This window comes from Collinsella sp. CLA-JM-H32 (genome assembly GCF_040098165.1).
Lineage (GTDB): Bacteria > Actinomycetota > Coriobacteriia > Coriobacteriales > Coriobacteriaceae > Collinsella.
In genome coordinates this window covers 1-57,671 of record NZ_JBBNMZ010000003.1, presented here as the reverse complement: position 1 = coordinate 57,671, position 57,671 = coordinate 1, and the positions used below count along the sequence as shown (strand labels likewise).

The following is a 57,671-nucleotide window of genomic DNA, read 5'->3' as shown; positions in this document are numbered from 1 at the left end:
GCGGATCATGCGCACCATCTCGCGCACCGTCAGCGCAACGTCCACGTCGGGCGCGCCGCCCTCGCCCATCATGCTCGGCAGCGCACACTCGGCCTTCTTGGCCGTGCATGGCATAACGGACACCACGAACAGACGCTCGGGCTCCACGCCCAGCACCTTGGCGTAGTAGGTCTTGGCGATAGCGCCGAACATCTGCTGCGGCGACTTTGACGTGGACAGGCTGTCGACAAACTCGGGGTAACGTGCCTTCACAAAGCGCACCCAGCCCGGGCAGCAGCTCGTAAACATGGGCCAGCCGCGGCTGTCGCCCTCACCCTTAGCGGCGGCGCCCAGGCGCTCGAGCAGCTCGGAGCCCTCCTCCATAATGGTGAGGTCGGCCGAGAAATCGGTATCGAACACATACTCAAAGCCTACGCGGCGCAGCGCGCAAGCCAGACGCTCGACGGTTGCCTCCTCGCGCGGAATGCCGAGCTCCTCGCCCCAAGCACTACGCACGGCCGGCGCGATCTGCACCAGCACGATCTTGTCGGGATTAGCGAGCGCGTCAAACACGGTCTCGGTGTCGTCGCGCTCGCGCAGCGCGCCCGTCGGGCAATGCGTGATGCACTGGCCGCACGCGACGCAATCGGTCTTGCCGATCGGCACGCGCCCGCGGGTGCCCACGGCGGTATGCGTGGCGCGGTTGGTCAGGTCCCAAATCCCTAGGCCCTGTACGCTCTCGCACACCTTGATGCAGCGCATGCATTTAATGCACTTGTCGTTTTCGCGGATGATGGGGAAATCGAAATCCCAGCCCTCGCCCGCCAAATGCCTTTGATACGGCAGATAGAAAATGCCCAGGTCGTTGGCAATGGTCTGCAGGTTGCAGTTACCGCTGCGCACACAGCTCGTGCAGCGTGAATCGTGCTGCGAAAGCAGCAGCTGCACGTTGGTGCGGCGCGCCTCGCGGGCCTTGGGGCTGTTGGTGTGGACCACCATGCCATCGAGCACGTAGTTGTTGCAGGCGGCAACCAGCTGGTCGCAGCCCTCAACCTCGACCACGCACACGCGGCAGCCGCCGATCTCGTTCAGATCGCGCAGGTAGCACAGGGTGGGAATCTGGATGCCGACGGACTTGGCCGCGTCCAGGATCGTGGTGTGCTCGGGCACCACGACCTCGCAATTATCGATAGTGAGCTTGACCATATTGAGTGCTCCGCTTTCGGTGTTATCGCTGACAGTGGGGTTGTTGAGCTCTACCATTCCAGGTTCCTCCCTCCGCGGAACGCGCCAAAACCAAAGTGGTCGCAACGCAGGCAGCGGCTTGCCTCCTGGCGCGCCTCCTCCTCGGTAAGGCCCTGCTCGACCAGATTCCAATCGTGAATACGCTCGCCGGCCTCGCGCTCACCCAGCTCGCAGCGGCCGCACTCGTGCTTGCCCTTAAACTGAACGGTCGGCAGCTCCACGTCGAGCTTGATCTTGTGGTCGAAGCCCAGATAGCGGTCGATGTTTGCCGAAGCCACGCGGCCGGCGTTGATGGCACGGATGACGGTGGCGGGGCCGGTCTGGCAGTCGCCGCCGCTAAAGAGGCCATCGAAGTTGGGCACGGCACCGTCCGAGTCGGTGACCACGCAACCCCACTTGCAGGCGATGCCCATGTCCTCAAACGGCTTGGAATCGATGTCCTGGCCAATGGCGACAAACACGCGCTCGCAGGGGATGACGCGCTCGGGCGTAGCGGCGGCACGCGGAGCCGGACGACCGCGGCGGGGCTCGCCGATAATCTGCGGTTGCACGCGCAGGCCGCTCACGCGACCATCTTCGCCCGTCTCGATAGCGAGCGGGGCCGTAAGCTCCAGAACCTCGCAACCCTCGGCCTGGGCGCCGGCGATTTCGGCGTCCTGAGCCGTCATATCGCAGATGCGACGGCGGTAGACGATGCTTACCTTTTCGGCGCCGCAGCGCACGGCAGAGCGCGCCACGTCCATGGCCACGTTGCCGCCGCCGATGACGCACACGCGCTGGCCGCTCAGGTCGGGCAGTTCGTCGTCTCCAATGGCACGCAGCATCTTGACGGCCGACTCCACGCCGGGCGCCTCTTCGCCCGGAAGGCCGAGCTTCTTGTCGCTATGGGCACCGATGGCCAGATAGACGGCATCGAACTCGTCGCGCAGGCGGACAAGCTCCTCGCCGTTGACGGAGTGATCGAGCTCAACATCGATGCCGGCGCTCAAGATCCAATCGATCTCGGCCTGCAGGCGCTCGCGCGGCAGACGATAGCTGGGGATGCCGTAGCGCAGCATGCCGCCCAAGTGGTGGCGCTGCTCAAAAATGGTCACCTTGTGGCCCATCACGGCCAGGTAGTAGGCACAGGAAAGGCCGGCCGGGCCGCCGCCGATCACGGCGATGCGCTTGCCGGTGTTGTCCACTACATGCGGCTTGTGGTCGTTGAGGTCACTGTGCTCAACGGCAAAACGCTTGAGGGCGAGAATGTTCATGGGATCATCGACCATGCCACGGCGGCAGTGCATCTCGCAGGGATGCTCGCACACCAAGCCGCAGACGAGCGGCAGTGGGTTGTTCTTGCGGATGACCTTGACGGCGTCGGCATAACGGCCTGCCTCGACCAGCGAAATGTAACCAGGAATGTCGACGTGCGCCGGGCAGCCCGAGACACACGGGACGCGAGCCTCGCGGTCAAAGCCGCAGGAGTGCTCGCGGATGTGGTGCTCAAAATCGTCGCGGAAGCCGCGAATGGCCGTGAGTGCCATGGCGCCAGCTTCGTAGCCGATGGCGCAGTCGCTCGAAAGGTAGATGGTGCGGGCCGTGCGCTCAATCAAGTTGAGCGTGGACTCGTCGGCGCGGCCCTCGAGCACATCGGCGAGCAGGTCGCTCAGCGCGCTCAGGCCCACGCGGCAGGGCGTGCACTTGCCGCAGCTCTGGGTGGAGCACAGGTTGACGAGCGCCGCCGTAAACTCGACGGGGCACGGGGCGAGTGAACTCACCGCCAGACGACGTCCGAGTGCATCGTGCAGGTCGTCCATGACGGCCTGAGCGTGGCTGCGTTCCATTACGTGCAGTCGAGCCATAAGATCCCCTCTCACATGGCAGCCCGGAGGCGAGGCCGGGCGAAATTGCTACACGCACAACACTGACCTAAAAAGTTGTTAGGTCTCCACGCAGTTCGGCAGGCGGTATGAAATGTCACCATCAGCGGTGAAAATGAACATTATCGCAGATAAATGCCATATTTGATAAAACGCGTTACCAAACGACAATGCCCCGCCCACGCAATCATGTGGACGGGGCATTGCTCTAGGTATGCGGCCAGCGACCCTGTTGCTTTTACTTAAGCTCGGGCCAGTAACCCTTGTTGGCCTCGATCATGTCGTCGAGAACCTCCTTGGCGACCTTCATCGAAGGCACGGTCTTGTTGAGCGTAAAGGCCTTGAGCGCCTTCTCGTACGAACCCTCAATCGTAGCCTCGACCACGAGCTTCTCAGAGTTCAGCTGCTGCATCATGAGACCCTGCTGGAACAGAGGAATGTTGTCACGGCTGATGACCTCGGGGCCGTTCTTGCCAATGTAGGCAGGCAGCTCGACCATAGCGTCGTAGGGCATGTTGGGGATGGCGCCCTTGTTCTCGCAAATGACCAGGAAGCGCTGCTTGGTGTCGTTCTTCAGAGCGATGGCCAGGTCGGCAATCCAGTCGCCGTGGCTGCCCGCATAGAACGTGCTCTCGTCGATCTCGCCGGTCTTCTCGTAGTGATCGATACCGTCGAAGAGGTTCTTCTCGCGCGTCTCCTCAACCTCGTTCGCACGGGTGCGCTCGGGGTTTGAGTGCTCGACGAATTCCTTCTGCTGCAGGTAGTAGTTCAGATACGTGTTGGGCAGGTACTCCGGGAAGCACTCCATGATCTCGTACTCGCCCTTCCAGACGTAGTACCAGCTGCCCTTGGTGTGACGGTTCTGCTCGGGATGCTCGTCGGTGGCCTCCTCGGGCTTCTTTGCCATGAGCGAGCCCATGCCCTTGAGGTAGGAGTCGGGCAGCAGGATCTGGTGCTCCTTGATGTACTCGCGCAGCTGCGGGAGCACCTCCTCGCCCTTGTGGCGGATCGAGGTGAACCAACCAAAGTGGTTGAGGCCAAAGTAATCGTACTCGACATCCTTCTTGTCGATATCGAGCGCGGCGCAAACCACGTCGATGATCGCGATCGGCATGTCGCAGATGTTGATGATGCGAGCGTTGGGACGCAGCACACGGCAGCCCTCGGAGACGATGGCAGCAGGGTTGGAGTAGTTGAGAATCCAGTAATCCTTCTTGGCGTACTTCTCAACGTCATCGATCAGCTCGACCATGGGGAAGATGGTGCGCATGCCGTAGGCAAGGCCGCCGCAACCGCAAGTCTCCTGGCCCACGCAGCCGTGACGCAGCGGAATCTTCTCGTCCTGCTCGCGCATGGCGTAGCCGCCCACGCGCATCTGGGCAAACACGAAGCTCGCGTCGGTAAAAGCCGTCTTTTTGTCGGTGGTCACCGTGAGCTTGATGTCCAGGCCGAGGTCCTCGTGCAAAATCCAGTCCACGAGCACGCCGACCTTGCGCTGGCGCTCCTCGTTGATGTCGTACAGACGAATCTCGTCAACGTCGAGCTCGTCCTTGCGCAGGGCGATGGACTTGACGATGCCGGGGGTAAAGGTGGATCCGCCACCACACAGAGTAATGATCATTGTTTACTGCTCCTTCTCAATTGCGTTTTCGACCTTGTCGCGCATCTCGGCGACCTTCATGCCAAAGATGATCTGGATATTATTGCCGTTGCGGTTGATGCCGCTGTTGGGCACGTGGTTGATGAGGTCCTCATTGATGAGGTCCGGGTTCTTAACGTTCACGCGGAGACGCGTAAAGCAGTTCTCGAGCTCCTCGATGTTGTCCTTGCCGCCAAGACCTGCGACCAGGTCGGCAATACCTGCATCGACGCCCTCTGCGGGAGCCGCGGCAACGGCGCCCTGCTTCACTGCGACAGACGCGGCGGCCTCGCCCTCGGCAACGGACTCGGCGAGCTCGGACTCCTCCTCGCGGCCAGGCGTGTGGAGGTTGAGCTTCTTGATAAGGAAGGTGAAGAGGAAGAAGTACAGCGCGGCGTTGACGACTCCAAGCACCAGCATAACCGGCCAGTTGGTCTTATCGACGCCCAGGACCAGGTTGGAGACCACGATGTTGATGATGCCGCCTGCAGTCGAAGCGGGCACGGAGAGGACCTTGAGCAGGACCAGGAAGATGCCGGAAAGAACCGAGTGAACGACAAAGAGCACGGGAGCGGCAAAGACAAAGAGGAAGTCCATGGGCTCGGTCACGCAGGAGAGCACGGCGGTGATGATCAGCGGGATGATAACGGCCTTGGTCTTATCCTTGTTCCCCTTGTAGGCGGTGACGATAAAGGCGAGGCCGATGCCGATGTAGGGCCACAGATTGTTGAAGGTGTAGCTGTTGAAGTAGGTACTATCGGAGAAGGGCTGACCCGTCATTGCCATCTCGGCAACACGGATGGGATAGGCGCCGGCGATAACCTGACCACCCAGCGTAAGGGTGCCACCCACATCGGAGAACTGGAACGGGGTGTAGATGAGGTGGTGCAGACCGGTGGGAACGAGCAGCTTGTTGAGCATGCCGTAGATAAACAGACCGATGTTGCCCGACTCCTTAATGATGCCGGCAACGGAGGAGATGGCACCCTGAACCGGAGGCCAAACGATGCAGAAGCCAGCGCCCATGATCCAGGAGATGATGATCATGATCAGGAACGGAAAGCGAACGCCCGAGAACATCGAAAGGGCAATGGGGAACTGCTTGTTCGAGTACTTGTTGAACACGGCGCCGGTGATGCAACCGAGAATGATGCCGCCGAACACGCCGGTATCGAGCACCTGGATGCCCATAACGGTGGCCTGGCCGGTTCCGGTAAGGCCGAGCATGCCGCTCGCATCGGCAAGAGAGCCGGTGGCGTTGAGCACGATGTTGTTAGCCTGCAGGAACAGGAAGAACGACATCAGGGCGATCAGCGAAGCATGGCCCTTGTTCTTCTTTGCCATGGCGCCGGCGATGCCCACGCAGAACAGAATCGAGAGGTTGTTGATGATAAACATCAGCGACTGGTAGACAACGGCGCCCACAAGCTGGAACGGACCGGAGCCCAGTACGGGGACCAAAGCGCAAATGGTCTTGTTGGTCAGAATGATGCCCACAATGAGCAGGATGCCGGCAACCGAGAGATACATCATCGGCTGGACGATCGACTTCGCGAACACCTCCAACGGCGCTTTGAAATTGAACTTCTTTTTTGCGGTCATAGCGGTACTCCCCTTCCTTTTCCGCAAATTAAGACAGATGTGCCCTGGACAAGACCGTGAGCCTTGCCTTATATCAATCGATGTGTGGGCACGTTATGCCTAGAGACCAGGTTCTCCAAGCAGGTTAACAATGTGATATGCGAGATAGCTCTTCTCGGCATCGGTAACGACAACGTTATAGGTAGACGACAAGTGGGCGGCTATGGCGTCCGCGCACGAGAATGCGCACGGATACGCCGTTTCATCGATTCGGAACAGCGCGTCGCCATTGATTTGCCCGGCCGTGGGGTCAAGCGCCCGCTGTGCGAAAAACTGCAGGTGGCGGACGAAACGCTCATAGGGCAACGAGGTGTCATCGAGGGTCGTAGCATAGCGCTCGGAAACAATCGCGAGCACGTCGCGAACAAGCTGGACCGAAACAATCAAACGGTCGGAGCGTTGCGGCATGGTGGCGTTGACGATATGCAAGGTAATGAAACCCTGCTCTTCTTCGCTCATCTGGATGCCCATATACTCCTTGATAATCTGCAGCGCACGGCCCGCAAGTGCATACTCCTTGCGATAGAACTGCTGGATCTCGAGCAGCAACGGATTCTCACAGGAGACGCCCTTGCGCTCGCGCTCCAAAGCAAGGCTGATATGGTCTGCGAGAGCAATGAGAATCTTGTCGTTGATATCAACATTGAGCTCTCGACGGAGCATCTGAACAATGTCCTCGGCAATCACGAGGTTGACGGTGGGGATGGACTCCAAAAGATGTGCCAAGCGGTCAATCGTACGCGAGTCCTGAGAAGTTCCCTCCTGCAACGCGTAGGTCTTTTCGATCGACGCCTCGTCGATGGCATCGCCGGCATGACGGCCAAAGCAGAGGCCTCGACCGATGACGATGAGCTCGGAGCCATCGTCCGAAGTGACCGTTGCGACGTTGTTGTTAAAAACTCGCTTGATAACCACGGTACCCACCACAAAAATTTACTCGGAAAGCCAGATGACAGGCTCTTTAGCAGCAACAGGGCCGGAAGCATGCTCACGAAGAGTCGAGTTCTCCGAGCGCTCGCACACGATAACGAAGACCGTGGGATCGAAGCCGGCGGCGCGGACCGCGTCGAAATCGACCTCGACGAGGGGCTGGCCCGCGTCGACATGGTCACCCTGGGCAACAAGCGCGTGGAAGCCCTTGCCCTCAAGCTTAACAGTATCGATTCCGATATGCAGCATCACCTGAGCAGAGCTGTCGTCGGACATGATGCCCAGCGCGTGCTCAGTCGGAAACAGCGCCGCGACGGTGCCGGAAACAGGAGCGCACACCGTTCCCTCTTGGGGAACCACGGCAACGCCATCGCCCACGGCACGGCTGCTAAAAGCAGGGTCATTGGTATTTTCCAGATGAACAAGCTCGCCGGAAACGGGAGCGAGGATTTCGAACTCGGAAGCCGCAGTCGTCTGCTCATCCGAACCGCCCATCAGGCGAGAAAAGAAACCCATGGTGGCATGTCCCTTCATAAATATAGCCCAACCAAAATCAATCGAATGCGCCCCTTGAGACGCACGCGATCAAAGACTTTGGTTAGGCCCACGTCCAAGGGACTCGGTAACCTTCCGCATTTCTTTTCACTGAGGTTATTGTAGACAAGCCCAAAGCCGGAACAATCATTATGACCGGCGAACGGTATTTTTTCTCCGATAAACGGTATTTATGCGGCACTTAGGGGCACTCCATTTCTGCCGGCACCCAGGGACACTCCTTGCTCTGGTGCAATGGGGTCAGGTTTGTTTGCACCAACTTGGTGCAGATTAACCTGACCCCAATGCACCAATCTCGCTTGCGTTAGATGAAGATCTCACATTCCCTGCGCTCGACGCAAGCCTTGCTCAGCATCTGGGTAACGGCGGCAAGTTTGTTAGGGTCAAGTTTGCGAGCATTCTGCGAGCATACGGAGACGCAACGCATGCAGGAGATGCACGCCTCGCCATCCACCTGCCTTGGATCGTCCTTGTCGATAGCTCGGACAGGGCACAACGCAGCGCAAGCACCGCAGGAGACGCAATCCTCCGTTGCATGGGGCACCATACTGTGGCCTCCAGCTTGCTTATAAGGACGATTGCCGGGAATAGAGGGCTCGGACGCAGCCCCGTCCAGTAGCTTTTGCCGGATTCGCTGCGCAAACTCTGAAAGTTGCGCCACATCCTGCGCATCCGGTCGCCCAGCAGCAAACTGACGAGCAACGGAATGCTCGGCAATGGCAGAAACCGCTGCAACCACCCTAAATCCGGCACGCTTCGCAACGTCTTCCAGCTCAATAAGCGTATCCTCAAACGCGCGGCCCCCGTAAACACAAACCAAAACAGCCCGAGCTCCGTTGCCACGCACCATTCCCAGTCGCTCAACCGCCACAGCTGGAACCCTGCCAGCATATGATGGGACGGAGATAACCGCAACGTCGCCCTTCGCCATCGAGACCCCGTGGAAATCCAACCCACTATCGGTCAGATCGACGGTAACGATATTCCCATCCAGCGCCCCGGTCACAAGACCAGACACTTTCTCCGTTCCGCCCGTCGGACTAAACACAATTTCGAACATGCTCATCGAACATCCTCCCCTACGCTTGGTAACACACCAAGCCGCCCGCATGCTTAGACAGAGTATACGGCGCGCGGGGACACCCCGGTTTAGCGCAAAGGGGTCAGGTTTGTTTCCACCAACCTGGTGCAGATTAACCTGACCCCTTTGCACCAAACTATGCTGTCTGCCTCATCGATTTGCATAATTTCCGTTACAGATTGCATATATTTACGTGATACCGCTGTGTTCTCCTGAGGTACCCCATCCCGGACCGTGCAAAAAACGGAGTATTCTGCAACGCGCTCGTGCCAACACCGCCGCGAGCGGGCAAAACTGTAGGGCGCTGCATCATTTTGGGTTCCGCTATAACGAGAATGACACACCTTTGCACCGGAAAACGGAAAAGTCTGACTCAAAACACTCGCTAGGGATATCCGAAGGCCACCGCTGGCGACGTCGAATCGTATGCAGGCAACTCGATCTGCAGAATACTCCAAAAAATGCACGGCGCACCCCATGGGACCCATTGCCGCACGGCTGAAAACGGGCCTTCAGCATCCTCCAGGTGCATTCCTGAGCAAATCACACCGGACCAACGGTCGGATGCGGCAAACAAAAGGGCCCCGAGCGTAGTTGCTCGGGGCCCTTAGTTCGCCTCGCTCTAGCGTGCGACGCGTATGTTACTTGCGCTTGCCGCCGCCGTCACCGGGGCGACGGGAGCTGCCGCCGCGCTTGCCGCCACGATTGTTGCCATAGCTGCCACGGTTATCGCGACCGCCGGCACGACCGCCGCGGGAGCCGGCCTGGTTGCCGCCACGCCCGCCGCGATAGCCGCCACGACGCTCCTCGCGGGTATCGTCGTAGTTGCGCCAGTCATCGCGACGATCGCGGCTGGCACGCGGGTCACGACGATCGCGCGACTCGTTAGAACGACCAGCGCCGCCGCGGCCGCCATTGCTGCGAGCACCCTCGCGACGCTCGCCGCCGCGGCCACCGCGCTCACCGCGGCTCTCGCCGCCGCGACGCTCATCACGGCCACCGCGCTCGTCATCACGACCGGAACGACGGCGGTCGCCCGAACCGCGCTTGCCACCGCGCGAACCGCGGCCCTCGTCCTCGCGCTCAACACGGCGACGACCGCCGCGGTCCTCGTCCTCGCGGCGACGACGATGCGCCTCGCCCTGGAACTGCTTGGCGCGGCGCTCGGCACGGTTGCCACGCGGGGCCTGCTTGACGGCGTCAGCACCGCCGCGCTCCTCGGCAGCCACCTCGCGAGCCACGCTCTCCACGGCCTCGTCCACGCGAGCCTGAACGCCCTCGCGCACGCGGGTCTTACCGCCACGCTTGGGACGACTCGGACGCTCGCCGTCGCTGCGGCGCTCGTCGCGACCGCGGTTGGAACGACCGGCCACATCGCCGTAATCGTCGCCGTTGCGCTTGCCGTCGCGACGTGCCTGCTCAAGCTTCTTCTTGCTCTTGGACTTGCCGCGCTTGGTCTTCTTCTTCACCTTAAAGGCCGCAGGATCGCGCTCGGGATCGACGGCAGGCGGGTTGGGGCCCACATGCAGGTCGCCGGCCTCGTAGATGTCGGCCGTCTTGTCCATGAGCTTCTCGATCTCGTAGAACTCATCGACGTCCTGCTCGGTCACAAACGTAATGGCCCAGCCCAGCTCGCCGGCGCGGCCCGTGCGGCCGATGCGGTGGATGTAGTCGGTCGGCTCGGCCGGCACGTCAAAGTTCACGACGTAGCGCACATCGCTAATGTCGATGCCGCGGGCAAGCACGTCGGTTGCCACCAGCACGTCAACGGTGCCGTCGCGGAAGGCCGAAAGCGCGCGCTCGCGCTGGGCCTGGCTGCGGTTGCCGTGGATCGCGGCGGCCTTGATGCCCTTGCGCTCCAGACGACGGCAGCAGCTGTCGGCGCGGTGCTTGGTGCGCATGAAGACGATAGTGCGCTCCGGGCCCTCCTTTTTGAGGAACTCGGGCAGCAGGTTGTTCTTGGCCTCGATGGACACCGGGAACACAAACTGGTCGACGGTGTCGGCGGTCGACGTGGCAGGCGCGATCTCCACGCGGGCCGGGTCGCTCACCAGGTCGGTGATCTCGCCCACGGCCTCCTCGTCGAGCGTTGCCGAGAACAGCAGCGTCTGGCGCTCGGCAGGCGTCTCGCGCACAATACGGCGAACGGCGGGCAAAAAGCCCATGTCGAGCATACGGTCGGCCTCGTCGAGCACCAGCACCTTGACCTCGTCCAGGTGGCAGGCGCCCTGCTCGATCAGGTCGACCAGGCGGCCCGGCGTGGCGACCAGGATGTCGCAGCCGTACTTGAGCGCCGCGGTTTGCGGCTTGTAGCTCACGCCGCCCACGACGGTCACGGCGACATGGCCGGTGACGTCGGCAATCTTACCGGCGACCTCATCGATCTGCTGGGCAAGCTCGCGCGTGGGGGTGATAACGAGCATCGCGGGGCCGCGGCCGTTGCCCTCGGGCTTCTTGGCGCCGCGACGGCGGTTGCGGCCGCCACGCTCGTGCACGGGTTTGGGAGGAGCGATGTGCTCCAGATTGTTCATGGTCGGCAGCAAGAAGGCGGCCGTCTTGCCGGTGCCGGTCTGAGCGGCGGCAAGCAGGTCGCGGCCCTCGAGCACCACGGGGATCGAGCCAGCCTGGACGGGCGTGGGCGCCGTGTAGCCCAGGTTCTCGATGGCACGAAGCATCTCGTCCGAAAGTCCCAGCTCGTCAAAGGCGGGCAGGTTCTCGGTCGCGGACTCGACGGTCTCGGCGGCGCTGGCCTCGTCGGCAGCATCGAAGGCAGCCTGGGTCATGGCCTCGCGGGCCTCGTCCAGAATCTCGGCGTCCGTGACGTCGGATACAGAATTACGCATATGTTGTTGTTCCTTATCTGCACGCATTATGGGCACGGCATGCGGCCGCGCGAGCGTGCTTGGTAGTGCGCTAATACATACAAAAACAGGTGCGCACAGAGAGGACGTTGCTCAGCACGCTGGCGATCGCTTTGGCAGCCTTATCACGCGCCGTCCAGACGCAGCAGCTCTAAGCGATGGAGCAGATTCGCCGCCGGTTAGTATACCCGTACTCCGTATGCCCCCACGTAAACCACAGATGACGGGGCGGACGGGGCGGGCCTGGCCGATTGTCTCAATCTGTAACAGATGCAGGGCAAAACCGGGTCCAAATGTTACAGAACAAGACAGAGGGGGATTTCCGTCCAGTCCAAACCAAATCTCTCAGTCTTCCTGCAATTTCGAACATGTGGCCTATAATGTTGCTTTGGTTACGCTGTATATTGCGCAGCCATTTAATACGTCGCCCACCGGGAGCCATTAATTCCTATCGCCATATTGGCTAGGAAGCAATCAAAGGAGGTATCCGTGGCAGCAGAGACGCCTTGCTCGGTCCTCTATAACGATATTCGCTCGTTCGGCGGTCTTAAACATCTCGAGATCGCCCGAATGCTCATCAATGGAAACTCTTATCTCGGCAGTACCCTGCTCGAGAAATGCTCTTCCAACCGCTCGTATCTCACCCGTTACATCGTCCATCGCAAGCCTGACCAGTGCGCGCCCGCCATCTACAGCGACTTTACCGTCACCACGCTCAACCTTTCCGCGGCAATCTGCAGCAAGCTCGGCGGCAGCGAGTCCACCTATCGGGCAATCGCCGAGCACTATCGCGGTCCGGCCGCCAACGAAATGATGTCGGCTCTCGCCAGCTACAAGCTGGACAGCCGCCTATATGCAAATGCCCTCAATCGCATCGACAACTTTGACGGCAATGCCGTGCGTGAGAAAAGCACGCTTTACCTTATGCTCTTTGTGGCAACGGGGGCGCTCGCCGATCCCGTTCAGGGCGTGGCCACCGTCGAGCGCTTTTGCGACAGCAAGACGGGTGGGCACTTTGGCACCACCGAAACTACCGTCGGACGTGGCTTTATGGGCAGTCTGGATCAGCCGCACGCCGTCGCTCCCAACCTCGGTCTGCTCAGGACACATGCCGACAACTGCGTCGACATGCAAATCCATCCCCTCACACGCGATCCGCGTGGCACGGTAATTGGATCCTTGCCCAAAACCTCGCCCAGCATCACCGATGTGGGCGCCGACGCATCGCGCGAGCATCTTCGCATTTGGCTTGAGGGTGAGCACTGGTACGCCCAGGGCCTTGGATCGACCAACGGCACGGTACTCGAATCGGGTGCAGGCGACGGCGATATTGTGATTGAGCCGCCGCGCGACCAACGCGAGCCCGGCAAGATCTATCCCCCAGTGGAAATCGAAAACAGCGACAGGCTCCATCTGGGTCTCTACACGACATTCCTTGTCATTGTGGACTAGCGCGGACGGCGATCGGAAGACGGTCGCCGTCCGTCTTTCATCTTCTACCTTCTGCGTCGTAAACGACAATGCTCAGCGGTATACGTGGGCAGTGCGGCTATCATGGTACTTTACCGATATCCGCACTGCTCACGTATACGTGCGGCAACCCATGCCAGACAAAGGAACGCCATGGATACTACCGATAGCGCCTATGGCGACAAACTCATCCGTCTCGATACGTTCGATACCGCCGTGGCGGTCGACCCCAGCGCCGAGGACGACGCCAAACGTCGGTTTATGACGCTTATTCTCCAGACGGCCCACCGCAACAACGGCAACATCGAGCACGTGCTGCGCGCGACCAACACGAGCGGCGAGGTCTTTGCCGTCAAGCTACTCAAGGACAACGCTATCCTTTCCGGCCAAGCCCCCGACCGCTCCGCCGAGCAATCGGCCGCGCACCTGGCCAACACCGCTGCGCTGTTCGAGGAGTACCGTCATCTGTGTACCGTCTCGCACCTGCGCGGATTTTCGCGCGTCTATGGCTACGGCTCGTGTGAGGATGACCCGCTCATCCTCATGGAGTGGGTCGAGGGCATCTCGCTCAAGCAGGCGCTGCCCCTGCTTCCGCACGACGCCTCGGGCGGGCTGACCACCCAGATGGTCGCCGCCGTCGGAAATGCCGTGCTTCGTGCGCTCTTGATGACCCAAGGCCTCGTGAATCCGGTCATCCATCGCGACCTGTCGCCTGCCAATATCATGTTCCGCACCACCAGCCGAACGCTCGAGCAGCAGATTGCCGATTGCTCCTTTGACCCCTGCCTCATCGACATGGGCTCCGCGACCATGACTCTCGGCGACGACACGATCACCCGGCGCGCCGACATCTGGCGCTTTGCCACGCCCGCATACGCCGCGCCCGAGATGCTCACGCAGGATATCGAAGGCATCGCGGCCCTTCGCCGTTCGCCGGCAATCGATGTCTACGCGCTTTCGAGCATTCTGTACCAGCTCTACAGCGGTCGCAAACCGTTCGATGTCGAGTCGACGGGTGCCGCGGCAACCGGCTCGTTCTACCTCATAAAGACCAAGACCAAGCCGGCGCCGCTCGAGCCGCGCTGCAAGGACGATGAAGCGCTCGTCCAGATCATCATGAAAGGCATCTCAGTCGAGCAGTGCGATCGTCCCACCGAGCAGCAGATGCTCGAGGTGCTCTCGGCATACCTCACCGATGCCGAATCCGAGGGCCGCGAAGGCGCAGGAGACGAGGCCGCGATTGATATCGATTCTGGCACGCACCTTAAGGTCGACGTCGCCGGCGAGCGCGCGCGAGAGATCCTGGAGCAGGCCCGGCACGATGCCATGACCCGCCGCCGCTTTATTATCGGTGGCGTTGTCGCAGCCGTTGCGGGGCTTGGCGTTATCGGGGCGGCAACCCATGGCTTTGGCATCCCCGACTACCTGGACGGCATCCGCGGTTCACTTGACGACTACACCTGGGATCAGCTGCAGGAGGTTTCGCTCAAGATTAAGGCCGCCGAGACCCGTAGCGAGGCACGCGAGATTGCCAAGCGCTATCATCTGCTCGATGACAACGGGCATATCCCCTATCCATGCACTAAGCGCGTGAAGCTCACCAATGGGCTGCACGTCGGCGCGCAGCTCGTGGGCATCCGCCACGACGAGCTTCTAGACGGTACGGGCAAGGCCGGGCTGACGTTTATGTTCGACGCGGGTATTGCCGAGCGCAACGCTGCGGCTGAACCGCCGAGCGCCGGCTGGGCAGATTGCGAGCTGCGGGAATGGCTCGACGGCGACGGCCTTAAGCTGCTGCCCAACGAGTTGCGCGCACTCATCAAATCTGTCAAAAAGATCTCGAATAACGTTGGCGCCGCCAGGAGCGCATCGTGTCTGAGCGAGCTGCCCGCGACCCTTTGGCTGCCCGCCATGGTCGAGCTGTGCGGAGTGCAGCCGCCCGAGTCGTTTGCCGAGGGCTTTCAGTACCTGGCAGACATCTACAACGGCGAAGGCAAGGAGTACCAGCTGTTCCGCGAGCTCAAGGTGAGCCCGTATTCCACGAACGAGACGATGGTCCGCCAGTGGAAGGGCAAGGACACCTGCTGGTGGGAGCGCACGGTGAGCCCCGACTCATCGGAGACCGAAGGCACGCTCTATTTGAATCGCGTTGGACACGACGGCGACGTCTTTACGTACGCAACGCCTGCGGACAAGCCAAACAAACGAACCTGTGTGATCCCCGGATTCTGTATCTAGGGAGCGGGCATCTTGCCGTGACGGGACCCCTCCCCGGCAATTGTCTCAATCTGTAACGGTTAGAGGTCATATTTGCTGCCAGATGTTACAGAACGAGACATTAGCTTGCCGAGAACTTCGACTCATAAATGTGACTCAAGTGTGTCGATATTTTCTTGCCAATGTTGCGCAACAGAAACCCTTTCGGCGGTCGTAACGTACGAATTGTCATAGGTACCCCTTCAACGATTGGGAGAAGAAATGGCAAAGTACGCACCTAAACACTTGGAAGTCTCAGGCGGCGCCGAGCCCCATCGCGCATTCGCGGGTCACAAGACCGCGCGACTCGCCGTCACCGCAGCCACCACCATCGCAATGACCGGCTCGTCGTTGCTCGCCCCGTTCTCGGCATTTGCCAACGATCTGAGCGACACCACGGCACAGGACGCAATCATGTCCCCGCTCGCCGCCCACGCCGGCGAGGCGGCAGGCTCCGCAGTAAAGACGAACGCCCAGAAAATTGCCGACTTGCAGGCCGCAATCGACGCCGCAAAGGCTGCCGAGGCAGAAGCCAAGTCCGACTACGACACGGCGGTTGCCCCCTATACCGAAAAGCAGACGGTCCGCGACAACGCCCAGACTGCCTACGACGCTTCCGTCTCCAACAATTCGCAGGCAGAAGCCGCCGCGCGTGCCGAATACGCCCGTCAACTCGATGAAAGCGTCAAGGCGGCCAACAGCGCCAGCGCCACGTTAAAGGATGCCCAGAGCAAGCTCGACACGGCCAAGGCCGATGCCGAAAGCAAGACGAAGGCACTCGACTCCGCAAAGCAGGCGGCAGCCGACGCACGGGCCAAGCTTGAGGAAGCCCAGAAGGCAGCCGCCAACGCAACGCCGGAGGAAATCAAGGCCGCCGAGCAGTCTGCCGCAGATGCCCAGAAGGTTCTTGACCAGGCAAAGGCCGCAAAAACCGCTGCCGACTCCGCACTCGCCGATGCCCAGCAGGCTCGGAGCGCCGCGCAGAGCGCTTACAACGAGGCGTCAGGCACGCTGGCTTCCGCTCAACAGGCAAAGACCGCCGCGGATGGTAAGGTAGTCGCGGCACAGGCAGCGTATGACAGCGCGCAAGCCGATTTGGCAGCCGCAAAGGCAGGCGCCGAGGGCCCGGAGTATGACGCCGCTCAGGCAAAGGTCGATGCCGCCCAAAGCGCACTCGATCAGGCGAAGCAGCAGCAGGCGGCTGCCGAAGCAGGTCTTTCTCAGGCAAATAGTGACGTTGCATCCAAGCGGGACGCCCTCACCGGTGCCGAAAGCGAGCTCGAAGCCAAGAAGCAGACAGTCGCAGCAGCCGAAAATGATGTAACGGCAGCCCAGGCGAAAGCCGATGCGGCGCAATCGGAGTTGACCTCGGCAAAGCAGGTGCATGCTGCCGAGCTGGAGAAGGCAAAGGCCGCTCAGAAACAAGTCGACCAGGCAAAAGCCGAGAAGGAGCAAGCAGACAAGGCGCTCGAAACTGCCAAGACAAACCAGGCGGCCGCCGATCAAGCCGTTGTCGATGCACAGAAAGCATACGATACGTGCAAGGCGGCAGCCGATAAGGCTACGACGGCGGAGGCGCAGAGCGTCATCGGCTTTTACCAATTCATCGGTGCCAACGATGCTGCAGACATCATCTATAAGCAGAGCGACTTAAACCCAACGACCATCGGCGATAAAAAGGACGGCACGTCACTCGACAACGCCAAGCTTTCGTTTGGCAAGCTGCGCGAGATTAATGAATATCGCAAAAGCGTCGGCCTTAGCGAGCTTAAGGTGACGGCCGAGCAGATGGCAATTGCTCAGTCGAACTCCAATTACTCAGACGCCATGCTAGACCATTCAGACTATGCGCGATTCGAAAATGCCGCATGGAACTATGACTTGAAAAGAAATGTCGCACACCAGTGGGTTGATGAGGAAAAGAATATATTTGACCAGGCCGCAGCGAAAGCCGGCCTTGGCGAAATTGCCCCCAAAGATGCTTGGGATACTTTCTGGAGCCACGGCACCGAATTCGGAGAGCAAAAGGTAGGCTTTGGCACCGTCGGCCACTATTTGAATATCGTACAGCCTGACGCCAAAACCATGGGATACGGCATTAATTCTCGAGGAACTCATCTCTCATATACCTACATCTTGGAGGTTGACGACAACTACGGTTCGTACGAGAAAGAATATTCAATCGATGAACTCGAGAGTCTCTTTGATCAGTATCAGCTGAGTCTCTCCAAGGCCAGCGAAAACCTTGCCGCTGCAAAAGCGAACCTTGAGCAAAAGCGCAGCACAGCGGCATCGAAAGCCGATGCCGTAAAGGCAGCAGAGACCCTCGTCGCTCAAAAGCGAGAAGGCGTTGATACCGCGAACAGCAACCTTGCCACCGAAAATGGCAACGTGGCAGGTGCCGCTGCCGAGGTCGCTCAAGCAGAGCAGAATCTCGCCAAGGCAAACGGAAAAGTTGCCGAAGCCGAAGACCAGGTTAAAGCCGCCCAAAGCAACGTGGCGCCCGCAGAGCAGGTCGTCAACCAGAAGCGCGCCGAGCTTAAGGCATCGCAAGAGCAAGCCGCTCAGAGTCAGAAGAAGGTTGATGACGCCAAGGCAGAGGCTCTCTTAAAGCAGCAGGCTCTGCAAGATGCAAGGAAGGAACTTGCCAAGTATTCTGCCGATGTTGCTGCGGCCCAGGAGAAGGCTGACAAGGCCCATCAAACGCTCGATGAAGCCACGGCGGCTCAGACGTCTGCCCAGAGCGCTCTTGAAAAGGCGGAGCGCGACGCGGCTGCCAAGAAGCAGGCCCTCACTATCGCCAAGGACGGCGTCGAGGCCAAGGCGGCGACCGCGGAGCACGCCGCGAGCGATCTGACCACGGCGGAAAACGACTTTGCTTCAAAGCAGGCACATGCCGATGCGTTGAACAACGCGGCCGATAATCTCGCCACGGCCGAGGCAGCCAAGAAGGACGCCGACGCAGCAGTGACTGCGGCCGAAACTGCTCTTAGTGCGACGAATGATGCCGTAGCGAATGCCGAGCAGGCGGTCGAGAATTCTCAGGCCGCACCGGACGCCGCTGCCGCCGCTCTCGGAAAGCTCAAGTCCGTCAATGTCGAAAACGGCATCGCAACCGGCTCCGATGCAAACGCGAACGATACGCTCAATGCCCTCTTTGCCAAGTGCGTCGCCGCCAAGCAGGCAGAACATAACGCAAAGGCCGCACTTGATGCCGCTCAGGCAGACCTTGATGCTGCGACGCCCGCCTACACCGCGGCGCTCAATGCCTACAACGAGGCGAAGGCAAAACGCGTAGCCGCCGAGCAAGCCCTGAAGGACGAGATCGCCCGCCAGGAGCAAGAGGCAGCGAAGGCCGAGCAGGCCAAGATCACGCAGGCTGCCGCTAAGCCGGTTGCTGGAAAGCCGTCTGCTGGCAACGCCAAGACGGCCGCCAACTCGGCACTTCCCATCACAGGCGACAATGCTGCGCTCGCCGGTGAGACGTTTGTCATCGGAGGCGTCGTGCTTGTAGCCGCCGGCGTCTTCCTAACCGACAAGAAACGTCGTCAGGAGTAAGGATTTCGGGAGGACGGCTTCTCTTCCCTTCCACCGCTTCGCAAACCCTGCTCAGCATACGCCGGGGCACCCATCACGCGGGCGCCCCGGCGTTTTACATTGAACGGCCAGGGCATCTGCTCCGAGATTGTCTCGATCTGCAACATCTAGCAGGCAAAACAGTCCCCAGATGTTACAGATTGAGACGTTAAGTTGTGGCTCGATGTAATATCTAGATCTGTAACAGTTACTCGACAAAAACGGGTCTAGTTGTTACAGATTGAGACATTAGACCGGCTACGGTCCGCCGACCTGGCTATCACCTCGGCCAATAACAGAATGGCATACATTTCAATCTCCACTGTACACCCCCAGGGGGTATGGGTGTATAGTATCAGCAGGTTAACAATTCCAACACCGAACCACAGAAAGGAGAAGCCATGGCTCAAGATAAGTTCGACGTGGGCGGCATGACGTGCGCCGCCTGCCAGGCGCATGTGGACCGCGCCGTGAGCAAGCTCGACGGCGTCCAAAGCGTCGCGGTCAACCTGCTTGCCGGCTCCATGCTGGTCGACTACGACCCCGCGCAGGTCACCCCCGATGACATCTGCACCGCCGTCGATCGCGCGGGCTACTCGGCCTCACCCGTCGACGCGGGCACCGGTGCCGCCGGCTCAAACGGCAGTGCGCAAGCCAGGTCCGGCGCCGCCCATATGGAGTCGCCCACCAAAAAGCTGGAGGCCGCCGCCTCCGCCATGCGCACCCGCCTCATCATCTCGATCATCTTCCTCATCCCGCTGTTCTACATAGGCATGGGGCACATGCTCGGTTGGCCACTGCCCGGCGTCTTCACCGACCACACCCACAGCATGACGCTCGCGCTCACCGAGCTCGTCCTGCTCATCCCCATCGTCTACGTCAACGACGCGTACTTTATCAACGGGTTTAAATCACTCGCGCACGGCGCGCCCACCATGGACGCCCTCATCGCCGTCGGCGCCACCGCGTCCATCGCCTGGTCGCTCTACGCCATGTTTATCATGGCCGACCAGCTGGCCGCGGGCCAGGTCCACGAGGCCATGATGACGGGCATGGACAATCTGTATTTTGAGAGCGCCGGCACGATCCTGTCGCTGGTCACCGTGGGCAAATACCTCGAGACGCGCAGCAAGTCCAAGACCGGCGGCGCCATCGAGGCGCTCATCGACCTGGCGCCCAAGACCGCGACCATCGTGGCCGACGACGGCACCGAGACCGCTGTGGACGTCGACGCCATCCTTCCCGGCCAGGTGCTGCGTGTGCGCCCCGGCGAGTCCATCCCTGTCGACGGCGTCGTACTCGAGGGCGCTTCGGCCGTGGACGAAAGTGCGCTGACCGGCGAGTCTATCCCCGTGGAGAAGACCGCCGGCGACACCGTCAACGCCGCCACCGTCAACCGCACCGGATCGTTTACCTTCCGCGCTACGCGTGTGGGCGCCGACACGTCGCTCGCCAAGATTATCCAGCTCGTCGAGGACGCCAACGCCACCAAGGCGCCCATCGCCCGCATGGCCGACAAGGTCGCCGGCGTGTTCGTGCCCGTGGTGTTTGTAATCTCTGCCGTAACTTTTGTGGCGTGGATGGTGCTGACCGGAAGCATCAACGAAGCGCTCACCTCCGCCGTGGCCGTGCTGGTAATCAGCTGCCCGTGCGCGCTGGGCCTGGCCACGCCCGTCGCCATTATGGTCGGCACCGGCAAGGGCGCCGAGATGGGCATTCTGTTCAAGAGCGCCGAGGCGTTGGAGAACCTGCGCAGCGTGGGCACCGTGGTGCTCGATAAGACGGGCACAGTCACCCGCGGCAAGCCTGCCGTGACCGACATTGTGGTTGCCGCGCGCGCCGACGGCTCGCCCACTATGAGTGAAAAGGCGTTACTGAAACTCGCTGCCGCGTTGGAGCGCTCGAGCGAGCACCCGCTGGCCGAGGCGATTATGGCCGAGTGCGAGACGCGCGGAATTGTCGCGCGCACGGTCGAGGACTTTGCCGCCGTGCCTGGTCGTGGCGTTACGGCGCGCGAGGGGCAAAACGCCATTGCCGCCGGCAATATGCGCCTGATGAACGAGCTGGGCGTTACCGTGCCCGCGGGTCTTGCCGAACAGCTCGCCGCCGAGGGCAAGACACCGCTGTTCTTTGCCAAGAACAGCGAGCTTGTCGGTACCATCGCCGTGGCGGATGAGGTCAAAGAGACGAGCGCCGAGGCCATCGCCGCACTGCGCTCGCTTGGCGTCGACGTGCGCATGCTCACCGGCGACAACCGCGTGACGGCCGTGGCCATCGCCCGCCGCGTGGGGCTGAGCAGCGAACAGGTCATCGCCGACGTCCTCCCTGCCGACAAGGAGCGCCACGTCCGCGAGCTGCAGGATGTGGGCGGCAAGGTCGCCATGGTAGGCGACGGCATCAACGACTCCCCCGCCCTGGCGCGCGCCGACGTGGGCCTTGCTATCGGCACCGGCGCCGACATCGCCAAGGAGGGCGCCGACGTGGTACTCATGCGCAGCGACCTCATGGACGTCACCCGTGCCATCGAGCTGTCGCGCGCCACAATTCGCAACATCAAGCAGGACCTGTTCTGGGCGCTGTTCTACAACGGCATCGGCATTCCGCTGGCGGCGGGCGTGTTCTTCCCCCTCACCGGTTGGCAACTCTCGCCGATGTTTGGCGCCGCCGCCATGAGCCTGTCGAGCGTGTGTGTTGTTTCCAACGCTCTGCGCCTGCGAACCTTTAAGCCTAAAGTGGCAAAATAGGCTCACTATTACGTCCATTTAGAATGGGTTTTCCAGGTGCCGAGATTGACCTGAAAGAGGAGCGACGCGTACTTTGGTACGCGAGCGACGGCTTGAAGGTCAAGGTCGGGTGCCTGGGAAAGCCGACACAACAGAGAGGAATACCCATGCGTTACACAATCAAGACTTCCGGCCTTATGTGCGGCCATTGCGATGCCACCGTCGAGACCGCGCTGCTCAACGTGGTCGGCGTGACCGATGCCGACGCCGATCACGAGACCCAGACTGTCCAGGTGGAGTGCGCCGACACCGTGACCGCCGAGCAGCTCGCCGCCGCCGTCGAGGGCGCCGGCGAGAAGTTCCACGCCCTTTCGGTGACCGCCGCGTAGCAGACGCCGCCCACTCAATCCTCAGAAGTTGCGGTGAAATACGGACTGTTGTGCCGCCCTAGGCCTTTAAACGGTCCGTATTTCACCGCAACTGACGGGGACATCCGGAAGATCGACCAGAAACGAGGACCCGACATGATGGCAGACCATAAATCGGTGACCCGCATGCTCAAGACGGCACGCGGCCAGATCGACGGCATCTTGCGGATGGTCGAGGAGGACCGTTACTGCGTCGATATTTCCACGCAGCTCATGGCAACGCAGGCGCTCCTCGCGCGCATTAACGCCGACGTGCTCAAGGCGCATATCGAGGGCTGCGTGACTTCGGCAATCGAATCGGGCGACGAAGACCTCAAAGCCGCCAAGCTCGCCGAAATCGAACGCGTCGTCGACAAGCTCTCCAAGTAATAGGGGCATTGGGGACAGATTTCTTTGCACCGTCTTGGTATTCCGGGGACAGGTATGTTTGCACCACATTGGTGCAGATTAACCTGTCCCCCTTGCTCTAAATCGGGTATAAAGGCGTGCAGCATATCGAACGAAAGGCAATTTGCATGAATGACTTTATGAAGGGTCGCAATGGTGCCGATGAACTCACCATCGTGATGGGTTTTGCCGGCATCGTCATCGCGATGATCGGATCGATAGCCCGCATCCAGTGGCTCAGCTGGATTGCCATCGCCGTAATCGTGATTGGCGTGCTGCGCGGCCTGTCCAAAAATATCGACGCACGTCACAAGGAGAACGAGGCCTTTGTCGCCGCGACTGCAAACGTACCCGGCTTGGGCAAGTTTGTAGCTAGCTTGGGCGGCGGAGCTGCAGCGGCCAACGCCTCGCGCGCAGCCGGTACTAGCAAGGAAGACTTTGAACGTGCCAAGCGCACAGCCAAGAAGATGTGGAAGGGCCGCAAGACCACGGCCTATCTTAAGTGCCCCAACTGCGGCCAGATGCTCTCCGTTCCCAAGGGCAAAGGCAAGATCCGCGTCACCTGCCCCAAGTGCCATGCCAAGATGGAGACGCGCTCATAGCTGCCATACTATGGGACAAATAAAAGCCGAGGCCTCGCACTGGGACCTCGGCTTTTTCTGATTATGACAAAAGGATTGTCCCTTTGTCGCATCGCCATATCGCGCGCTTACGCCACGCCATCGCGGGCAAGCTCCTCGGCCAACGCCTCGGCAGGCATGGCCATAATCGCGTCGAGCTCGGCGTCCACCTCGGGAATACGCTTCACCTTGAGCTTGCGCACCAGATCACCGCGACACATCACGTGCGTCGGATCACGCAGTGCGCACAGGTCATCGAGCGGGTTCTCGCGCGTCACCAGAATATCGGCGGCCTTGCCGCACTCGATTGTGCCGGTCTCGCCGCCCAGCCCCAGCAGCTCGGCATTGACCTGCGTGGCCGTATGCAGCGCGAAAGCGTTGCCCACGCCGACATACTTGGCAAAATAGGCCACCTCACGCCACATGTCGTACTGCGTCACGAACGGGCAGCTCGAGTCCGTGCCAAGGCCCACCTTAACGCCAGCTTCCAGTGCGGCACGGGCGCTCTCGATGATGCCCAAGCACACGATGTCACCGTTCTTCTTTTGTGTATCGGTCGAATGGGTCTTTTCCGGGTCGAGCAATACAAACGGCAGCGCCGGGCTGATAGTGCAGGTAACGCTGGGCGCACGCCCCTCGAGCTGCGTGCCCGCGGCGCCGCGGTACAGTTCCAAGATCTCGGGAGTCATCGGGGCACCGTGCTCGATCGTATCGACGCCGGCCTCAAGCGCGGCCTTCACGCCTTCGGTGCTCTCGACATGAGCCATAACCGGCAGGCCCACCTCGTGCGCCGCCTTGCACGCCGCCGCGGCAACCTCGACCGGCATACGCAGCACACCCGGCTCGCCCACCTCGGTAGCGTCGAACACGCCGCCCGTCACGAACAGCTTGATGACGTCGGCACCGCGCGCATACAGGTCGCGCACCTGTTCGGCTGCCTCGGCGGGACTGTTGGCCACCTGGGCGAACAAACCCGCACCATGGCCGCCCGGCACCGTGACACCCGTTCCCGGCGCCACCAGGCGAGGACCTTGATACTTGCCGGCATCGATAGCATCGCGCACGGCAAGATCGGCAAACAGCGGGTCGCCCGCGCCGCGCACCGTGGTCACGCCACTTGCCAGTTGTTGTTGGGCGCTGCCCTTAAGAATATGGCGCACGATGGCGCGCCCCACGGGATTATCGAGCTTCTTCATCAGCGCGCCCGCATCGCCCGCCGAAACCGGCTTGCCCGAACCGCACAGATGCACATGCATATTGATGAGGCCTGGCATGAGATACGCACCTGCCAGGTCGATAACCTCGGCACCCGCAGGCGCCTGCGCCACAGCACTCGGCCCCATCCACGTGATGACACCGCGCTCAACAGTCACGGCCATATCGGGTTGCGGCTCCATATCCTCCGAACCATCCAGGACGGTCGCATTGATAAACAACGTGGAACGATCGGCAGACGCCATATCGAGCTCCTCCCTCACGATTAACTTGAACATTTGTCCATTATCACCTAATGCAGCGACCTAAAGTCGAGCATATCGGTTAACGGAGGGAAGAGGGGATGTGGGGGACGGAATACGTTGCAGTCCCACCCCAGCGACACCAGTCACATCCCCTACTCCCATTCTTGTTCGTAGATGTTGAGGGACTTTACGTAGCGCCCCTGGGCGCCCATGATGTCGCGGACCAGGCGCAAAAAGAAGCTGATGCACGAGGTGTCAAAGCCATCCTGCAGGTCCTCCGGATGCACCGCACCCGGCCCATCGACTGCCGTGTCACTCAGGCGCGCGATGTCGTACAGATAGAGCTGTCCCGCCGTCAGCCAGACATCGTCGACGCAAGCGAGGCGCACCGCAATCGCGCCGTCGCTCCAATGCTCCTTTTGCACGATATGCGGGTCGCAGACATCAAAGCGACGGTCGGTGCGCGTATCCTTCAGCGCAACTATGCCGTTCGCAGGATCCTTGTCCAAAATGCCAAAGCGCGAGAAATACTGCGTGTCGCGTACCTGCTCGAGCCGCTTGAGCGAGGCAGGCGAAAGCGATGCCGGCGGCTCGTCAACATACAGCTCGAGCAGCGTCTTGCCATGGCGATAGGAGCGCTCGAAGAGCAGCCAATCGGTAAACGCCATGTTGTAGGCCATGATTTCGTTTTGCGAAGGCTCGGTGCAATAGCTGAGCCACGGGTCGACAATGATCTCGAACTGTTCGCGCGCCGGCTCCAAAAACTGGAACTTCCGCAGCATCCAAAAATGGGCTATGTCGGCAATATCGTTGCCGACGGCTTCGGCTAGCTGCGCTCGGTCTAAAGCGTGGTCAGTCATTGCATCCTCCTCAAACTGATAGACCTCAATTTGAGCTTACGAGGAGGGTGGTCGGCCACGACCAGCGCGGGCAAAATAGGCCTCCGGCTGCAAACCAGATGCTGACCAAACACTTGACGAAAAGCTTGACCGAAAATGCGCACCGCAACAAAACCGCAGGTAAACATAGACGGCCAACCCGCCCTTTTGAGCCAGATACCCACAGCCACCACAGAAACAACAGGTGACCACAGCCCAAGAAGTCGACAAATAAACACCCGTACGTCGACAAACGAGCAAATCGCTCGCAAAGAGTGTCCCCAACGACTAGACAAAAAATGACTAGTCATTGGGGACACTCTTAAATGACTACTTTACAGCTCCAGCGCCTCGGCGACTTCGGCAGCGCAGGCCAGGGCGTCGGCCATGGCGCTTACCACGAGCGAACTGCCATTGCGAGCATCGCCGGCCACGTATACCGGTGTGGCGCCCGCGGCGACGCCGTCGACACGGGCCGCAAGGTGCGAGCCCTCGGCAGCCATCACCGGCAGCGGACGACCAGCGGTGGCAACAGGCACGCCAACGGCGTCGAACACGCCATGCTCGGGACCCGTAAAGCCGCAGGCGATGAGCACCAGCTGGGCCGGCACCTCGTGCTCGGAGCCCGCGATGCGCTCGGGCTTGCCAGCCGACCAATCCAGATCGACCACGCGCAGGCCCGCGGCCGCGCCCTTCTTGTCCAACAGTACCTCGAGCGTATCCACACCCCAAGCGCGCATCTCGCCGCCCATGGCAGCGATGGCCTCCTGCTGGCCATAATCGGTCTTCTTCACGTTGGGCCACTGCGGCCAGGGGTTGCTCGCCGCGCGCGCATCAGGCGCCGCCGGCAAGAACTCAAACTGGCGCACGCTGCGCGCACCCTGACGTACCGCGGTGCCCACGCAGTCGTTACCGGTATCGCCGCCGCCAATGACCACAACGTCCAGGCCGCGCGCGTTCACCGCGGGCTCGCCGCCATCGAGCACCGAGACGATCGAAGCCGCCAGGTAGTCCACGGCATACACCACGCCCGGGGCATCAATGTTCGCAGCCGAAAGCCCACGCGGAGCACGGGCGCCGGCAGCCACCACGACGGCGTCAAAGTCGTCGAGCTTGGCGGTAACCTTGGAATCGCTCACGTCGGCACTCAGCTCGAACACAATGCCCAGCTCGCGCATGAGCGCCACGCGACGCTCGACCACGGACTTCTCGAGCTTCATGTTGGGAATGCCGTACATGAGCAGACCGCCCGGGCGGTCGTCGCGCTCAAACACCGTCACGCGGGCGCCACGACGCGCAAGCTCCCATGCTGCCACCAGACCAGCGGGACCGGAACCCACCACGGCAACCGTGGGTGCACCCTCCCCTGCCGGCTCAAAGCGGTGCGGACCGCCGTTGGCCCACTCATGGTCGCTGATCGCGCGCTCGTTGTCATGAATCGTCGTGGGCTGGCCATCGACCGAGCCCAGGTTGCATGCGGCCTCGCACAGCGCCGGGCACACGCGGCTCGTGAACTCGGGCATGGGCGAGGTGAGTGACAGGCGCTCGGCAGCCTCGTCCCAACGGCCGCGGTACACTAGCTCGTTCCACTCGGGAATCAGGTTGTGCAGCGGACAGCCGCTCGGACGTGCCTTGCCAAAGCTCGCGCCCATCTGACAAAACGCCACACCGCACATCATGCAGCGGCTCGCCTGGGCACGGCGCGCATCGTCGTCGAGCTCCACGTACAGCGGATCGAAATCGCGGCTGCGCTCCTCCACGGGGCGCAGCTCGTGGGTCACGCGATCGATATCAAGAAAAGCACCGGGCTTACCCATGGCACTTACGCCTCCTTCTTGGTCGAAGCAACAGAGCTGGCGGCGGCGGGCACAGCGCCAGCGACACCACCCGCCACATCAAAGCGAGCGACATCGGCGGCGTCGGCGCGACCGGTCACAATGTCAAACGCCAGCTCCTCGGCCTGCTCATGCGTCTTGCCGACGGCCTCGGCGGCGGCGACAATCGCCAGCACGCGCTCGTACTCGGTCGGAATGACCTTCACAAAGTGCTTGCTCATCGTCTCAAAGCTGTAGAGCAACTTAATGCCGCGCGGGCTCTGCGTCGCGTCCACGTGCTCCTGGACGAGCGCACGAATCTGCGCCAGCTCACCGGCCGTCGGGGCTTTAAGCTCAACGCTCTCGTGGTTCACACGGGCATCGAGCGTGCCGTACTGGTCAAAGACGTAAGCCACGCCGCCCGTCATGCCGGCGGCGAAGTTCTGCCCGACCTCGCCCAGGATGAGCGCCAGACCTCCCGTCATGTACTCGCAGCCATGGTTGCCGCAGCCCTCGACCACCACCGTGGCACCGGAGTTGCGTACGCCAAAGCGCTGGCCGGCCAGGCCGTTAATGAAGCCGCGGCCACTCGTAGCGCCAAAGAACGCAACGTTGCCCACGATGATGTTCTCGTCGAACTTGTAGGTCGCATGCGGGTTGGGGCGCACCGACACCTCGCCGCCCGAAAGGCCCTTGCCAAAGTAGTCGTTGGCGTCGCCGCACACGTTGAGCGTAATGCCGCGCGGCAGGAAGGCGCCAAAGCTCTGACCGGCCGAACCATCGCAATCGATGGTGATGGAGCCGGCGGGCAGGCCCTCGGGATGCGCCTTGGTCACCGCGTTGCCCAAGATGGTGCCCACGCAACGGTTGACGTTGGCGATATCGGCGCGGAAGCGAATCGGACGCAGGTGCGCACGGGCATCGGCCGTATAGGGCACAAACAACGTGGAGTCGAGCGTCTTTTCGAGCTCGCTGTCCGCAGCCATCTGCGGCAGGAAGTGACGACCGTCGGCACCCGGGATGTGGGCACCGAACTCGCAGGTCGCGCTCGCCAGCACGGGCGACAGATCGAGCAGGTTGGCCTTGCGGTTGCCCGGGACCTCAATCTGGCGCAAGCACTCGGGATGGCCGACCATCTCGTCGACGGTGCGGAAGCCCAGGCTCGCCATGACCTCGCGCAGCTGCTCGGCAACAAAGAGCATAAAGTGCTCGACGTGCTCGGGCTTGCCGCGGAAGCCGCGACGCAGGCGACAGTTTTGCGTGGCGATGCCGGCCGGGCAGGTATCCTGCTGGCAGTCGCGCTGCATAAGGCAGCCCATGGAGATGAGCGGCATGGTCGCAAAGCCAAACTCCTCGGCACCCAGCAGGCAGGCGACGGCGACATCGGTGCCGTCCATGAGCTTGCCGTCGGCTTCGAGCACCACGCGTGAGCGCAGGCCGTTTTGCAGCAGCGTCTGCTGGGCCTCGGCAAGGCCAAGCTCCAGCGGCAGACCGGCGTGCCAGATCGAATCGCGCGCAGCGGCACCCGAGCCGCCGTTGTGGCCGCTGATCAAGATCTTGTCGGCGGCACCCTTGGCCACACCGGTGGCGACGGTGCCGACGCCGGCCTCGCTGACCAGCTTGACCGACACGCGTGCGCCGGGGTTGGCGTTCTTAAGATCGAAGATAAGCTCCGCCAGGTCCTCGATGGAGTAGATGTCGTGGTGCGGCGGAGGCGAGATCAGGCCGATGCCGGGCGTGGACTGACGGACCTCGGCGATCCAGGGGTAGACCTTCTTGCCGGGCAGGTGGCCGCCCTCGCCGGGCTTGGCGCCCTGGGCCATCTTGATCTGAATCTCAAAGGCGCTGCACAGGTAGCGGCTCGTCACGCCAAAGCGCGCGCTTGCCACCTGCTTGATGGCGGAATTCTTGGAGTCACCGTTAGCCAGCGGGGTCTCACGGCGCGGATCCTCGCCGCCCTCGCCCGAGTTGGAACGGCCGTGCAGGCGGTTCATGGCGATGGCCATGCACTCGTGTGCTTCCTTGCTGATGGAACCGTACGACATGGCGCCGGTGTTAAAGCGGCGAACGATGTTGAGCGCGGGCTCGACCTCGTCGAGTGCCACCGGGGTGCGGCCGCCGGCATCAAAGTCCAGCAGGTCGCGCAGGCGCACGGCACGGCCGGTGCGGTGCAGGCGGGCGCTGTACTCCTTAAAGGTGTCGTAGCTGTCCTCACGGCAGGCGGTCCGCAGCAAGTAGACAGTCTGCGGATCGATGAGGTGATCCTCGCCGCCGAGCGGGCGCCACTTGGTCAGACCCAACGTGGGCAGCTGATCGGGAGCCGGGCTCTTAAGGATAGCGAGCGCGGCGTCGTAGCGCTCATTCTGCTCGCGCTCGACGTCCTCGACACCCATACCGCCCACACGGCTCACCGTGCCGGCGAAGTACGCGTTGACAAACTCCGGCGTAAAGCCCACGGCCTCGAAGATCTGCGCGGAGTGGTAGCTCTGCACCGTGGAGATGCCCATCTTGGACATGATGGAGACGATGCCGGCGGTCGCAGCCTTGTTGTAGTTGGCGATGCCCTGCTCGGCTGTCACGTCCAGATCGCCGTGCGCCGCCAAGTCGCGAATGCACGCATGCGCGTTGTACGGATAGATGCCGCTCGCGGAGTAGCCCACCAGCGCCGCAAAGTCGTGCGGGGACACGGCGTCGCCACACTCCACCACGATGTCGGCAAAGGTACGCACGCCGGCACGGATCAGGTGGTTGTGCACGCAGCCCACGGCGAGCAGCGACGGCACGGGCACCTCGCCCGCAGCGGCACGGTCGCTCAGCACCACGATGTTCACGCCATCGCGAACCGCAGCCTCGACGTCTTCGGCAAGCTGCTTGAGCGCAGCCTGCAGCGCGCCCTCGCCGGCATCGCGGCGGTAGACGGCACGGAAACGGCGGGTCTTAAAGCCCACGCGGTCGATGGCGCAAATGCGGTCGAACTCCTCCTCGCTCAGCAGTGGGCGCTCCAGGCGAACCAGCTGGCAGGCCGTACGAGAGTCCTCGAGCAGGTTGCCGTGGTTGCCCAGGTAGAGCGTGGTCGAGGTGACCATATGCTCGCGAAGGGCGTCGATGGGCGGGTTCGTGACCTGGGCGAACAGCTGATAGAAGTAGTCAAAGAACGAGCGCGTCTTCTTGGACAGGCAGGCCAGCGGCGCATCGATACCCATCGAGGCGAGCGGCGCCTTGCCCTGCTGGGCCATGGGACGCACGACTTCGTCAACATCATCCCAGTGATACCCGAGCTTGGCCATGCGCACGGCGGCGGGCACCTCGGTATCCTCGGCGGGCGTGGGCGCGACGGGCTTGTCGAGCGCGTCGACGGTCAGCGTCTCCTCGGCGATCCAGTCGCGATAGGGCTTTTCCTTGGCGTAACGAGCGCGCAGCTCGTCGTTGTAGATCACGCGGCCGCGGGCAAAGTCGACCTCGAGCATCTGGCCCGGCCCCAGACAGCCGCTCGTCAGGATGTTCTCGGGGCTCACCTCGATGGTGCCCACCTCACTCGCCAACATAAAGCGGCCGTCGCGCGTCACGTAGTAGCGAGCCGGGCGCAGGCCGTTACGGTCGAGGGCGGCACCCAGGGTACGGCCGTCGGTAAAGGCGATAGCGGCAGGACCGTCCCACGGCTCCATGAGCATGGACTGGTAAGCGTCGTAGGCGCGGCGCTCCTCACTCAGGCTGTCGTTGTGGTCCCACGGCTCGGGCAGCAACATGGACGCGGCACGCGTGAGCGGGCGACCGTTCATGACCAGGAACTCAAGCACATTGTCCAGAATCGCGGAGTCGGAACCCTCGCGGTTAATGATGGGCATCACGCGCTCAAGATCGTGCTGCAGCACGGGGCTGTACAGGTTGGGTTCGCGGGCGCGAATCCAGTTGACGTTGCCCTTGAGGGTGTTGATCTCGCCGTTGTGGATGATAAAGCGGTTGGGGTGCGCGCGCTCCCAACTGGGCGTGGTGTTGGTGGAGTAGCGCGAGTGGACGAGCGCCACGGCCGTCTTGACGGCGGCGTCGTTGAGATCGATGAAGAAGCGGCGCATCTGCGTGGCCACAAGCATGCCCTTGTACACGATGGTGCGCGAACTCATGGAGCACACATAGAAGATCTTGTCGCGCAGGGCGAACTCGGCGTCGGCCTTCTTTTCGATGGTGCGGCGGCACACGTACAGACGGCGCTCGAAGGCGTCGCCGGCGGGCGTATCGTCCGGACGGCCCAGGAAAGCCTGCAGGATAGTAGGCATGCAGGCGCGGGCCGTCTCACCCAGGTCGTGCGGGTCGACGGGCACCTCGCGCCAAAAGAGCAGCGGCACGCCGGCCTCGGCGCAGCCCTCCTCAAACACGCGACGGGCATCCTCTGCGCCCTTGTCGTCCTGCGGGAAGAACAGCATGGCCACGCCATAGTCGCCCTCTGCCGGCAGAATCTGGCCGCACTTTTGAGCCTCTTTACGGAAAAAGTGATGCGGAACCTGGAACAGGATGCCAGCGCCGTCGCCGGTGTTCTTCTCGAGTCCCGTGCCGCCGCGGTGCTCCAAGTTGACCAGAATGGACAGTGCATCGTCCAGAATCTGGTGATGGCGCTCACCGTTGATATCGGCGAGCGCGCCGATGCCACATGCATCGTGGTCGAATTCGGGGCGATAAAGGCCCCGCTGCTGAGCGAAATCTGCCTGCATCGCGATCCTCCCCTAGGTGTTAGACAGTCAGTTGACTAGGCATACTAGGTGCATCGCCGGCCCGTTGTGTTTCCCGCCCGTTTCGAAACAATCGCGTAACGCACGCCCTACGAGTGGACACCGCCGACCTCAAGGACGGCAACAAGGGCCCCGAGTTCGGCCTGTAAGCTCACCGCTTCAAACATCTCAATCTGTAACAGGAAGACCCAATTTTGGCGCCTAGATGTTACAGATTGAGATGTTTTCGAGAGACAGTTCCGAATGTCTCGATCTGTAACACGAAGGGCCGGTTTTTGCAGCTAACTGTTACAGATCGAGATTTTCCATAGGACCATTTCTTCCTGTCTCGATCTGTAACACCTAGGTCCAATTTCCATCCCTAGTTGTTACAGATCAAGACATTTCGGCAACTCCTTTCCCCATCCTATTCAAATACAACAATTTTGTTAGTCTCGGTTAACCTTTAAGCCTAAAACGGGTACCCTTTACGGCGTCAAACAAACGGCACGCAGGAGTGCACCATGCTCAACCATCTCAAACAACACTTTGGTTCCCGGCGCACCGGTGGTCACGGAGGCCTAGACATTGCGCGGCATATCGGCCCCGGGTTGCTCGTCACCGTCGGCTTTATCGACCCGGGCAACTGGGCCTCCAATATGGCCGCGGGCTCGCAGTTTGGCTACGCGCTGCTGTGGATCGTCACGCTGTCCACGATCATGCTCATCGTGCTGCAGCACAACGCGGCGCACCTGGGCATCGCCACGGGCATGTGTCTTGCCGAGGCCACGACGCGCCACCTACCCCGCCTCGTCGGGCGTGCGATACTCGGCAGCGCGTATCTAGCCACGGTCGCCACCGCCATGGCCGAAGTCCTGGGCGGTGCGATCGCGCTTCAAATGCTCTTTGGCCTGCCCGTACGCGCCGGCTGTATCATCGTGGCGGCGGCATCGATTGCCATGCTCATGACAAGCTCCTACAAACGCGCCGAGCGATGGATCATCGCCTTCGTAGGCGTGGTAGGACTTTCGTTTTTAGCCGAGCTTGCACTAGTCAAGGTCGACTGGCCGCAAGCCGCCGCAAGCTGGATCACACCCTGTATGCCCACCGGCTCGGCCGCGATTATCGTAAGTGTCCTAGGCGCGGTCGTTATGCCCCACAACCTCTTCCTGCACTCCGAGGTCATCCAATCCATGCACTTTGAAGGCCAAGGCGAGCAGGTTATCGAAGAACGTCTGCGCTACGAGCTCTTCGACACGCTCTTTTCGATGGGCGTGGGCTGGGCAATCAACTCGGCCATGGTCATCCTGGCCGCAACGACCTTCTTTGCGCACGGCATGGTCGTAGACGACCTCGCCGTCGCAGCGGCCACGCTCTCCCCCATTCTGGGCCCGGCAAGCTCGACCATCTTTGCGGTGGCACTGCTGTTTGCGGGACTATCGAGTAGTGTGACGGCGGGCATGGCGGCGGGCACCATCACCGCGGGCATGTTCGACGAGGAATACGACATCCACGACCGACATTCCTCGATCGGGGTGGCGGCCTGCTTCGTCGGCGCAGTGGCGGCGTGCTTGGTCGTCCCGAATCCTTTTGAGGGTCTCATCTGGAGTCAGGCGCTGCTGTCGCTTCAGTTGCCGATTACGGTCTTTGTGCTCATACGACTCACCAGTTCGCCCCGCGTTATGGGCAAATACGCCAACTCGCGCCCGCTCAACGCGCTGCTCGTAGGGATCGGCGTCATCGTGACGATTCTCGACATCGTGCTGCTAACGGGAATGTAATTGAGATGGCGTGACTGTCCAGATATAACGTCTCAATCTGTAAAACGTGAGACCGTTTTAAACCGTCAGATAAATCAAAAGGGTGCCGGCCGAGAATTCGACCGGGACCCTTGGACAGAGCTATATGTTGTTGCAAGTCGTGTGTCTACGAGCTACTCCTCGACAAGCTCAAACTCATCGGGGCCGACGCCGCAGACCGGGCACACGTAGTCCTCGGGCAGCTCGGGCGTGTCGACCTCAACCTCGTAACCGCAAACGGTGCACACAAACTTATACGTCTTCTTCTCCTCAGCCATGATGTTCTCCTCTCGAACGTGACTGTTGGTGTACTTACTTATTAGTATATATTCTCAATAACATAATGCAAGTATTTTTAGAACATTTCTAGCCTTGATACGACGAGGCTTTGGGCGGCGTCTTGCCCTTTAGCACCTTGTGATAGTAGTCGTACGTCAGCGGCGTCTCGTCGCTCAGGCGCTCGGCATCCTCGACCTCGCCAATAAACAGCAGATGCGTGCCCACATCCACAGTGTCGATCAAACGGCAGCTAAACAGGGCCGCCGCATGCTCGGGCACATAGGGCATGCCCAGAGCCGTCTCGCGGGTCTCGTATTTGGCAAACTTGTCATAATCGCTGCTGGTGCGGAACCCAAAGTTACCGATGTAGAGCATGTCGGCCGTCTGATCGATCACGGTCAGCGCGAACGCTTTGGCCGATGCGATGACGCCCGAGGTGACATTGTCCTTGTTCACGGCAACCGAAATACGCGGCGGCATGGACGTCACCTGCACCGCAGTGTTGATGACGCAGCCGGCGCGCAGCCCGTCTGCCGCAGCGCTCACCACGTACAGACCGCTCGGCATGGTAAAGAACGCAGTTTTGTCCATAACGATCACTCCCCTAGCTCGGGTTGGAACCTCATGAATGTATGTACCCACAAAAAAGGCGGCACCCATAACGGACGCCGCCTTTGAGACATATGTGTCAGAACAGTAAGAAAGATGAGACGCCCGCAGTTGCGGTGAAATAGGGACTGAATAGCCCCTCAAACAGGCAAAACAGTCCGTATTCCACCGCAACTTATATAGAGCGCCTACCGGTTGCGTTCCTTGAGGGCGCGGTCGATCTCGCGTTGGACATCACGCTTGGCCATGTCCTCGCGCTTGTCGTAGAGCTTCTTGCCGCGACCCAGACCCAGCAGCAGCTTTACGCGGCCGTCGGTATTAAAGTAGAGCTCCAACGGAACCAGCGCATAACCACGGTTGCGAAGTTTGCCGTCAAGAAAGTCGATCTCCTTGCGGTGCAGTAGCAGACGACGCCGACGGTCGGGATCGCGATTCCACACGCCACCATGGCTATAAGGGTGGATATGCAGTCCGACGAGCCAGCACTCGCCGCCACGAATCAGCGCAAAAGTGTCAGTGATCTGACAGGCGCGCTCGCGAATCGACTTGACCTCGGTGCCGCTCAGCTCAATACCGCACTCAAACGTCTCATCGATAAAGTACTCGTGATGTGCCGAGCGATTCTTGGAAATGAGTTTGCGCTCGCGCTTACTGGGCATCGCCGGCCTCCTTGGCGCCATCGGTTCCCTTGTCGGCACCTGCGCGCTTTGCCTTGCGCTCGGCATTGAGCTCGGCGTCGCTCTCGCGCACCAGTTTGATAATCGCCGCGCAGGCCTCCTCGCCCACCAAGTCGCGAGCACGCACCGTCAGGCGCGTCGCCTCCTGCTTGTCGCCGTCACTTGCAGCATCGGTCGCGCACATAATCAGGCAGATGGCAATCTCGGCCGAAGGCGAGGTCGGCACGCCTTGCAGGGCCAGTTCACCCATCACGTGGTCGTCGCTCTCATCGGCGGCATCCGGATAGGTGGTATGGATCTTGTTGAGCAGGCGCGTCGTATGCGCATCGTTGGGCGCCAGGCGCAGCGCCAGACGCGCGCAGCCCACGGCAGCCGAAACGTTCTCGGTCTCGGGCTCCAAGAAGTACTGACCTAGATTGGCGTAAGCGCGGGCGGCGCACTTGCCATCGCTTGCACGCTCCAGCACCGAGAACGAGAGCGATGCCCATTCCTGCTTGTCCTCGAGTGCGCGGAACAGCTCGGCCAAATCCAAGCGATAGTTGCAGTTCATGGGGTCCCAACGCACAGCCTGCATCAGGGCATTACGAGCGCTCACATAATCCTGCTGGCGAATGTAGACAAACGCCATATCAGAGTACAGGCGGTCAAACGGCACCTCGACCTGCACGAGCTCGCGCGGATCCTTCTCCACGCGGCGATAGGCCAAGCGCTCAAACTTGCTATCGAAGCTAAAGTATTGGCGCTTCTCCTCCGTCTTGCACTCAGCGTCGATATACTCCTCGGCGAGCTCTACCAGACGCTCCAGCAGCGGCGTCGCCGTAGCCAGGTCGCCCTGCGCCAGATAGTTCTCGGCATACGTGATGTCTTGCAAGCTGATGGGCAGATCCATGGCTACTCCTCGATCTGAGCGAAACACGGCAGGCGCCGTACATACGGTCAATACACAAAACCCGGGTCTCTTACGAGGCCCGGGCGTTCAATTTTGGTAGCCCGTACCAGATTCGAACTGGTGATCTCCGCCTTGAGAGGGCGGCGTCCTAAACCGCTAGACGAACGGGCCATATGTAGCAAATGCAATGGCTGGGATGGAGGGAGTCGAACCCCCATTGACGGAACCAGAATCCGCTGTCCTGCCATTAGACGACATCCCAATGACTGCATCGCTGCGCTCGGCTGTGCCTTTGCGCAAGAAAAAAATATACGGGAAGTCTCGCCGTGACGCAAGCCCCAATTTTGACTTTTTTGAAATTCAGTCAAATTGGCCTAATTTAGTCCAACCCGTGAAGGACCTGTGAAGCCGACCGCTGTACACGAAGGGCAAAACGCCGCGAGCGGTAGCCGTCAACCGTTGGCAGATTCTACCGTGAAAACGATAGCACCAGGCAACACAATCGAAGTATCAATGATCGCGTAGATATCGAGGCACCATGGACGAAGAGCTTGATTACCTATGGGAGACCCTGGGCCTTGAGATCACGGCCGACCTTTGGCCCGAACGGGACAAAATCCATCCCACACTGCGCCCCGCCATTACTGTGGTGCAGGCAAAATACCGCCGTGCATCCTTTTTGATCATGCGGATGTCATGGCACGCGGGACTCCCCGACCTTAAGCGAATCCAGGCAAGCCTCGTCGAGTTGTCCGGTATGCCGACCGTCATATCCGAGGCGCACCTGGAGCAGCGCCAGCGCGAGCGACTGCAACAGCAGCGGATTCCCTTTATCTGCCCCGGCGTTCAGGCATATCTGCCCTTTATGGACGAGGAGTACTGGAGCGGCAAGCCCAACAAACACGTAAAGGTCTACGATCCGCACGAATGGGCACAGCTGGCGGACTGACTGGGGCAGGCCCGCCGGCGGAAAGTGCGTCCCAGATTTCAAGCTCAAACTGGTCCCTACTTTCCCGTCGAGCCCTCAACCGGAAACCGTGTCCCGCAATCGAAGCTCAGAATGGGACGTGCTTTCCGCAACCGGCCACTTTGGGAAAGTGCATCCCATTCTGGAAGCGAATTCCGGGTCGCACTTTCCGCAGCCGCTACAGCAACGCCTCGGACCAAGCCGATTCCCTAAAGCCTGGAATCACAAAGTCGTCGCCCACCAGCAGCGGACGCTTGACCAGCATGCCGTCGGTCGCCAGCAGCTCGTAGCACTCCCGATCCGTCATGCCCGCATCCAGACGCGCCTTCAGGCCCAGCTCTCGATATTTCATGCCCGACGAATTAAAGAAGCGCCGCACCGGCAGCCCCGAACGAGCAATCCAGGTCGCAAGTTCATCAGCCGTGGGATTGTCCAAAACGATATCGCGATCGATATACTCTACCCCATGTTCGTCCAGCCATGCCTTGGCCTTCTTACAGGTCGAGCACTTGGGATATTCAACAAACAGTACAGTCATGGGAATCCTCCGAATATAGATCGGCCAACGCAGGCACACGCCACACGAGGCGCCTTCGTATGATGGGCCAATTGTAGCCCACGGGTCACACGCTAACCGAACCGTACCCCGAATCCGCGTTTGATGAACGGCAGCAGCTCCATTGCCTCGGGCGTGATATGGCCCGCAACGTTCATGCGCTCGTCACCGGGAAGATCGACCCGCGCAATCTCAAGCTCGCCTTCGTAGCGCCCATATCCGCTATTGCTCACTGCGATCGACCCCGCCTTTCGCGGCAGGCCGGCTCCGGCATCCGTCGGCACGGAATCCGGCTTAAGCTTCGTACGTGACTCCTGAGACCTAAAGATGAGGACACTCGAGTCGGGCCGGTCGTGATGAATCTGCCCGCGCACATAGGCATAACCGGGCTCAAGCTCGCATTGCAGGTCCACGTATCCGGCGGAAACTTGAGCAAACTGCGCCCAGCCCGCATCGGAAAAATCGGGGTCGCCGACCAACACAATGTCGCAATCGGCGCCATGTGCAAGCTCAAGCATATTGAGAGCAACCTTTGACGCGCGACCGCGCTGCGCCTCGACCGTCGGCAGTCCCTCGAATACCGGCCCGCGAACGTTAGCATCACCCGGCACAAAAGCCATGATTTCGAATCCAAGCGCCGCAAGACGAAGATTCGTCCGAGCAACATCTTCAAGAGCTAAACCGGTATAAGGCTTGGGGTAAAAATTGTGGCAGGCGGCAAAACGAGTCACATCGGCGCCGGCTTCACGCCACGATGCGATTTCATCAGAACTCACCGTCGATGCATTGACCACAATGCGAAATACACCGGACAGCTCCGCGACCCGCTGGGCGCTAAAACCATAGTCCAAACGAAGGTATTCCAACCCCAAATCGCGCAGATCCTCGATGCGCTCAAGCCCGAGCAAATCGCACGTGCGAGGCCCCACATCGGCAATGAGCGCAATGCCGCGGGCGGAAAGCAGCGACAGAACATGACGGACTTTATCTGCATACGCCGCTCCCCCATCCTCGGGAATATGCAGCGAGGTGAACGCATAGCGCGCACCCGCCGCGGCACCGCGCTCAATCGTCCGCTCAATATCCTGCAGAGGGCTGGAAAGATAAATCGAAATACCCGTTTTCACGCTTCAACGCTCCTTTAAAAAGGCCGGCGGAGCAGCTAGCCCCGCCGGCACAACCATAACATCAAGAAATCTGCTGCGCGCCGCGAACCCCGAGCAACACGGCTCGCGATATCAAACTACTCGCCAAAGAACTCGTTGATCTTCTGCTCGTCGACGCCAAAGAACCACGTCAGGACAAAGCCGGCGGCATAGGCAAGCAGCATAGCGGCAACGTAGCCGAGTTGCTGGCCAGGAACGACGATCAGCAGGCCAAACAGACCGGAAACGCCCTGAGAAACCGTGCCGATGTGAAGCAGCGCCGCGAGCGCGCCGCCAAATCCGGCACCCAGGCAGGCCGTCACAAACGGACGAACGAGCGGCAGCGTAACAGCATACATCAGAGGCTCGCCCACACCCAGGATTCCAACGGGAATGGACTCTGCGACGTACTTCTTGAGCTTGGCGTTCTTGGTCTTAAAGTACAGCGCCAAACCGGCACCGACCTGGCCGCCGCCAGCCATCATAAGGATGGGAAGCAGGTAATTGATACCCTTGGTAGCGCCGTCGGGATCGTTGAGCATAGCGTGGATCGGCGTGAGCGCCTGATGCAGGCCGACGGAAACCAGCGGCAAGAAGCCTGCCGACAGGATATAGCCGCCCAGGACGCCCAGCTTCTCGAAGATAAAGGTCAAAACGCTAAAGATGGCAGTCGTCAGCCATGCACCAACCGGCTGGATGACGAGCATCAGAGCAAAGGCGCCGATGATGAGCACCAGCAGCGGGGACAAGAACGTGTCGAGTGCGTTGGGCATAACCTTGCGAATCTGACGCTCCATCCAGGCAAAAAATGCGCCAGCGATGAGAGCCGCGATCATGCCGCCCGCTGCGGGGTTGTACTGCGTATTGGTGAGCGGCAGCAGAATGGCAGTGGCAGGATCAGCCGCGCCAGGCGCAAGCAGGGGCATGGCACTGTTGGCGATGCACATCATGCCGGCGATGCCGCCCAGCGCAGCGGAGCCACCAAACTCACGTGCCGCGTTATAACCCACCAAGATGGGCAGATAGGCGAACAGGGCCCAGCCCATGGAACGAATGCCCTGGTACCACCACTCGCCTGCAAGCGCGCCTGCCGTCGAGACGTTAATGACGTTGCAGATACCGTTGATGAGGCCAGCCGCAATGATGCCGGGAAGCAGGGCGACGAAGACATTGGAAATCTTCTTGAGGAAGGCCTGAACCGGCTTGGACTCGTACTTGGCCTTCTGCGCGGCCTTGTTTGTGGCCGCAGCGTCAACCACGCTCTCGTCGGCAACGCCTTTCGCAAGGCCGGTGAGCTTGGAGAACTCCTCGAGCACCTTATTCACCTTGCCCGGACCCAGCACGATCTGCATCGTATCGTCCTCGACCAGGCCCATCACGCCGTCGAGTGCCTTAATACCCTCCGTGTCGACGTTGCCCGTGTCTTTGACGGTCACGCGCAGGCGCGTCATGCACGCCGCGTTTGCGAGCACGTTGTCTTTACCGCCCAAAAGGTCCAACAGCTTTTGGGCCAGCTCTTTGTTCGTCATAACTCCTCCTTGTATTGGGTATCTCGTCTGGATGTCATATCAGCTCACGCCGCGCACCTATTGGGCGTCGGCATTGCTCTTCTCATGGCCACTCACCGCAGTACGGACATGGCCGTGCGCCCGTTCAAGAGCTACCGCAGCCTGCTCGGCATCGCAGTCCAACAGCACCGAGACAATAGCGGTTTTTACGTGGCCGCCGGCATCCGCAAGCGCCTGAGCAGCGCGCTCGCGCGTGCAGTCGGTCGCTTCCATCACGATGTTCTGGCCGCGCACCACCAACTTCTCGTTCGTCTGCTGCACATCGACCATCAGGTTTTGGTACACCTTGCCAATCTTGACCATGGCACCGGTCGAAATCATGTTGAGAATGAGCTTTTGAACCGTTCCCGCCTTGAGTCTCGTTGAGCCGGTCAGCACCTCGGGACCGGGCACGGGCTCAATGGCAAGATCTGCGCTCTCCCCGATCTTCGACCCTTGGTTGCAGGCAATTGCAATGGTCTTGCACCCAGTTGCCTTGGCGTACACAAGGCCGCCCACCACATAAGGAGTACGACCGCTTGCCGCCAGGCCAACGACAAGATCCTTGTCCGAGAGTCCACGCTCTCGCAGGTCGTTCGCGCCAAGCTCATCGCTGTCTTCGGCACCTTCGACAGCCTTGATAAACGCCGTCTCGCCTCCGGCAATGAGCCCGACAATCAGATCGGGTGACACGCCAAACGTGGGCGGACACTCCGAAGCGTCGAGTACGCCCAGACGACCGCTGGTGCCTGCGCCCATGTAAAAGACGCGCCCGCCGCGCTCGAGTGTCTCAGCAGCCCAGTCGATTGCTGTGGCAACCTGGGGCAACACTTTCGTGACCGACTGGACGGCACGAAGATCCTCATCGTTCATCGTCGTGACGATTTGCAGCGATGTCATCGTATCGAGGTCCATTGACCTTTGATTACGCTGTTCGGTCGTGAATTTTGTTAAATCGAGCATTTCATTCACCTCATCTTTCCTGTTTCTCGATGTAGTTTTGCTTAATGACATGCGTCGCCCGTTCGTAGTCGCTGGCAACGTAAGCAGCGTACAGGGCATCGACAACCATAAGCTGGGCCATACGCGAAGCCATGGCACCGCTGCGGACCAAGGGTTCACTCGCAGCGACGCCGAGCACGGCATCGGCCATGGTGGCAAGCTTGGATGATCCATCTACTTTGGTAACGGCCACTACGGGACAGTTGTGGCGTTGAGCCTCGGCGGTGCAGTCCAGCACCTCTTGCGTCAAGCCCGAGTAACTAAAGGCGATTGCCATATCGCCCTCATGCATGTTCTTGGCACATAAGAGCTGATCATGCCAGTCGTCGTACAGATGGCACTCTTTGTCGACACGCATGAGCTTTTGCGCCAGGTCGTGCGCGACCAAACGAGAAGCACCAATACCGAACAGATTGACCGCGCGTGCCCGCTTAAGACGGGCCGCGCATCGCTCCAAGACGGTGTAATCGAGCGTTCGCGCCGTCGCCTCGATCGTGCGCACGTTGCTTTTCATCACCTTCCCCACGATACGTTCGACGCTGTCATCCATGGAGATGTCCTCGAGGGCAACGTCTTTCTTGTCACCTAAGAGCGCCAGCTCGGCAATCAGTTCGCGTTGGAACTCCTTGTAGCCCGCAAAACCCAAACGCTTGCAAAAGCGCAAAATGCTCGAGGGCGAGGAGAACGTGACATCGGCAAGACCGCGGACGGACAGCCCGACCACCTCGTGCGGATGAGCGCTTACATATGCGATGACATTGCGTTCCGCCGGGCTCGCGCTGAGCTCACGCTCGCGAAGCCGCAAAAGCAATCCGTTTGCCATCTCAAACACCTCCGTTGAGAAGAATTAAAGACCAACGAACGATTCGTACCGGATACAAACAGCTTTTGCGGTACATTGTGCCGCATCGTGGCGCACAAAGGGCGAGCGTTCTACCGCTCGCCCCTCAAATCCGACCGCTCGGAAATACGCGCGACACAAAATAATTCAACAAGGTCGCATTATCAGAAACGGGTTTGTTACCGGCTAGCGCCTCGCATGGGCGCCGATCGGCCGAGTCGCATGGCGCACCAACGCCGCCGTCAGCAATACCAACAGCATGGCGATGACATAGCCCGCAGCATCGAATCCTAAATCGATAACGTCGAAATGCCTGCCGGGAACAAAGATCTTATGTACCTGATCGCCAACGGAGCAGGCGGCGCAAAAGAGCATTACGGGCACGCAACGGGAGCATACGCTCCACGGACGCCTGGAAAAGCAAACCACGACCACCGAGGCGAACAATCCGACGAAGAAAAACTCTACGGTATGGGCAACGCGACGGACGTTCGTGCCCACCCACATGCGAATGGAAGCAAGTCGGCCAGACCGGACATTCGAGGCAGCTGAATCGGTGCCCCCGGTCATTCCGTTCTCCGCCTGAGCTTCACCCGTGGCATCGACAGCCTGAACGCCCGTAGCCTGACCCTCCACCACACGCGCGGTGGACTCGCTCAGCAACGACGTCTCCACCGCATTTTGCTCCGTCAGCACCCAGATGCCCGCCAGCGTTGCAGCGAACAGAACGATCGCGGTCCATCCGATTATTTGTTTTACGCGCGCCAAGGGTCAACCTCCTTTTTTGAATATCAGCGAGTGTAGCCCCACAGCGAGTGTAGCCCCAAATGGCATCGTCACCGTATCAAAATTTGAATCGCAACAGGAAGCGACAAAGCGACGCAAAACCCTACCCCGCCTCGCGCATCCAGCGATCGAACGTCCCCACGCACACGCCCAGGCACTTTGCTGCCTGGCTGCGGGTAATATCGCCCGCCTCATAGCTATCGCGCACCAGCTCAAACTGAGGAGGGCATGGCTTGCGAGGTCGACCGAAACGGACCCCTCGCGCCCGCGCCGCTGCAATTCCCTCCGCCTGGCGCCGATGGATATTCTCGCGCTCCACCTGCGCCACGTAGCTCAGCAGCTGCAGCACAATATCAGCAATCAGGGTGTTAGTCACATCCGGCGCGCCGCTGGCCCTGGCGCGCGTGTCAAGCAATGGCATATCCAACACCACAATGGCAACCCCGAGCACCTTGGTAATGCGTCGCCATTCCTCAAGAATCTCGGAGTAATTACGGCCAAGTCGGTCGATAGAAAGCACCACCAGCACGTCCCCGTCTCCCAGGACGTGCAGCAGCTCGCGATAACGCGGTCGATCGAAGTCCTTGCCGCTCGCATGGTCGGCATAAATATTCGCCGAGCCCACGCCATAGGTGCCCAGCGCATCCAGCTGCCGATTAAGATTCTGATCGCGCGAACTCACCCGCGCATAACCGTACACCGTCGCCATCTCATCCCCGCTTTCTTGTAAACCTGCCAAAAAGGGACAGGTTTATTTTGGTAGGTTTTACCTCTCAAATAGCAGGTAAGCGGGCGGCCGAGCAGACGGCAAGGTAGCCACGATTCAAATGCGAAGGGCGGTCCCGAAAGGCCGCCCTCCGCTCTCTCGCCACGAGTCGGGATTTAGCTAATGGATAAGCTTAAAGTCCAAGTGCCCACGCGTGGTATTGACGCGCGAGACCTCGATAATCACGCGCTGCCCCAGCTCGTAACGGGTGCCCGTGTCGGCACCTGTGAGCGTTAGCGCGTCCTCGTCGAACTCGAACCACTCGTTGCCCAGGCTCTTAATTGAAACCAGGCCCTCGACCTGTGTTAGGTCCAAGCGCACAAAGAGGCCCATGCTGCTAACCCACGAGACGGTTCCGGCATAGCGCTCACCCAGGCGGTCCTCATAGTACTGGGCAATCTTGATCTTTTGCGTCGCATGGCTGGCGGCATCTGCCGCGCGCTCGGCATCGCTACATGCGCGGCAGATCTGCGGCAGAATGCGCGGCAGCGACTCGCGCCCCTTGCCGATCAGCCGCGGCGTACGGACCAAGGCGTCCTTGCCGCCGAGCTGCTCATAGGCCAACTGCAGTTTGAGCACGCGGTGCACCACCAGATCGGGGTAGCGACGGATGGGACTCGTAAAGTGACAGTAGCACGGCGCGGCGAGCGCAAAGTGGCCCTCGTTGCGCGGCTTGTACAGCGCGCGCTGCATGCTGCGCAGAAGCAGCATGTTGACGAGCGGTGCGTTGGCCGTACCGGCGGCAGCATCGACTGCAGCCTGCAGCTCATCGGGGCTCCCCAGGGCAATACCGGCAGCACGGCGATCGTCGATGATGCCTAGCTGCGCCAGCGCAACGGCGGCACCGTGCAGGCTATCGGGGCTCGGATCCTCATGCACGCGATAGCAGGCCTCGATATCACGGTCTGCCAGCCACTCTGCAACGCACTCGTTGGCGAGCAGCATGGCTTCCTCGATAAGCGACGTGGCACACGAACGCTCACGCGCCACAATCTGCACGGGCACTCCGTCCTCATCCAATAGAGCGCGAATCTCGGCCGTGTCAAAATCGACTGAGCCGCGGGCGCGACGAATACGACGGCGAAGTTCGGCGAGTTCGTTGGCGGCGACAAGGAAATCGCCGAGGTCGACGTTGTAGCCGCGGGCGGCCTCCTCGCACGCAAGACCGCGCTCAAGCGCTTCCTCGCGCGAGGTCTCGGCAGCCGCAACATCCTCGGCCGCACCCTCCAGCACCGAATACTCCACCGCGCCGGCACGTACCAGCAGCGCCTCGGCGCCGTCATAGTCCATACGCACACGCGAGCGAATCACGCTGGGATACGGATCGTAATGCCGCACGCGACCCTGCGCATCGAGCTCGATATCGACGGTAAACGCAAGACGGTCCTCGTCAGGGCGAAGCGAGCACAGGTCACAGGACAGGCGTTTGGGCAGCATGGGAAGCACGCGATCGGCCAGATACACCGATGTCGTACGATGGCGAGCCTCAAGATCGATATGCCCGTCCCAAGCCACATAGTGTGAAACGTCGGCGATATGCACACCTAGCTTGTAGCCACCCTCGGGCGTGCGCTCCAGCGAAATGGCGTCGTCAAAGTCGCGCGCGTCGACTGGGTCGATCGTGATGACAAAGCGGTCGCGCAGATCGCGGCGGAGCGGGTCCTTAAGCGCCGCGGACACATCGAGCGAAAGCCCCTCGGCCTCGTCCAGCGCGGCCTCGGGATAGCTATCGGTATAGCCGTAACGCGCCATCACATATTGAACGCCCAAATCGAGCGCGTCATCTCCGCCAATGCGGCGTTCGATCGTCACGGTACCCGATTCCAGGCGCGTCGGGTAGGTCAAAATGCGCGCGACAACAGCATCACCCGGGTGGACACCCAGACGATCCGCCGAGGTATCCTCGGGCAGAATGAAGAAGTCGGCCTTCAGACGCGAATCGAGCGGCTCGATCACACCGAGCGGACCGGCGGTCTGGTACGTGCCCACCACGCTTATGGCTGCACGCTCAACCACGCTTTCGATCACGGCGCGCCGCTCACCGTGCGGGCTGTTCTTAATGCTCACGGCAACGGTATCGCCATCCATGATCTCGCGCTTACCGCGGCCCATGACCTTGTAGTCGCCGTTTTCGGTTACAACGTAGGCGCTATGCTCATGGAGCTGCACGCGCCCGGTCAGGCTCGGACGGCGTTCGCTGCGCACCGGCCCGCGCCGATTGCGAGCTCCACGCTTATGCTTGTTATTGCGCCCCATGGCGCCTCCTAACTATCGATTGCGAACTCCAAAGAGTCTACCCAAATGATTCGCTTTCCTGCCGTCCCCTAGGGATCAAAAAACGGGCCGCCCCATAAGAGACGACCCGTTGGAAGGGATGAATTCCAAGCATGCCTACACGCGCAGGTAGCGGCGCATGGCGATGGCAGAACCAAAGAGACCGATAATCACACCGACCAGAATCAGCGCAGCATAGGTCACCAGGTAGTACTGCATCGGCAGGGCAAACGACATCCAGCCGATGCTCTCCTGCAGACGCGGGATCATCAGATTGCGCAGCAGCTCCAGAACGCCGATGGAAAGCAGCGAGCCCAAAATGGCCTGCAGCACGCCCTCGGTGATAAACGGGCCACGAATGAAGCCGTTGCTGGCGCCGACCAGACGCATAATCGCAATCTCACGACGACGCGCCGTGATGGACAGGCGAATCGTGTTGTTGATGAAGATGAATGCGATAAAGGTCAGAAGACCAACGAGCACCACGGCGGCGATGCGGATGTAGTTGGTCACCTGGAACAGGCGGCTCACTTCCTCCTGGCCGTACAGCACGCTCGCGTTGACGTCGCCGTCATCCGCGATCTTCTGGAAATCGGCATCCTTCTTGAGCTTCTTTGCCGTGCTCTCGACCTTGGACGGATCGTCCATCTCAATAGCGAAGGAAGCCGGCAGCGGGTTCTGGCCATCGAGCGCGCTCATGGTGGCATCGGCGTTGCCCGACATCTTGCTCGTATACTCGGCCAGCGCGTCGTCCTTGTCCTTATAGGTCACGGACTTGACGTTATTCCACGTCTTAAGCTCGGCCTCAAAAGCCTGAACATCGGCCTGATCGGCATCATCACTAATGAACGCGTTGATGACAACCTGATCCTCGACGGTGCCGATCACGGAGTTCAGCATCGCGGAGCCCATGATGAACAGGCCGATGATAAACAGCGAAAGAAAGATCGTGATGACGGCGCCGAGCGAGGTAGTCCAGTTACGGAAGAAGTGGCTGATTGCCTCTTTGAAGGAGTAGCCCACGTTAGTTGGTGCCATAGTTGCCGTAACCTCCCCTCTCCTGGTCGCGGATAACGTGGCCGCCCTCGAGGGCGATCACGCGACGGTGCATGCTATCGACCATCTCGCGGTCGTGCGTGGCGACGATCACGGTGGTGCCAGTGCGGTTAATACGCTCGAGCAGCTTCATGATGCCCAGCGAGATCGCCGGGTCGAGGTTACCCGTGGGCTCGTCGCAGATCAGCAGCGGCGGACGGTTGACCATAGCGCGGGCGACGGCAACGCGCTGCTGCTCGCCACCGGAAAGCTGGTCGGGCAGCGAGTCCATCTGATCGGCCAGGCCGACCAGACGCAGCACCTCGGGCACCTGGCTGCGAATGACGCCCTTGGGCTTGCCGATGCACTGCAGGGCAAACGCCACGTTTTCGTAGGCGGTCTTTTGCGGCAGAAGCTTAAAGTCCTGGAACACGGCGCCAATCTGGCGGCGCAGGAACGGAACCTTGCGGTTCTTGATCTTCATGAGGTCCTGACCGGCAACCAGGATGCGGCCGCTCGTCGGCTTGACGTCGCGGTTGAGCGTCGACAGCAGCGTGGTCTTACCCGAACCGGAGTGACCGACCAGGAAGACGAACTCGCCCGGATAGATCTCGATGTTGATGTCGTCGAGTGCAGGCTTATTGGGCTGTGCCGGATAGATCTTGGTGACATGCTCCATAAGGATAACGGGCTCGACACCGGCCTGCTTGGCCATCTTCTTGCGGCTGGCCTGCGGATCGATGGGCGCAAACACCGACGTAAAATCGGGGTTGTTGAGCGCGTTGTCGAGGCTTGCGACCTCGGCTGCCTGATCGCTCTCGACCACCGGGGCAGCAGGCTGCGTGGGGTCGGGAATAGCGGCAAAGAGACCGGACTGCGCAGGCTGAGGAGCCGGCGTCGCAGGGGCCAAGGGGTCGGGAATGCCGGCCATGGTAGGCTGCGGCGTGGCGGCACCAGCCTGAGGCTGCTCCACGCGAGCGGTCACGACCTGAACGGGCTCAAAACCCGCCGTGCCGGAAAGCGCGACATCGCTGGTTGGATTGTAGGCAAAGGGATCGGATGCCGGCTGTGCCTGATCTGCCGGCTGAGCGGGGGCCTGAGCAACAGGCTGGCCCTCTGAATCCGGAGTGGCGAAACGACTGCCCTGGACGCCTGCCTGCGTCTTGGGGGCATCATCGCCCGCACCGGAGGTACGGAAGTGGTTACCCACTGGTGCTCCTTATCGTCGTGCGTTTAAACTACATGAGCGCTTTGTATTTTAGCAGTATTAGCTTTGCTGCACATAAGAAGCATGGCGTGCTTAGGGATCCCGTCGGCCGGGCACAGGGTTACTCTCCAAATCGTCCTCGGACATGTCGGAGCCCCCGCTGCGCGCTTCGCGCTGCGGGGGCTCCTCCGTCCTGCGGAAAAATTTGGAGAGTAACCCTGTGCCCGGCCTGCGATAAGTAAGGGGTCGCCGCGTTTATCTTGGGGTGCTGCATATACAACGCTGGAAGGGTCTGAATTGCGCTTTGTCGATATATGCCCTTTTCCCTGATGGGACCGTGCTTGAGGGGCGTCTTCATGAGTTGCGGTGAAATAGGGACTGTTGAGCCTTTAAGCTGGCAAAACAGTCCTTATTTCACCGCAACTGAAACAGGGGCGCTCTCCAAGAGAGCGCCCCTGCCGGGTTTCCATAGTACTGGCGAAACAGTTTTATAGTTCTGACGAAGCAGTCCATGAGATCCGCCTTGCCTTATGCCAAGAACTCCTTGGTGGTCGCCACGATGTTGGCGGCGTCCAGGCCGTACTTGTGCAGGAGCTCGGCACCCGGGCCGGACTCGCCGAAGGTGTCGTTGACGCCAATCTTCTTAAGCGGCGTCGGGCACTGCTCGCACAGGACATCGGCAACGGCGCTGCCCAGGCCACCGATCACAGAGTGCTCCTCGACGGTCACGACGTGACCGGTCTTGGTGGCGCTCTTGACGATCAGGTCGGCATCGATGGGCTTGATGGTGTGCATGTTGATGACCTCGGCGTCGATGCCCTCGGCAGCGAGCTGCTCGGCGGCCTCGAGAGCCTCGCCGACCATCAGGCCGCAGGCAATGATGGTCACATCGGCGCCCTCGCGCATGACAATGCCCTTACCCAACTCGAACTTGTAGGTCTCGGGGTCGTTGATAACCGGCGAGGCCAAACGAGCGAAGCGCATGTACACCGGACCGTCGCACTCGTAGGCGGCGCGCGTCACGGCGCGGGCCTCGACGTCGTCGGCAGGAACGATCACAGTCATGCCAGGGATGACGCGCATCAGGGCGATATCCTCGCAGCACTGGTGTGTGGCGCCGTCCTCGCCCACCGAGATACCGGCGTGCGTGGCGCCAATCTTAACGTTGAGATGCGGGTAGCCGATGGAGTTACGGACCTGCTCAAAGGCGCGGCCGGCGGCAAACATGGCAAAGGTGCTCGCGAAGGCAACGCGGCCGGTGGTCGCGATACCGGCGGCGACGCCCATCAGGTTGCTCTCGGCAATGCCCACATCGAAGAAACGATCGGGGCAGGCGGCCTTGAACTTGCCGGTCTGCGTGGCGGCGGCCAGGTCGGCGTCGAGGACCACAAAGTCATCGTGCTCGTTGGCGAGCTCGACGAGGGCCTCGCCGTAGCTTACGCGCGTGGCGATTTTTTTGACGTCTGCCATCCTAGAGCTCCTCTCCGGCGGCCGTGAGCTCTGCCATGGCCTGCTCAAACTGTTCATCGTTGGGGGCCTTGCCGTGCCAACCAACCTGGTTCTCCATAAAGGAAACGCCCTTGCCCTTCATGGTCTCGGCGATGATGGCGGTCGGCTGACCCTTGGTGGCGCGGGCCTCGGCAAAGGCGGCGCGGATCTGATCGAAATCGTTGCCGTCGGCAAGCTCCACCACGTGGAACTTAAAGGCGCGGAACTTGTCGGCGAGCGGCATGGGGTCGTTGACCTCCTCGACGGGGCCGTCGATCTGCAGGCCGTTGTGGTCGACGATCACGCAGAGGTTATCGAGCTGCTGGTTGCCGGCAAACATGGCTGCCTCCCAGACCTGGCCCTCCTCGCTCTCGCCATCACCCAGCAGGGCGTACGTGCGGTAAGTATCGCCCCAGTGCTTGGCGGCAACCGCCATGCCCACGGCGGCGGAGATGCCCTGGCCGAGCGAGCCGGTGGACATATCGACGCCCGGGGTGTCGTTCATGTTGGGATGACCTTGCAGGTGGCTGCCGATATGACGCAGCGTCTCGAGGTCCTCCTTGGGGAAGAACCCGCGCTCGGCGAGCACGGCGTACAGACCCGGAGCACAGTGGCCCTTGGAGAGCACAAAGCGATCGCGGTCGGCCTTGCGGGGATCGGCCGGGTCGACGTTCATTTCCTCAAAGTACAGATAGGTCATGATGTCGGCAGCGCCGAGCGAACCGCCCGGATGGCCGGACTTGGCAGCGTGCACTCCGGTGACGATGCCCTTCCTTACCTCGTTGGCAACCTTTTTGAGCTCTTCGTCGCTCATTGTGCCTTCCTTTCATCCTCATTAGACAAAATGCGCACGGCACCGAAGGTAATCCCAACACAGCCGCAATGCACGTACGTCATTCATTATGCTGGAAACTGATGGCTTTACCAGAGTTTTTATCATTATTTGAACAATTTAGCAGGCAGAACCGCTGATGAAACGGTTTATCAATGTGAACGTCTTTTGGATGGAACGCAGTCGGCCCTACGCGTTAATGTCCTTGAAGCCCTCACCGAAAGTTTCCGTAACGTCGGCCACGGTCACGATGGCGCGCGGGTCGCGCTCGCGCACGATCGTCTTGAGGGTATTGAGCTCTCGACGGCTCACGATGACCATAACCACTGGCTTCTCGGCACCCGAATACATGCCAGTCGCCTTAAACTTGGTACAACCACGACCCAGGCCATACATGATATCGGCAGCGATATCAGGGAACTTGTCCGAGATGATGAGTACCATACGGCGTTTGTTGCCACCATCGACCACGGCATCGATCACGTAGCCGCTAATGACCATCGAAAGGCCTGCATACAGTGCGTTTTCGATTGAAAAGACCGGAGCCGATAGCGCGCATACGGCAACATCGATCGCCATGACGGTCGAGCCCACCGGCAGCGAGGTGTTACGCGAGATGATTTGGCCAATCGTGTCCGAGCCGCCGGTGTTGGCGCCGGCGCGCAACACCATGCCGTAACCGATGCCCGTAATAATGCCGCCCCACATGGCAGGGAGCATCAGGTCCGCATCCGCCAGAGGTGCTACAAACGGGGCGAACAGATCGGTAAAGAAGCCCAGCAGCACAAAGCCCGTCGCGGTCTGCACCACGTAGAACATGCCGCCCTCGCGCATAACGACCAACAACAGCAAGGCGTTCATCACGATCGTCTGAATACCAACGGGAAGCGATAGGCCGCGCGCCGCGCCGACCGCCTGGATAATGGCGGCAAGGCCCGTAACGCCACCGGCGGCAAGACCGTTGGGAATCAAAAACAAGTCGGTCGCGATGGCGGCCAAGGCACACCCCAACATGATCTGGGGCAGGTCGTGAAAGAAGTTCATCGAAAGAATGCGCTTGATGTCCAGACGATATGCCATGCTGCCTCCCTCAAAAAAGCGCACCCAAACGGATGCGCTTTGAACTTCTTCTTGTATTCGATTCTACCGATTCGCCGGACAAAAACCACCCCTGCGCAGGGTTTATTCTGGATACAAACCCGTCCAACCGTTGGGCTTAACATCGGCTTGAAACTGCCCGATGTTTTAGACCTCCGAGCCTTCTGCATCGGCGTTGCCGGTGGCCCAGCGATGGTAGCCAACAACAAACGGGTCCAGGTCGCCATCGTCAAGAACGGCCTCGACATTGCTGGTCTCCACGCCCGTGCGTAGGTCCTTGACCATCTGGTACGGGTAGAGCACGTAGCTGCGAATCTGGTTGCCAAAACCAATCGTGGTCTTGGGTCCGCGGATCTCATCCAGGGCCTCGGCGCGCTTCTCGAGCTCAATCTCGTACAGGCGAGCCTTGAGGATCTGCATGCACGCGGCCTTGTTCTGAATCTGGCTGCGCTCGTTTTGGCAGGTAACCACAATGCCGCTGGGGAAATGCGTCACGCGCACGGCGGAGTCGGTGGTGTTGACGCCCTGACCGCCCGGGCCGCTCGCGTGGTACACGTCCACGCGGATGTCATCGGGACTGATCTCAATGTCGATATCATCGGGTAGCACGGGGATGACCTCGACGCCGGCAAACGTGGTCTGGCGGCGCTTCTTGTCGTCGGTGGGGCTAATGCGAACCAAGCGGTGGACGCCGGCCTCGGCGCGCAGCATGCCAAATGCGTCCTTGCCCTCGACGGTAAAGGTCGCGCGGTCGATGCCGATGACCTCGGCCGCGGGACAGTCGTTGATGGTGACCTTCCAGCCGCGACGCTGGCAGTACTTCATGTACATCTTAAAGAGCATGAAGGTCCAGTCCTGCGCCTCCAGACCACCCTGTCCGGGCTTGATGGTCACAATGGCATCGCCGTGATCGAACTCACCGGTAAACCAGCTCGAAAGCTCAAGCTCATCGATGGCACGGGCCAGGCGCTCAGCCGTGGCTGCAGCCTCCTCGCGAAGGGCGGCGGCGTCGGGGTCATCCCCCATCTCCTCGGCAAGCTCCAGCGCGGCGCGGGCATCGGAAAGCTCGCCGCGCGCGGTGTCCACGGCAGCGATATCTTCCTTGGTGCGCGCAATCTCCTCCATGGTGGCACGGGCGGCGTCGGCGTCATCCCAAAAGCCAGGGGCAACACTTTTGGCCTCGAGCTCGGACACGCGGGTACGCTTCTCGTCCAGGTGGAGATATGACTCGACCTCACCGAGCCGGTCCGCAAACGCGTCCAGCTCGGCGGGCGTTACCTCTAAAGCCTCAGCCATTAACGATTCCTGCCGTGGCAGTACTTAAACTTCTTGCCGCTACCGCAGGGGCACGGGTCGTTGCGGCCCACGTTGACGTACGGATCGTCGCTCTCGGACTTGCGATAGGTGGTCACCTTGCCGCCGTTGTTGACAGCAGCCGGGCCTCCCTGGACGGCCGTACGAGCCTGCACCTGTGCCTGCTTGCGCAGCACCGAGTTGCCGTTGTCGCCATCGACCTCGGCAGGACCGGAGAAGCGCGCACCCTCGAGCGAGGGCTCCTCCTTGTGCTCCACGGCACGCGGGGCAGCCTTGATCTCGATGCGCAGAACCGTACGCAGATAATCCTCGTACATGGTATCGACGAGTATCTGGAATGCGCCGTAGGCCTCGGTCTTGTACTCAACCAGCGGGTCGCGCTGGCCAAAGCCGCGCAGGCCGATGCCGGTCTTGAGGTAGTCCATCTCCTGCAGGTAGTTCATCCAGCGGGTATCGATGACGCGCAGCATGACCTGGGTGTTGAGCTCGCGCATCAGGTCCTCGCCCAAGCGCTCGGCCTTCATGTTGTAGCACTTCTCTACGTAAGCCAGGACATCGGCAGCCAGGGCCTCATAATCCTCGTCGGGGAACTTCGGCGTATCGATGTGGCCGGTGAGCTCCACAACCCACTTGCGCAGGCCCTCCAGGTCGCGCTCGCCATCGTGACTGTCCTTAGTGCAGAACTCCTGCACGCAGCGGTACACGGTATCGTGCATGACCTCGGTGATGTGGTCGGTCAGATCCTTGCCGTCCAGAATCTTATTGCGCTCGGCGTAGATGACCTGACGCTGCTTGTTCATGACGTCGTCGTACTCAAGGACGCTCTTACGCATGGAGAAGTTGATGCTCTCGACCTTGTGCTGGGCGCTCTCGACGGCCTTGGAGATGATCTTGTGCTGGATGGGCATGTCGTCGCCCATGTCGGCCGTGACCATCATCTTGGAGACGCGGTCCATCTTGTCGCCGCCGAACAGGCGCATGAGGTCGTCCTCGAGCGACAGGTAGAACTGGGTCTCGCCCGGATCGCCCTGACGGCCGGAGCGGCCGCGCAGCTGGTTGTCGATACGACGGGACTCGTGGCGCTCGGTGCCGATAACGGTCAGGCCGCCGGCGGCAAGCACGCGCTTGCGCTCGGCCTTGCAGGTCTCCTTGGCCTCGGCGTTAAACTGCTCGAGCTGCTCGGGCGTCACGTCCTCCATGGTCAGGCCCTCGTACTCCAGGCGCTCGCGCACCAGCTCGTCGGGATTGCCGCCCAGCAGGATGTCGGTACCACGACCGGCCATGTTGGTGGCAATGGTCACGGCGCCGTAGCGTCCTGCCTGGGCCACGATGTGGGCCTCGCGCTCGTGATGCTTGGCGTTGAGGACCTCGTGTGCGATGCCGCGCTTGGTAAGGGCGGCGGACAGCTTCTCGGAGCTCTCGATGGAGACGGTGCCCACCAGGACCGGCTGGCCCTTGGCGTGGCGACGCTCCACATCGTCGGCGACGGCGTTGTACTTGGCCTGAATGGTGCGGTACACCAGGTCCTCGTGGTCCACGCGCTGCACGGGCTTGTTGGAGGGGATGACCTCGACGGGCAGCTTGTAGATCTCGCGGAACTCGGCATCCTCGGTAAGTGCCGTGCCGGTCATGCCGGAGAGCTTGTCATACAGACGGAAGTAGTTCTGCAGAGTAATGGTGGCCAGGGTCTGGTTCTCCTCGCGTACGAGCACGCCCTCTTTAGCCTCGATGGCCTGGTGCAGGCCCTCAGAATAGCGGCGGCCCTCCATGATGCGGCCGGTGAACTCGTCGACGATCTTGACCTCGCCGTTGGTGACCACGTACTGCTTATCACGGTGGAACATGTACTGGGCCTTCAGCGCCTGCTGCAGGTGGTTGACCAGCTGGCCGGAGAGATCGGCATAGATGTCATCGATACCCAGGCGGCGCTCGATCTTCTTGAGCCCGCGCTCGGTGGCGGCAATGGTGTGCTTGGCCTCGTCCATGACGTAGTCGCCCGTGGGTTCAACGTCCTCGGTGGCGGTGAGCATGTCGTGCGACACGTCCTCGCCGCGCTCAAGGCCACGCACGGCACGCGCGAAGTCCTTGTAGGTACTGGCGGACTTGGTGCCAGCGCCCGAGATGATCAGCGGGGTGCGGGCCTCATCGATCAGGATGGAGTCAACCTCGTCGACGATGGCGTAGTTGTGGCCGCGCTGCACGCGCTGCTCGGGACGGGTAACCATGTTGTCGCGCAGGTAATCAAAGCCGAACTCGGAATTGGTGCCGTAGGTGACGTCGGCCTGGTAGGCCGGGCGCTTGAGCTCGAGCGGCATGTTGTTCTGGAGCAGACCGACGGTCATACCCAGGTACTTATAGATGCGGCCCATCCACTCGGAGTCACGCTTGGCAAGGTAATCATTGACAGTAACGACGTGCACGCCCTTGCCGGCAATAGCGTTGAGATAGCCGGCCAACGTGGAGACGAGGGTCTTACCTTCGCCGGTCTTCATCTCGGCGATGTGGCCCTCGTGCAGTGCCATGGCGCCAATGAGCTGCACGTCAAAGTGGCGCATACCCATGGTGCGCTTGGAAGCCTCACGCACGGTGGCAAAGGCCTCGGGGAGCATGTCGTCGAGCGACTCGCCGTTGGCGTAACGCTCGCGGAACTTATCGGTCTGGCCGCGGAGCTCCTCCTCGGTCATCTTCTCAAACTGGGGCTCAAGACCGTTGATCTGGTCGACGATCTTGTAGTAGCGCTTAAGGTCCTTATCGGATCCAAAGGACAGCAGCTTTGACATGAATCCCATGTGGTTTTCCTTTTTGGCCATCGCCCACGTCGTGCAGTTGCGGGCGAGTTAAACACAGATGATTGTACTTTAGCCAAACAAGGCGCGGCCTATACGGTCGACCTCGACCGCCACGTAATAACTACGACCAACCTGCCACAATGGGACAGGTTAATTTTGGCAGGTTTTATCTGGGCAAACGCCGCCTCTCTGCCATTTGGTGCAATGGGGGCAGGTTGGTTTGCACCAATAAAAAGAAAAGGACCGCGCACCCAAACGGATGCACGGCCCTTATGCCATGAATGCGAGTGATTCCGCGGCGAGCTATTTACTCAGCAGCCTCGGTGGTCTCGGCCTCGGCAGCGGCCTCCTCGACGGGAGCCTCTGCGGGAGCCTCGGCGGCCTGCTTGGCAGCCTCCTCGGCAAACTTAGCAGCACGCTTAGCCTTCTCGGCAGCCTTAGCCTCAGCGGCGGCCTTGCGAGCGGCCTCGGCCTCAGCAGCCTTGGCAGCCTTGGCAGCCTTGGCCTCCTCGGCCTTCTTGAGCTGGGCGGCAGCGGCGCCACCGAACTTGTCGGCGAAGCGCTGGACGCGTCCACCGGTGTCGACGAACTTCTGCTGGCCGGTGTAGAACGGGTGGCACTCGTTGCAAAGCTCGACCTTCATCTCAGACACGGTAGCGTGCGTCTTGAAGGTGTTGCCGCAGGAGCACGTCACCGTGCACTCGACATACTGGGGATGGATACCCTGCTTCATGGTAGGACTCCTTATTGGTCAGGCGCTGGTTACCGATCAGCGCATAAGGCGTCTTGGTTTCCGACCAAGACAACAAACTTGGCTATGGTACCACGGCGCCGCGCGTCCCACAAAAGGTTCACGGTCTTTTCGGAACGACACGAATCTGACCCATCGAAACACATCTCCACCGTTCCTTCAACTGGGAAAATGCCGTCCCCGGGCCCTGAGAAGGGCCCCGGGGACGTTCGACTGACTGCGGGAACGGCCTTTCCGCTCAATGTGTTCGGCTGGGATCGGAAATCAACCAAACTGAACTAGGTTCAGTTGACATGGTTAAAAACGAGGGGCGACGCTTTTGCGTCACCCCTCGTCCCGGCCGGTTGCTTTAGTTGTACACACGGTAGTTACACTTGAACTGGGTTATGTGTCCATAGTTGGAGCGGTACCAACCCGACGTATAGCTGATTGCCTCTGCGCCTAGATAGTCGTAGCCCTTGTTGTAGCGAAGCTGACGGTAGGTCGTGTCGTACTCTGCTACGTAAAACGTGTCTCCAGAGAAGAGAAGGCTTTGTACCGGTCCTTAACCGTCGAAGCCATGTACGCGGGTTCGACATCGCCTTTCTCCCCGTTGAGCGCATAGACGGGTGCCGCGATTCCGCATAAAGCCGTTGCCACGAGGATGGCGTAGACAGCCATGCGCGACGCATTGGACTTCAGCTGTTCAAATAGTTTCATGTCATTCACCTCCTTCGTATGTATCGAGGTATTCCTGCTTGAGCGTCTGCGAGGACGACTTGATCTTTTCCACGAGCGTGCCGGCTTCGATGAAGTAGAACGAGTCGGTGAGGTCTGCCAGGTCGTCGAGCAGATGGCTTGAGATGAGCACGCTGCGTCCCCGCTCCACCTCGCTGCGCATCGCGTCGCAGGAGGTTTTCCGTTTTCCCGGAT

General features: G+C 60.8%; 42 protein-coding genes, 2 tRNA genes and 1 pseudogene (1 of these 45 running past the window's edge). 9 read left to right on the top strand and 36 right to left on the bottom strand.

What is annotated here, in order from left to right; genetic code table 11:
- The 8 genes from AAA021_RS02465 to AAA021_RS02430 all read right to left on the bottom strand — a co-directional run.
- Positions 1–1,185 carry the 5' portion of a [FeFe] hydrogenase, group A gene (locus AAA021_RS02465; RefSeq protein ID WP_349087932.1) on the bottom strand. It extends 570 nt beyond the left edge of the window, so the window shows 1,185 of its 1,755 coding nt (coding positions 1–1,185); its start codon is at positions 1,183–1,185; its stop codon lies beyond the left edge, outside the window.
- 50 nt (positions 1,186–1,235) lie between these two features.
- Entirely contained in the window at positions 1,236–3,068 is a 1,833-nt protein-coding gene (locus tag AAA021_RS02460) for an NAD(P)-binding protein (RefSeq protein WP_117769501.1), read from the bottom strand.
- Positions 3,069–3,324: 256 nt separating this feature from the next.
- Entirely contained in the window at positions 3,325–4,707 is a 1,383-nt protein-coding gene (locus AAA021_RS02455; protein WP_225093779.1) for a 6-phospho-alpha-glucosidase, read from the bottom strand.
- A gap of 3 nt (positions 4,708–4,710) precedes the next feature.
- Positions 4,711–6,327, bottom strand: a complete 1,617-nt coding sequence (locus tag AAA021_RS02450) for a PTS transporter subunit EIIC (RefSeq protein WP_343006291.1) — start codon at positions 6,325–6,327, stop codon at positions 4,711–4,713.
- A 99-nt stretch (positions 6,328–6,426) separates the two neighbouring features.
- On the bottom strand, positions 6,427–7,281 hold the full coding sequence (locus AAA021_RS02445; protein WP_349087808.1) for a PRD domain-containing protein: 855 nt from the start codon (positions 7,279–7,281) through the stop codon (positions 6,427–6,429).
- A gap of 18 nt (positions 7,282–7,299) precedes the next feature.
- Positions 7,300–7,812: a PTS glucose transporter subunit IIA gene (locus AAA021_RS02440; RefSeq protein WP_022094316.1), complete on the bottom strand. Its 513-nt coding sequence runs from the start codon at positions 7,810–7,812 to the stop codon at positions 7,300–7,302.
- A gap of 343 nt (positions 7,813–8,155) precedes the next feature.
- The gene (locus AAA021_RS02435) at positions 8,156–8,917 is read right to left on the bottom strand and encodes a 4Fe-4S binding protein (RefSeq protein ID WP_349087807.1); all 762 of its coding nucleotides are present in this window, start codon (positions 8,915–8,917) and stop codon (positions 8,156–8,158) included.
- Positions 8,918–9,573: 656 nt separating this feature from the next.
- Positions 9,574–11,775, bottom strand: coding sequence for a DEAD/DEAH box helicase (locus AAA021_RS02430; protein WP_349087805.1), 2,202 nt, complete (start codon positions 11,773–11,775; stop codon positions 9,574–9,576).
- Positions 11,776–12,282: 507 nt separating this feature from the next.
- Here AAA021_RS02430 and AAA021_RS02425 point away from each other — a divergent pair.
- From AAA021_RS02425 to AAA021_RS02395, 7 genes are all read left to right on the top strand, one after another.
- Complete coding sequence (locus AAA021_RS02425) at positions 12,283–13,245, top strand: FHA domain-containing protein (protein WP_349087803.1); 963 nt, start codon at positions 12,283–12,285, stop codon at positions 13,243–13,245.
- A 171-nt stretch (positions 13,246–13,416) separates the two neighbouring features.
- On the top strand, positions 13,417–15,501 hold the full coding sequence (locus tag AAA021_RS02420; RefSeq protein WP_349087802.1) for a DUF6273 domain-containing protein: 2,085 nt from the start codon (positions 13,417–13,419) through the stop codon (positions 15,499–15,501).
- A gap of 240 nt (positions 15,502–15,741) precedes the next feature.
- Entirely contained in the window at positions 15,742–19,077 is a 3,336-nt protein-coding gene (locus tag AAA021_RS02415) for a CAP domain-containing protein (RefSeq protein WP_349087801.1), read from the top strand.
- A gap of 419 nt (positions 19,078–19,496) precedes the next feature.
- Positions 19,497–21,839 carry a heavy metal translocating P-type ATPase gene (locus AAA021_RS02410; protein ID WP_349087799.1) on the top strand — a complete coding sequence of 781 codons (2,343 nt, stop codon included), beginning with the start codon at positions 19,497–19,499 and terminating at the stop codon, positions 21,837–21,839.
- Between the two features lie 146 nt (positions 21,840–21,985).
- A complete protein-coding gene (locus AAA021_RS02405) occupies positions 21,986–22,207 on the top strand; it encodes a heavy-metal-associated domain-containing protein (protein WP_117634829.1) in 222 nt (73 codons plus the stop codon).
- A gap of 135 nt (positions 22,208–22,342) precedes the next feature.
- Positions 22,343–22,615 (top strand): metal-sensing transcriptional repressor, encoded by a 273-nt coding sequence (locus tag AAA021_RS02400; RefSeq protein ID WP_022094020.1) that lies wholly within the window; start codon positions 22,343–22,345, stop codon positions 22,613–22,615.
- Positions 22,616–22,761: 146 nt separating this feature from the next.
- Positions 22,762–23,235 carry a hypothetical protein gene (locus AAA021_RS02395; RefSeq protein WP_055310332.1) on the top strand — a complete coding sequence of 158 codons (474 nt, stop codon included), beginning with the start codon at positions 22,762–22,764 and terminating at the stop codon, positions 23,233–23,235.
- Positions 23,236–23,342: 107 nt separating this feature from the next.
- On the opposite strand, the gene AAA021_RS02390 is transcribed toward AAA021_RS02395, so the two are convergent.
- The 4 genes from AAA021_RS02390 to gltB form a co-directional block, all read right to left on the bottom strand.
- Positions 23,343–24,713: an amidohydrolase family protein gene (locus AAA021_RS02390; RefSeq protein WP_349087797.1), complete on the bottom strand. Its 1,371-nt coding sequence runs from the start codon at positions 24,711–24,713 to the stop codon at positions 23,343–23,345.
- 152 nt (positions 24,714–24,865) lie between these two features.
- Positions 24,866–25,573, bottom strand: coding sequence for a hypothetical protein (locus tag AAA021_RS02385; RefSeq protein ID WP_349087795.1), 708 nt, complete (start codon positions 25,571–25,573; stop codon positions 24,866–24,868).
- A 353-nt stretch (positions 25,574–25,926) separates the two neighbouring features.
- Positions 25,927–27,408 carry a glutamate synthase subunit beta gene (locus AAA021_RS02380; RefSeq protein ID WP_260699769.1) on the bottom strand — a complete coding sequence of 494 codons (1,482 nt, stop codon included), beginning with the start codon at positions 27,406–27,408 and terminating at the stop codon, positions 25,927–25,929.
- Positions 27,409–27,413: 5 nt separating this feature from the next.
- Complete coding sequence (gene gltB / locus AAA021_RS02375; protein ID WP_349087794.1) at positions 27,414–32,111, bottom strand: glutamate synthase large subunit; 4,698 nt, start codon at positions 32,109–32,111, stop codon at positions 27,414–27,416.
- 521 nt (positions 32,112–32,632) lie between these two features.
- Between gltB and AAA021_RS02370 the strand changes: the two genes are divergently transcribed.
- Positions 32,633–33,889: an Nramp family divalent metal transporter gene (locus AAA021_RS02370; protein ID WP_349087792.1), complete on the top strand. Its 1,257-nt coding sequence runs from the start codon at positions 32,633–32,635 to the stop codon at positions 33,887–33,889.
- Between the two features lie 152 nt (positions 33,890–34,041).
- Here AAA021_RS02370 and AAA021_RS02365 read toward each other — a convergent pair whose 3' ends face one another.
- The 6 genes from AAA021_RS02365 to AAA021_RS02340 form a co-directional block, all read right to left on the bottom strand.
- Positions 34,042–34,185 carry a rubredoxin-like domain-containing protein gene (locus AAA021_RS02365; protein WP_006235327.1) on the bottom strand — a complete coding sequence of 48 codons (144 nt, stop codon included), beginning with the start codon at positions 34,183–34,185 and terminating at the stop codon, positions 34,042–34,044.
- Between the two features lie 88 nt (positions 34,186–34,273).
- Entirely contained in the window at positions 34,274–34,777 is a 504-nt protein-coding gene (locus AAA021_RS02360; protein WP_117746556.1) for a flavin reductase family protein, read from the bottom strand.
- A 206-nt stretch (positions 34,778–34,983) separates the two neighbouring features.
- Complete coding sequence (gene smpB, locus AAA021_RS02355) at positions 34,984–35,454, bottom strand: SsrA-binding protein SmpB (protein WP_006235325.1); 471 nt, start codon at positions 35,452–35,454, stop codon at positions 34,984–34,986.
- A complete protein-coding gene (locus AAA021_RS02350) occupies positions 35,444–36,361 on the bottom strand; it encodes a hypothetical protein (protein ID WP_349087791.1) in 918 nt (305 codons plus the stop codon). Before AAA021_RS02350 ends, smpB begins: the two co-directional genes overlap by 11 nt.
- Positions 36,362–36,455: 94 nt before the next feature.
- A tRNA-Glu gene (locus tag AAA021_RS02345) sits at positions 36,456–36,532 on the bottom strand.
- A 17-nt stretch (positions 36,533–36,549) separates the two neighbouring features.
- Positions 36,550–36,623: transfer RNA gene (locus AAA021_RS02340), tRNA-Gln, on the bottom strand.
- 276 nt (positions 36,624–36,899) lie between these two features.
- Here AAA021_RS02340 and AAA021_RS02335 point away from each other — a divergent pair.
- Positions 36,900–37,310: a hypothetical protein gene (locus AAA021_RS02335; RefSeq protein WP_006235322.1), complete on the top strand. Its 411-nt coding sequence runs from the start codon at positions 36,900–36,902 to the stop codon at positions 37,308–37,310.
- A 196-nt stretch (positions 37,311–37,506) separates the two neighbouring features.
- Here AAA021_RS02335 and AAA021_RS02330 read toward each other — a convergent pair whose 3' ends face one another.
- From AAA021_RS02330 to AAA021_RS02245, 18 genes and pseudogenes are all read right to left on the bottom strand, one after another.
- Positions 37,507–37,866, bottom strand: coding sequence for an arsenate reductase family protein (locus AAA021_RS02330; protein ID WP_349087789.1), 360 nt, complete (start codon positions 37,864–37,866; stop codon positions 37,507–37,509).
- A gap of 92 nt (positions 37,867–37,958) precedes the next feature.
- Complete coding sequence (locus tag AAA021_RS02325) at positions 37,959–39,011, bottom strand: MupG family TIM beta-alpha barrel fold protein (protein ID WP_349087788.1); 1,053 nt, start codon at positions 39,009–39,011, stop codon at positions 37,959–37,961.
- A gap of 116 nt (positions 39,012–39,127) precedes the next feature.
- Complete coding sequence (locus tag AAA021_RS02320) at positions 39,128–40,558, bottom strand: PTS transporter subunit EIIC (RefSeq protein WP_349087786.1); 1,431 nt, start codon at positions 40,556–40,558, stop codon at positions 39,128–39,130.
- Between the two features lie 57 nt (positions 40,559–40,615).
- Positions 40,616–41,539 carry an N-acetylmuramic acid 6-phosphate etherase gene (gene murQ, locus AAA021_RS02315; protein WP_349087784.1) on the bottom strand — a complete coding sequence of 308 codons (924 nt, stop codon included), beginning with the start codon at positions 41,537–41,539 and terminating at the stop codon, positions 40,616–40,618.
- A 10-nt stretch (positions 41,540–41,549) separates the two neighbouring features.
- Positions 41,550–42,401, bottom strand: a complete 852-nt coding sequence (locus tag AAA021_RS02310) for a MurR/RpiR family transcriptional regulator (protein WP_055310345.1) — start codon at positions 42,399–42,401, stop codon at positions 41,550–41,552.
- Between the two features lie 204 nt (positions 42,402–42,605).
- Positions 42,606–43,187, bottom strand: coding sequence for a VanZ family protein (locus AAA021_RS02305; RefSeq protein WP_349087782.1), 582 nt, complete (start codon positions 43,185–43,187; stop codon positions 42,606–42,608).
- Between the two features lie 121 nt (positions 43,188–43,308).
- Positions 43,309–43,914: a recombinase family protein gene (locus AAA021_RS02300; RefSeq protein ID WP_349087780.1), complete on the bottom strand. Its 606-nt coding sequence runs from the start codon at positions 43,912–43,914 to the stop codon at positions 43,309–43,311.
- Positions 43,915–44,091: 177 nt separating this feature from the next.
- Positions 44,092–46,227 carry an RNB domain-containing ribonuclease gene (locus AAA021_RS02295; protein ID WP_349087779.1) on the bottom strand — a complete coding sequence of 712 codons (2,136 nt, stop codon included), beginning with the start codon at positions 46,225–46,227 and terminating at the stop codon, positions 44,092–44,094.
- A 135-nt stretch (positions 46,228–46,362) separates the two neighbouring features.
- Positions 46,363–47,283 (bottom strand): permease-like cell division protein FtsX, encoded by a 921-nt coding sequence (gene ftsX, locus AAA021_RS02290; RefSeq protein WP_117769462.1) that lies wholly within the window; start codon positions 47,281–47,283, stop codon positions 46,363–46,365.
- On the bottom strand, positions 47,270–48,490 hold the full coding sequence (gene ftsE / locus AAA021_RS02285; protein WP_349087777.1) for a cell division ATP-binding protein FtsE: 1,221 nt from the start codon (positions 48,488–48,490) through the stop codon (positions 47,270–47,272). The genes ftsX and ftsE overlap by 14 nt, the downstream gene beginning before the upstream one ends.
- Before the next feature lie 525 nt (positions 48,491–49,015).
- A complete protein-coding gene (locus AAA021_RS02280; RefSeq protein WP_006235309.1) occupies positions 49,016–49,957 on the bottom strand; it encodes a transketolase family protein in 942 nt (313 codons plus the stop codon).
- Position 49,958: 1 nt separating this feature from the next.
- Entirely contained in the window at positions 49,959–50,789 is an 831-nt protein-coding gene (locus tag AAA021_RS02275) for a transketolase (RefSeq protein WP_006235308.1), read from the bottom strand.
- Between the two features lie 207 nt (positions 50,790–50,996).
- Positions 50,997–51,887, bottom strand: a complete 891-nt coding sequence (locus tag AAA021_RS02270; RefSeq protein ID WP_349087776.1) for a YitT family protein — start codon at positions 51,885–51,887, stop codon at positions 50,997–50,999.
- A gap of 165 nt (positions 51,888–52,052) precedes the next feature.
- Positions 52,053–53,201: a peptide chain release factor 2 gene (prfB, locus tag AAA021_RS02265; RefSeq protein ID WP_349087775.1), complete on the bottom strand. Its 1,149-nt coding sequence runs from the start codon at positions 53,199–53,201 to the stop codon at positions 52,053–52,055.
- Positions 53,201–56,008, bottom strand: coding sequence for a preprotein translocase subunit SecA (secA, locus tag AAA021_RS02260; RefSeq protein WP_349087774.1), 2,808 nt, complete (start codon positions 56,006–56,008; stop codon positions 53,201–53,203). Before secA ends, prfB begins: the two co-directional genes overlap by 1 nt.
- Before the next feature lie 307 nt (positions 56,009–56,315).
- Positions 56,316–56,741 (bottom strand): 50S ribosomal protein L31, encoded by a 426-nt coding sequence (rpmE, locus tag AAA021_RS02255; protein ID WP_006235303.1) that lies wholly within the window; start codon positions 56,739–56,741, stop codon positions 56,316–56,318.
- A gap of 516 nt (positions 56,742–57,257) precedes the next feature.
- Positions 57,258–57,458: a hypothetical protein gene (locus AAA021_RS02250; RefSeq protein ID WP_349087773.1), complete on the bottom strand. Its 201-nt coding sequence runs from the start codon at positions 57,456–57,458 to the stop codon at positions 57,258–57,260.
- Position 57,459: 1 nt separating this feature from the next.
- Positions 57,460–57,671, bottom strand: a pseudogene (locus AAA021_RS02245) (hypothetical protein); the annotation flags it as partial.

Excerpts from the sequence above, each read along its gene's own strand:
- AAA021_RS02420 (WP_349087802.1), top strand. The coding sequence starts at position 13,417 with ATGGATACTACCGATAGCGCCTATGGCGACAAACTCATCCGTCTCGAT.
- AAA021_RS02380 (WP_260699769.1), bottom strand. The coding sequence starts at position 27,408 with ATGGGTAAGCCCGGTGCTTTTCTTGATATCGATCGCGTGACCCACGAG.
- prfB (WP_349087775.1), bottom strand. The coding sequence starts at position 53,201 with ATGGCTGAGGCTTTAGAGGTAACGCCCGCCGAGCTGGACGCGTTTGCG.
- murQ (WP_349087784.1), bottom strand. The coding sequence starts at position 41,539 with ATGCTCGATTTAACAAAATTCACGACCGAACAGCGTAATCAAAGGTCA.
- AAA021_RS02430 (WP_349087805.1), bottom strand. The coding sequence starts at position 11,775 with ATGCGTAATTCTGTATCCGACGTCACGGACGCCGAGATTCTGGACGAG.
- AAA021_RS02360 (WP_117746556.1), bottom strand. The coding sequence starts at position 34,777 with ATGGACAAAACTGCGTTCTTTACCATGCCGAGCGGTCTGTACGTGGTG.
- AAA021_RS02415 (WP_349087801.1), top strand. The coding sequence starts at position 15,742 with ATGGCAAAGTACGCACCTAAACACTTGGAAGTCTCAGGCGGCGCCGAG.
- AAA021_RS02300 (WP_349087780.1), bottom strand. The coding sequence starts at position 43,914 with ATGGCGACGGTGTACGGTTATGCGCGGGTGAGTTCGCGCGATCAGAAT.
- gltB (WP_349087794.1), bottom strand. The coding sequence starts at position 32,111 with ATGCAGGCAGATTTCGCTCAGCAGCGGGGCCTTTATCGCCCCGAATTC.
- AAA021_RS02280 (WP_006235309.1), bottom strand. The coding sequence starts at position 49,957 with ATGGCAGACGTCAAAAAAATCGCCACGCGCGTAAGCTACGGCGAGGCC.
- AAA021_RS02370 (WP_349087792.1), top strand. The coding sequence starts at position 32,633 with ATGCTCAACCATCTCAAACAACACTTTGGTTCCCGGCGCACCGGTGGT.
- AAA021_RS02440 (WP_022094316.1), bottom strand. The coding sequence starts at position 7,812 with ATGGGTTTCTTTTCTCGCCTGATGGGCGGTTCGGATGAGCAGACGACT.
- smpB (WP_006235325.1), bottom strand. The coding sequence starts at position 35,454 with ATGCCCAGTAAGCGCGAGCGCAAACTCATTTCCAAGAATCGCTCGGCA.
- AAA021_RS02295 (WP_349087779.1), bottom strand. The coding sequence starts at position 46,227 with ATGGGGCGCAATAACAAGCATAAGCGTGGAGCTCGCAATCGGCGCGGG.
- AAA021_RS02330 (WP_349087789.1), bottom strand. The coding sequence starts at position 37,866 with ATGACTGTACTGTTTGTTGAATATCCCAAGTGCTCGACCTGTAAGAAG.
- AAA021_RS02450 (WP_343006291.1), bottom strand. The coding sequence starts at position 6,327 with ATGACCGCAAAAAAGAAGTTCAATTTCAAAGCGCCGTTGGAGGTGTTC.
- AAA021_RS02310 (WP_055310345.1), bottom strand. The coding sequence starts at position 42,401 with ATGGCAAACGGATTGCTTTTGCGGCTTCGCGAGCGTGAGCTCAGCGCG.
- AAA021_RS02435 (WP_349087807.1), bottom strand. The coding sequence starts at position 8,917 with ATGAGCATGTTCGAAATTGTGTTTAGTCCGACGGGCGGAACGGAGAAA.
- AAA021_RS02395 (WP_055310332.1), top strand. The coding sequence starts at position 22,762 with ATGAATGACTTTATGAAGGGTCGCAATGGTGCCGATGAACTCACCATC.
- AAA021_RS02400 (WP_022094020.1), top strand. The coding sequence starts at position 22,343 with ATGATGGCAGACCATAAATCGGTGACCCGCATGCTCAAGACGGCACGC.
- AAA021_RS02460 (WP_117769501.1), bottom strand. The coding sequence starts at position 3,068 with ATGGCTCGACTGCACGTAATGGAACGCAGCCACGCTCAGGCCGTCATG.
- AAA021_RS02270 (WP_349087776.1), bottom strand. The coding sequence starts at position 51,887 with ATGGCATATCGTCTGGACATCAAGCGCATTCTTTCGATGAACTTCTTT.
- AAA021_RS02335 (WP_006235322.1), top strand. The coding sequence starts at position 36,900 with ATGGACGAAGAGCTTGATTACCTATGGGAGACCCTGGGCCTTGAGATC.
- AAA021_RS02410 (WP_349087799.1), top strand. The coding sequence starts at position 19,497 with ATGGCTCAAGATAAGTTCGACGTGGGCGGCATGACGTGCGCCGCCTGC.
- AAA021_RS02455 (WP_225093779.1), bottom strand. The coding sequence starts at position 4,707 with ATGATCATTACTCTGTGTGGTGGCGGATCCACCTTTACCCCCGGCATC.
- secA (WP_349087774.1), bottom strand. The coding sequence starts at position 56,008 with ATGGGATTCATGTCAAAGCTGCTGTCCTTTGGATCCGATAAGGACCTT.
- rpmE (WP_006235303.1), bottom strand. The coding sequence starts at position 56,741 with ATGAAGCAGGGTATCCATCCCCAGTATGTCGAGTGCACGGTGACGTGC.
- AAA021_RS02350 (WP_349087791.1), bottom strand. The coding sequence starts at position 36,361 with ATGGATCTGCCCATCAGCTTGCAAGACATCACGTATGCCGAGAACTAT.
- AAA021_RS02250 (WP_349087773.1), bottom strand. The coding sequence starts at position 57,458 with ATGAAACTATTTGAACAGCTGAAGTCCAATGCGTCGCGCATGGCTGTC.
- AAA021_RS02320 (WP_349087786.1), bottom strand. The coding sequence starts at position 40,558 with ATGACGAACAAAGAGCTGGCCCAAAAGCTGTTGGACCTTTTGGGCGGT.
- AAA021_RS02275 (WP_006235308.1), bottom strand. The coding sequence starts at position 50,789 with ATGAGCGACGAAGAGCTCAAAAAGGTTGCCAACGAGGTAAGGAAGGGC.
- AAA021_RS02405 (WP_117634829.1), top strand. The coding sequence starts at position 21,986 with ATGCGTTACACAATCAAGACTTCCGGCCTTATGTGCGGCCATTGCGAT.
- ftsX (WP_117769462.1), bottom strand. The coding sequence starts at position 47,283 with ATGGCACCAACTAACGTGGGCTACTCCTTCAAAGAGGCAATCAGCCAC.
- AAA021_RS02385 (WP_349087795.1), bottom strand. The coding sequence starts at position 25,573 with ATGACTGACCACGCTTTAGACCGAGCGCAGCTAGCCGAAGCCGTCGGC.
- AAA021_RS02365 (WP_006235327.1), bottom strand. The coding sequence starts at position 34,185 with ATGGCTGAGGAGAAGAAGACGTATAAGTTTGTGTGCACCGTTTGCGGT.
- AAA021_RS02390 (WP_349087797.1), bottom strand. The coding sequence starts at position 24,713 with ATGGCGTCTGCCGATCGTTCCACGTTGTTTATCAATGCGACCGTCCTG.